Raw genomic sequence first — 55,299 nt, 5'->3', positions numbered from 1 at the left:
TCGCCTTCGAGCGGCGCATCCCGGCGCTGCAATCCAACTAGAGCCAAACATCGTGGCAGGATCGTGTCTTGGACGCTCACAGGCGAAACCTGTCGGCGCCGTGTGAGAATTACGCTTTATTTTCTATTTATTTATTTTTCGTTTAGACGGCGGCCGTCCGCGACCCAATCGCCGATTGCTGCCTGCACGATCGCCAGAGCCGCGACGGCGGCGGTGTCCGCGCGCAACACGCGCGGTCCGAGCGAAAGCCGCGCGACGTTCGGCAGGCCGGCGATGGCGGCGCGTTCGGCGTCATCGAAGCCGCCTTCCGGTCCAATGAGCACGCTCACGCCCTCGCGCGCCGTGCGGCCGTGGAGCGCGTCCAATGGATTGGCGAGCGCGGCGTGTTCGTCGCAAAAAACCAAGAGCCGCCGCGCCGGCCAACGCGCTGTAAAATCTTGGAGTTCGACGGCGGCTGCGACTTCGGGCACGGCCAGCACGCCGCATTGCTCGGCGGCCTCGATGACATTGGACTCGAGCCGCCCCGAATTGAGCCGGCGCACCTGCGTTCGGCGCGTTATCACTGGCAGGAGACGGCCGGCGCCCATCTCGGTGGCCTTCTGCGCCATGTAGTCGAGCCGCGCCTGCTTTAGAGGAGCGAAACAATAATCGAGGTCGGCGCGTATGGTCTGGGGGCGCAGTCGCTCGCCGACGCGCAATCTTGCGGAGCGTCGCGAGACGTTCGCGAGCGTCGCGCGAAATTCGCCGTCGCGGCCATTGAAGACATGGATCGCGGCGCCCTCCCGCATGCGCAGGACATTGAGCAGATAGTTCGCCGCCTCAGCTGAAGGCGCGAGTTCGACATCCGGCGCGAGATCGTCACGAACGAACAAGCGCTGCGCAGAAAAATCGTAAGCTGACACAATGACTTCCCAAGCGGAGACGCGAGCGCAGGGCGCGCTCGCCATGAAGCCGCCGCTTTGTTGCGTGCAGGTTCGCCAAAACTTGCGTCGCCGGCAAGCCTGCTGGTAATGCTGCTAGCCTGATGAGCGGACCAAGACATATGATTATCGGCGCTGTCGATATTTCTCGCGCTGTCGCGCGACTTTCGCTGTTTGCGATGCTGCTCGCCTCGACCGGCGCGCATGCGCAAGCCTGTCAGGAAGACTTCAAGAAGCTTACCGAGAAGCGCATGTCGGGAATCGAGGCGCTCAACACGCTCGGAAAGGCTGGCAAGGGCAAGATGGATCCCGAAGCCGCCTGCCCCGCAGCGAAACGTCTCGTCGCCATCGAGACCGAGATGATGAATTACATCACCAAAAACAAGGAATGGTGCAACATTCCTGACAATGTCGCCGACGGCTTCAAGGAAGCGCGCGCCAAGACTCAGGGCTTCGCGTCGCAGGCCTGCGCGGCCGCAGCGAAGATGAAAGAGATGCGCGATCAAGCGGCGGCTGGGGGCGGCGGCGGCATGATGGCGCCGCCAAAATTGCCTGCCGGACCGCTGTGAGCCTGTGAGCATAAGGCGAAGCGGCGATTCGGCGGCAGCGACCGCGCTGCCCGACGCAATCGCGGATCATCCGTTACTGCGCCGCGCGCCGCCAGCCTTCCTGCCTTACATCCAGCTTGCGCGTCTCGATCGGCCCATCGGCTGGTGGCTGCTGCTGCTTCCCTGCTGGGAATCCAGCGCGCTCGCCTCCGCGTCGCTGCGCGAAGCGCCGAATCTTTTGCATCTTGCGCTGTTCTTTATCGGCGCCGTCGCCATGCGCGGCGCGGGCTCGACCTATAATGATTACGTTGATCGCGAGATCGACGCCAAAGTCGAGCGCACGCGTCTACGACCGCTCGCGAGCGGGCGCGCGACGCCTGCGGCGGCGATGCGCTTCCTCGTCGCCCAATGCCTCGTTGGGCTCGCGGTGCTATTGTCGTTCAATGGGCTGACGATCGCGCTTGGGCTGATATCTCCGCTGATCGTGCTGATTTATCCCTTCGCCAAGCGCTTCACGTCCTGGCCGCAGGCGATCCTCGGATTAGCCTTCGCCTATGGCGCGCTGCTCGGCTGGACGGCCTGCACGGGCGCACTCGGCGCGCCGGCGCTTTTTCTCTATGCGGCGGCGATCTCATGGACGATCGGCTTCGACACGATTTACGCGCTTCAGGACATGCGTGACGACGCGATCGTCGGCGTGCGCTCCACGGCGAGATTGTTTGGTCCGCGCGTGCAATTGGCGGTTGGCGCGCTCTACGCCGCGTCCGCCGCATGCGCCGCCTTCGCCGTTTTTCTGGCGGGCGGCGGATGGCTCGCCTATGCCGGAATCGCCGCCTATGCGACGCATCTCGCTTGGCAGACCGCGCAGACCCGACAAGATGTGGCGCCCATCACCGCTCTGCGCCTGTTCCGCTCAAATCGCGACGCCGGTCTGTTGCTGTTCGCAGGCTTTTTTGCGCAGAGCCTCGCCTTTCTTTTCTAGAAAGCGACGCGCGACGCGGACATGCTCTACTTTTCGAGTTCCTTCTTCCGATCGACGCAGGCGTCGACTTGCTTTTTGTCGAGCTCCCAATAGGAGGCGCCGCAGAGCGCCTCATAGCGACTGCTGACGAAGAAGGACCAAATGTAATAGGCGGTCAGCAGCACCGCGGCGACGGCGGCGATTTTCATGATGATGTTGAATCGCGTTTCCGCGTCTTGCATTTCCGACATTGTTTGTCTCCACGCCAATGTTAAGCCGCCGAAAATTGGGCCGTCAACGTCAGTCGAGCGTCTGCCGGAAGCGCATCACCGCGACGCTCATCGCAACAAGCGTGAAGGCCGCAAGCGCGCCGGCGTCGACGGCGAGATCGCCGAAGTTAGAGCCCTTCAACATCACCGAGCGCACAATGCGCAGATAATGGGTGAGCGGCAGCGCCTCACCCGTATATTGCGCCCAGATGGGCATCCCGTAAAAAGGAAAAAGGAAGCCCGACAGAAGCATGCTCGGCAGAAAAAAGAAGAACGTCATCTGCATCGCCTGCAGCTGATTTACCGCGACCGTCGAGAAAGTGTAGCCCACCGACAGATTTGCGACGATAAAAAGCAGAGTCAGCGCGCTGAGCGTAAAGAGCGAGCCGACCACCGGCACCTGAAACAACAAGGAGGCGACGATCAGGATCGTCGACATCTGCACGGCGCCGACGACGACATAGGGCGCGATCTTGCCGAGCATGATCTCGACCGGGCGCACCGGCATGGCGAGCAAGGCCTCCATCGTTCCCCGCTCGATTTCGCGGGTCACCGACATCGCCGTATACATCAGCATCGTCATGGTGAGAATCGTGCCGATCAGTCCGGGCACGATATTGCGCCGCGTCTCTCCCGCGGGATTGTAGCGCCGGTGCACGCGGATCTCGTAAGGCGGCGCATTCTGCGCAAGCGACGCCAGCGGTCCGGTCAGTTCACGGTCGAGCGCCTGAGTCGCGGCGCCGAGCGCGGCGGCGACCGCGCCCGAGGTCGCCGTCGGGTCCGTGGCGTCGGCGATGAGAAGCAGTCCCGGTTTTTCGCCGCGGACGAGCTGGCGAGAGAAATCGGGCGGAATTTGAATGACGAACTGCACCTTGTTCGAGAGGATCAATTTGTCGGCGTCGGCCTCGCCGCGCGCGACATATTTGATGTTGAAATAATCGGTGGCGCGCAAGGCGCCGATCAGCGCGCGCGCGATCGGGCTATCATCGCCTGTCAGCACGGCCGTCGGCAGATGTTTGGGATCGGTGTTGATCGCATATCCAAAGAGCATCAGCTGAATGATTGGAATGCCGACGATCATCGCGAAGGTCGGCCGGTCGCGCCGAAGCTGAATGAACTCCTTGACGAACATCGCGACGAAACGCTGCCAGGACTGGGCGAGCGCGCCGCGTCGCGCCGGACGGGGGACGACGCTCGGCAGGCCTTCCTGCGTGCTCACCGGTCGGCTCCAGCGCGAGTCATCAAATCAATGAACACATCTTCGAGCGATGGCTCGTCGCGTCTCCAACGATGAACGCCCTCGGCGCTATAGCGATCCGCGACGCGCGCCATCGCCGCTTCATCGCGCCCGCCGACGTGCAGCGCCGAGCCGAAGCGCGCAACCATGTCCACGCCGGGTTGACGTTTCAATTGGCTGCTGAGCAGATCGAGGCCCTCGCCCGTCACCACCCAAGTCGAGAGATTCGCGCCGGCGATAATCTCCGGAATCGTGCCCGAAGCGAGCAGCCGCCCATTGGCGATATAGGCGATCCGGTGACAGCGCTCCGCTTCGTCCATGTAGTGCGTCGAAACGAGCACCGTTAAGCCCTGCGTCGCCAGATGATGGATCTCGTCCCAGAAGTCGCGGCGCGCCTTGGGGTCGACGCCGGCGGTCGGCTCGTCGAGGAGGAGCAGCGATGGGCCGGGCAGAATGCAGGCGCCAAGCGCCAGCCGCTGCTTCCAGCCGCCGGACAGTTCGCCGGCGAGCTGATCGGCGCGCGCGACGAGCCCCAGGCGCTCCAGCGCCGCTTGAGCCGCGTCCTCCGGCGCTTCGAGACCGTAGACCCGCGCCACGAATTCCAGATTTTCGCGAATGGTGAGATCGCGATAGAGCGAAAAGCCCTGCGTCATGTAGCCGACATAGCGCTTGATCTCCTCCTGCTGGCGGCGAATGTCGTAGCCAAGACATTCGCCCTCGCCCGAATCGGGCGTCAGCAGGCCGCAGAGCATGCGGATCGTCGTCGTCTTGCCGCTGCCGTTCGGGCCGAGAAAGCCCTGGATGTGACCGCGGGCCACCTGCAGCGTGAAATTGTCGACGACCTTTTTGGCGCCGAAGTATTTGGTCAGCCCGCGCACGTCGATCGCGATGTCGCTGTCGACGCTCATTGCGCCGTTCCCGTCGGCTCGGGCGCCGGCCTGACGGCGACCGGCATGCCAAGGGGCAGCGCGCGCGCCGCGCCTTCCAGGCGCGCTTCCGCCTTGAAAACGAGTTTGGCGCGCTCCTTGTCGCTGAAGATCACGGGGGGCGTATATTCCTGCCGGCTGGCGATAAAGCTGACGCGCCCAAAGAGATCATCGGCGCAGCCGTCGCAAGTGACGCGCATGCGTTCGCCCAGCGAGATCTTCGGCAGCTCCGGCTCGGAAACAAAGAAGCGCACTTTGCGATTCTCGGGCGGCAATAGCGCAATGACCGGCTGACCAGCGTTGACGATCTCGCCGGGGCGGAAAAAAACGTCTTGCACGACGCCGTCCGCGGGCGCGACCACGCTCTGGCGCTTGATGCGGATGTTCAGCGCGTCGAGTTGCGCGCGCGCCTGCTTCAAGCTTGCTTCCGCGGCGTCGATCTCCTGCGAACGGCTCGCCATGCGCCCCGCCTCGACTTGCCGGCGCGCTTCTTTCACGCTGGCCTCATCGCGGGCGCGGGCCATCTCCGCCCGATCGAGCGCGGCCTTCGCGACATGGCCTTCGGCGTAGAGCTTTCGCTGCCGGTCATAATCCGCGCGGGACAACTGGAGAGCGGCCTCGGCGCGCTCCAGCGCGGCCTGTAGAACGGCGATCTGCTCGGGCCGATTGATCGCCGCCTGCAGATTTTGGACTTGCGCCTCAAGTTGGGCGAGGCGCGCCGAGGACTCGTCGCGCACGCGATCGAGAAGCGTCGTCGACATCGTGAACAGCGGATCGCCCTTTTTGACCTGGGCGCCGGCCGAAACCGCAAGGCTCGAGACCCTCTCGGTCTCGTAAGGGCCGATGTAGAGCATCTCTCCTTCGACATAGCCCAGAAAGATATCGGCGGGAGTCGCCGGACGATAGGCGACGCGCCAAACGACGACGGCGAGGAGCGCCAGCGCGATGAAGACCGCGAGACGCTTCATGCGGCGGGGGCGTAGAACGGATCGAGCATGGCCGGATTATGCACCTTCCCCGCCGCGCGACGAACCTCGCCGCGAGGGCGCCTCCAACAAAGCCCCTCCCGAAGGCGCAACTCCTTTTGCCGCGGCGCCGGCAAAAAGGCTAGAATGCCTCCAAGAAAAGGCAAAAGGGATTGAAAATGGCTGAAGATACGGAGCTGCCGCCACGCGAATCTATGGAATATGACGCGGTCGTGGTCGGCGCGGGCCCGGCTGGCCTCGCCGCGGCGATTCGCTTGAAGCAAGTTGCGCCGGATCTCTCCGTCGTGGTCATCGAGAAGGGCTCCGAGCCCGGCGCGCATATTCTCTCCGGCGCGGTCATTGATCCGATCGGCCTCGACCGGCTTCTGCCGGAGTGGCGCACGCGCGACGACGCGCCGCTGAAGACGAAAGTGCATGAAGACCATTTCCTGTTGCTGTCGGAAAAAGCCAGCATTCGCATTCCTAATATGTTGATGCCGCGGCTGATGAACAATCACGGCAATTTCATCGGCTCGCTGAGCAATGTTGTCCGCTTTCTCGCGTCGGAAGCGGAAAACCTTGGCGTCGAAATCTATCCCGGTTTCGCCGGCGCCGAAGTGCTTTACGGCGACAAGGGCGAAGTCGTCGGCGTCGCGACCGGCGACATGGGCGTGGGACGCGACGGCAAACCCAAGGACAGCTTCACCCGCGGGATGGAGCTCAAAGGCAAATATACGATCTTCGCCGAAGGCGCGCGCGGTTCGCTCACCAAGCAGTTGCTGGCGAAATACGACCTTTGCGCCAACAGCGAGCCGCAGAAATTCGGCATTGGCTTCAAGGAGCTTTGGCGCATTCCGAAGGAGAAGCACAAGGATGGACTTGTGCAGCATTCCTTCGGCTGGCCGCTTGCGGCCGACACCGGCGGCGGCTCTTTCCTCTATCATTTCGACGACGATCTCGTGTCGATCGGTTTCGTCGTGCATCTCAACTATTCAAATCCGACTCTCTCCCCCTTCGACGAATTTCAGCGCTTCAAGACGCATCCGATGATCGCGCCGACGCTCGAAGGCGGCGAACGTCTTTCCTATGGCGCGCGCGCGCTGACGGAAGGCGGGTGGCAGAGCGTGCCAAAGCTCGTCATGCCGGGCGGCGCGCTGGTCGGCTGCGCCGCAGGCTTCATGAACGTGCCGCGCATCAAAGGGTCCCACAACGCCATTGTTTCGGGCATTCTTTGCGCCGATCATATCGCGGCGGCGATCGGCGAAGGCCGCGCCCATGACTCGGTGGACGCCTATGACGCCGCCTGGCGGGCCTCGGAGATCGGCCGCGACCTAAAGCCGGTGCGCAACGTCAAGCCGCTCTGGTCGAAATACGGCACCTATGTCGGCGCGCCGCTCTTTGGCCTCGACATGTGGACGAATGAGCTGTTCGGCTTTTCCTTCTTTGGCACGCTCAAGCACGGCAAGGCCGATTACGAGACCTTAAAGCCGCTCTCGGAAGTCACGCCGATCGTCTACCCGAAACGCGCAAGCAAACTCGTCTTCGACAAGCTGTCGTCGGTATTTGTCTCGAACACCAATCATGAGGAGGATCAGCCGGTTCATCTGAAACTTGCCGATCCCGCGATTCCGATCGCGCGCAATCTCCCGATCTACGGCGAGCCGGCGCGACTCTATTGCCCCGCGGGCGTCTACGAAGTCGTCTATGCCGATGAGGCGACGCAACGCGATCCGCGCTTTGTGATCAACGCGCAGAATTGCGTGCACTGCAAGACGTGCGACATCAAGGACCCGGCGCAGAACATCACCTGGGTTCCGCCGGAGGGCGGCGGCGGACCGAACTATCCGAATATGTGATCGAGCCGACGTTGGCCGCAGAGCGAAGCGGCGCAAGAACGCCGCTTACGCCTGCGCCTGTGATGCGCCGAGGAGGGGCGTGGACTGATGTTTTTTCTGCCCTCGAAGATTATCGGGTTCTTTCTCGCGCCGTTTCACTTCTTCATGATCGTCGCCGTGATCGGCGCAATGCTGCTGTTCACGCGCTGGAAAACTTGGGGACGCGCGCTCTCGACCGTCAGCGCGTTCGCGTTGCTGCTGATGGCCTTCGGGCCGCTCGGCGGCTTGTTGGCGAGTCCGCTGGAGGCGCGCTTTCCGCCGCCGCCACATGACATGCCCGCGCCCGACGGCATCATCGTGCTCGGCGGCGCGATCGACGAGCGGCTGAGCGCCAGCCGCGACCGCCCCACAGTGGTCGACGCCGCCGAACGACTCATTGCGCCGATATCGCTGAAGCGCAAATATCCGAGCGCCCGGCTCGTCTTCACCGGCGGCTCCGCCGCGCTGCAGGCATCGCCCTACTCTGAAGCCGACGCCGTGCAGCGCTTCTGGCGCGACCTCGGACTCGATCAGGGGGACGTCCTCTATGAACGCCGCTCGCGCAACACTTATGAGAACGCCATCTTCACGCGCGATCTGCTTCTTCCCAAACCCGGCGAGCGCTGGCTTCTGGTCACGTCGGCCATCCATATGCCGCGCGCCATCGGGGCGTTTCGACAAGCGGGTTTCGACGTGATCGCCTATCCGGTCGACTATCGCACCAGCGGCGACTCCAGACTCGAATTTCCGCGCTTTGCGACGAAAGCCCTCGGACTCGTCGAGTTCGCCGCGCATGAATGGGCCGGATTAGTCGCTCAACGCCTATTCGGCAAAAGCGACGCGCTGTTTCCCGCGCCATAGTGCGCTGAGGGTCGTCTAGTCGTTGCGATGCCGGCGTCCGCGCGACGAGCCCCCGGGCTCCATGCTGCGCCCGCCGGCGCCGCCTGGATATGCGCCGTGCTTCATCTCCAAAAAGAGCGCGATCGCCTGCGCCCGATTGCGCACGTCGAGCTTTTCGAAAAGATTGCGCAAATGGAATTTGATCGTGTTGATCGAGACGCCGAAATCCTTGGCGAGCTGGCTGTTGGTGTGCCCGGAGCCGAGCGCCGAGAGCAGGCTTCGCTCCCGCAGGGTTAGATTTTCCAGCGGATCGCTGCGCATCTTGCGGATGTCGACAAAGGGAAACACCATGTCGCCCGCCGCCACCGCCGCAAGCACGTCGAGGAGCCGCTCCGGCGGCGCCCGTTTTGAAACGAAGCCTGCGCCGCCGAGCTGCAGAGTCTCGGCCGGCGCCGCCGGATCATTGGTGCCGCTGTAGACGACGATCTTGGGCGCCGCGACTTGACGCGACAGCGCGCGCAGGACGTCGCGGGCGTGCAGCGTCGGCAATTGCCAGCCGATGACGGCGATGGTGAATTTCTGCTGACGCGCCGCTTCGAGGAACTCTTCGCCGTCCGTCAGCTTCGCCACAAGCGTGAACCGGCGATCGTCCGACAGCAGCTTGTCGAGCCCAGCGAGAATCAGCGGGCTCTTGTCGGCGATGGCGACGTCGATGCGATCCGCCTCTGCTGTCGTGCGGACGCCGTCGGCGCCAATGGGCCGAGCGGCGCGCGAGCCGTCCCTGTGGTCATTTGCGGCCCTAATCGAAGAGGTAGGAGCCATTCAGCCTCCGCCGCCGCGCGGAGCGCAGCATATTGGTCAAGATCGCCACGTTATGGCCTCAGACGCTCCGCAATCCTGGGGCTCGGCGGGTCGGCTTACCCTGCCCGTTAGAGGTGGGGCGTAAGCCACAATACCGCAGGCTCCCACGGATGCAAGCCTCTTTGCGCGGGCCGGCGCGCTGGCGAACCGACAAAAAAAAAGCGGCGCGCTGGCCAAGGCCAGCGCGCCGCGCTTTGAAAGCTTAGTGAAGCTTGTTTTAGTCGTTGAACACCCAGCGGGCGGCGAAATACGCGGCCGCGCCGATGACGATGATCGCGATCATGCCGACCGGGGTCGCTGCATAGCTCGTCAGTTCAAGAATAGCGCCCATAGTTTCCTCCTTCTGTCACACACACTGCCGTTTCGCCACAAGCCGAGATTCAGGCTGCAATCCGCGATTGCGGCGTTGCTTTCTTCGTCGAATTGGTCAAGTGGAAAGCTTGGCTGACGCCGGCCCACCTCGGTCTTGGTTCAACGTTGACCTCACCTAGGCGGGAACGCGTCTGCATCGCTATTCGGCCCTAGCCGCGCCCGGAGAGCCATAATGCTCGCAGCTCTCTCGGCCGCGGTTCCGAAATGCGGTCGTTTCGGAGTATTGCAGACGCAAAGCGCTGTCAAGCGATCGACAGGGCGGCCGCTGCGCTGCATCGCCGCATCAAACCTCAAACAAGGGCTCAGTTTACGCTTGCCGCCGCTGCGCGCTGAAGACTATCTATCGGATCGCGGCAACAGTCCATCTCGCGAGCGTGACGTCCGATGTTCAAGTTTTTCATCATCGCGGTCGCTGTCGCGGCCGCTGGATTTTCAGCCTATTACGCGTTTCGACGCTCGCCCGTCTGTTCCGCCGACGGCAAGTATATGGCGACGCAAAGCGACTGTGAGGCATGGGGCTTCAACCCCGACGTCTGCAAGCAAGCGATCGAGAAAGCGCGCGCCGTAGTGGCGCGGGCGGCGCCAAAAAGCGAAACCATGTTTCAATGCGAAGTGCGCTTCTCGGATTGCTTCGAGGCGCAGGACGGAGGCTTTTCGCCGCGACCCTCATTTTGTCTGCGCCCGAACAAAGGCGCCGACCCTCTGGAAGTCAGATATCTCGAATATGAATCCGATCGCATGAACCGGAAAAAAACCAAGGAAGTTCGCGTCCAGTGAAATCGGCCGAAACCGGTCAGCGCCTGACATCGGCGCGGCGCTGCTCGATCTGGAACTCCGACGCGTCGATGACGAGTTTGCCGGCGGCGGTGCCGATCGCGATGTGAATCGGCACTACGACATGCGCGTCCGGAAGCGGCGCGAGCCAGACGCTGATGTCGTTGTTGTTCGCCATGTAGCGTGTCGCGGAGCTGTCGGGACGATGCCCGGCGATCGGGGTATAGCGCGCCGAGCACACGGTGACGGGGCCGGCGTAACCGCGCGTTTGCGCAGTGTGCGCGCCGGCATAGGCGAGCTCTACGTCGAAACGCGTCACGCCGTCAAAAACGGAAATGGTTCGGTTGCACGCCGAGGGCCCTGTGAGCTCCTCTCCAGCCGGCACGCGCATAATGAGCGCGCTGACCGGATCCACGATGTGGCGCTTGGCGCTTTCCGTCACCGGCACGCGCGCTTCGGCGTCCCAGGGCGCGGGCCTCACTTCCACCGCGCGCACCGCATTGCCGACGAGCGACATGCGCACCGTACGCGTCTCATCGCTGTTCGAGGTCGTGTTGGCGTAATTTGCCGGGGACGGACCGCCGGCGGTCAGGCCGCCGCTGGCGCTGGCGGCGCCCTTGGCGTTGTTGATGAGATTGGCGAGCCCTGTCGTGTGCATCGAGATCTCGACGCGGTAGTTCTGCGCGTCGACGATGCCGGAAGCGGATGCGCTGCCGATGGAGAGCCCCATGAGGCTCAGGGCGTAATGCGCCTTGAGCATCTCCGCGGCGGCGGGCGCGCAGAGCGCAAACGACATCGCTGCGGCGGCGCAGCCGCCGCGCGCCGAAAGACATGAAAGTCGGTTGATGGCGCTCATGGCCTGAGCGTATCGCTTGTTGCAGCCCATTCTTCTACCGCACTCGACCTCTCGGTCGAATTGATGGCGCGCGCGACTGTGAGGCTCAGGCCCATTCTTGCCAATGTCCGTCTTCGAAAATGCGCCATGCCCGCAACCCCGCCTTTGCGACCACGAGCCGTCCCGCCTTCGCCTCGGCGACAAGATGCTTGAATATGAGAGGATTGCGCCAGGAAAACGGCTTTTCCGGGTCGCAGACCGCGTGGTATTCGTCGCTGTCGGGGTCATCCATCAGCAGCGTGCCGACCTTGTCGGGCCGCAGTTGCGACGAAAAGCTGCGCTCATCTTTCCATCGGCAGTAGTAGTCGCGACACACGTCCGGACGCGTGTCATAAACGCCGCAGCCGCCGGTCAGCGCGCAGTGCTCGCAGAGCTTGCCTGCGGGCTTCTTGAACTCTTCGATTTCAAGAACCTTGCAGCAGAAGTAGCAGGAGCCGCAGGCCTTGCCTGGAATGTCGAGCATGTCGGTCAAGCGCCTGATGGCGTGAGAATCGAATCGGCGTATTGTGAACGCCGCACCGCCGGATGCAAGCAGCGTCAGGATCAGCGAGCCGAGCCATGACGCGTATAATCGACCCCGCCTCTCTTTTCGTGTCCGCCGCGTGGCTCGCCGAACGTCTCGACGCGCCCGATCTCGTTGTCTTCGACGCGTCGTGGCACATGCCGGCGACCGGCCGCGACGCGCGCGCCGAGTTCCGTGCAGGGCACATTCCCGGCGCGCAATTCTTTGATATAGACGCCGTCGCCGAGCCGTCCACCGACCTGCCGCACATGTTGCCGAAACCCGAAGTCTTCGCGGCGGAGATGCGCCGGCTCGGATTCGGCGACGGCATGCAGGCGATCGTCTATGACAGCGTCGGCCTGTTTTCGGCGCCGCGTCTCTGGTGGACTTTTACTGTCTTCGGCGTCGAAAGGGTCTCGATCCTTGCGGGCGGCCTTCCCGCGTGGCAGGCCGAAGGCCGTCCGCTCCAACAGGGCGAGGCGCGCAGGCGAGCGCCAGCGGCGTTTACGCCCCACTTCGACGCGAGTCTGGTCGCCGACGCGCAGGCCGTGCGGCGCGCGCTTGATCTCGGCGGACCGCAAGTGGTCGACGCCCGCGGCGCGGAGCGTTTCCACGGATGGGCCCCTGAGCCGCGCCCTGGCCTGCGCGCCGGCCACATGCCTGGCGCGCTGAACCTACCGTTCGGCACTGTCCTCGAAGGCGGAAGACTGAAAGACAAGCTCGGGCTCGAAGCGGCCTTTTCCTCCGCGGGAGTCAATCCCGACGCGCCGGTCATCGCCACCTGCGGCTCCGGGCTCACCGCCTGCATCGTCAGCCTCGCGCTCGCTGCAGCGGGCCGACCGCCGGCTACCGTGTACGATGGCTCCTGGTCGGAATGGGGCGCCCGGGAAGATCTGCCCGCGGTCGTCGACGATCGCGGGCGCGCCTAATTACTAAGCCTTTAGCCTAAATTATATGCAAACGGTATATTTCGGAGGCGCCAAGTCTAAGTTTGGCGCCGGAACTTTGGCCATGGCGCGACCAGGGCGGCAATGTTAGAAGCTCGACGGCTCTTCAGCAGAGCCAAAGTCGCTAGCGGGCCGGGGCTTAAGCTAAGCGCGCGGGGGATTTGATGAAAAAGGTCGAGGCGATCATTAAGCCATTCAAGCTCGATGAAGTGAAGGAAGCGCTGCAGGCGGCGGGCCTCCAGGGCATCACGGTCACCGAGGCGAAGGGTTTTGGCCGTCAAAAAGGGCACACTGAGCTCTATCGCGGCGCTGAATATGTCGTTGATTTCCTTCCGAAAGTAAAAATAGAGATCGTTCTTGCGGACGACGCCGTGGAACGCGCCGTCGAGGCCATTCGCACGGCTGCGCAGACGGGCCGAATCGGCGATGGCAAGATTTTTGTTTCCAACGTCGAAGGCGCGATCCGTATTCGCACCGGCGAGACCGGCGCTGACGCCATCTAGCACTGAGCCCCCGCCCCATGAGCTTTCTCGCCAACATCTTCAGACGCTCTGCCGCGCCCAATTCGAAAGCAGCTAAACAGCAAGATCAGCAAAGAGAGGCATCGAACCACATGACAACGGCCAAGGACGTTCTTAAGCAGATCAAGGACAACGACGTTAAATACGTCGATTTCCGATTTACCGACCCGCGCGGCAAGTGGCAGCATGTGACGTTCGACGTTTCGATTGTCGATGAAGAGGCTTTGACCGAAGGCATCATGTTCGACGGCTCGTCGATCGCCGGCTGGAAAGCGATCAATGAATCGGACATGACGCTCCTTCCGGATCTGAATTCCATCTCCGTGGATCCCTTCTTCGCGGCGTCGACGCTCTCCGTCGTCTGCGACGTCGTCGAGCCCGCGACAGGCCAGCCCTACAACCGCGACCCGCGCGGCATGGCCAAGAAGGCGATGGAGCATCTGAAATCGACCGGCGTCGGCGACACGGCTTTTTTTGGTCCTGAGGCCGAATTCTTCGTCTTCGACGACGTGCGCTTTTCAGCCGAGCCCTACGATACGGGCTTCACGCTGGATTCGACCGAGCTGCCCTCCAATAGCGGCACGGCCTATGAAGGCGGCAACCTCGGCCACCGCGTGCGCACCAAAGGCGGCTACTTCCCGGTGCCGCCGGTCGACGCCGGACAGGACATGCGCGGCGAGATGCTCGCCGCCATGGCGGCCATGGGCGTCAAGGTCGAGAAGCACCATCACGAAGTCGCCTCCGCCCAGCACGAACTCGGTCTCAAGTTCGAGACGCTCGTCACGGTCGCCGACCACCTGCAGATCTACAAGTATGCGATCCATCAGGTGGCGCATTCCTACGGCAAGTCGGCGACCTTCATGCCGAAGCCGGTTTTTGGCGACAACGGTTCGGGCATGCACGTCCATCAGTCGATCTGGAAGGACGGCAAGCCGGTCTTCGCAGGCGACAAATACGCCGGCCTCTCTCAGGAGTGCCTGTGGTACATCGGCGGCATCATCAAGCATGCAAAGTCGCTGAACGCCTTCACCAACCCGTCGACCAACTCGTATAAGCGTCTGGTTCCGGGCTATGAGGCGCCGGTGCTGCTTGCTTATTCGTCGCGCAATCGCTCGGCGTCGTGCCGCATCCCCTTCAGCTCCAATCCGAAGGCGAAGCGCGTCGAAGTTCGTTTCCCCGATCCGACGGCGAATCCCTATCTCGCTTTCGCCGCCATGCTGATGGCGGGCCTCGACGGCATCGCCAACAAGATCGATCCGGGCGCGCCGGCCGACAAGGATCTCTACGATCTGCCGCCGGAAGAGTTGAAGGCGATCCCGACGGTGTGCGGCAGCTTGCGCGAAGCGCTTGATAATCTCAAAGCCGACCACGCCTATCTGACGGTCGGCGGCGTCTTCAACGAGGACTTCATCAACTCCTACATCGACCTCAAGATGCAGGACGTAATGCGCTTCGAGATGACGCCGCATCCGGTCGAATTCGACATGTATTACAGCTACTGACGCACTGACGCGGCCGCCGCGCCTTCGCGCAGCGGCGACATCACGTCAAACCGGAAGGCGACGCCTCGCCTTCCGGTTTTTTTTTGCGCTTTTTCTCGAGCTGCGCGTCGCGCGGCCGCGCTGTCGCATAGGCGTCATGCGCCTGTCATTTCGCCGAGCGAAATTGCGGCGAAAGCAAGAGCATTCACACAACATTCGCGCGGGCCATCCCACGCCGTCTCCACGTCGATCGCGCGCTTGCCGCGGCGAGGTGGTTTCGGCCGCGATGATTTGATGCAACGGAGAAAAGCCATGAAACTGCGAGCCCTCTCCGCCGCCGTCGCGGCTTTCGTGGTTTTAAGCGCCGGCGCTGTCGCGCTCGATCTGGAGCTCTCCCCCTACAAGGTCGTCAACGGCCTGTCGGGAAAATTGAGGTCGGTCGGCTCGGACACGATGCATCACGAAATGGAGCTCTGGGCCGAAGGGTTTCAATCGATCTACCCGGATGTCTCGATCGAACTTGTCGGCAAGGGTTCGAACACGGCGCCGCCGGCGCTCCTCTCGGGAGAATCCCAGCTTGGGCCGATGTCGCGGCAGATGAATCCCGATGAAATCGGGGCCTTCCAGGCGAAATATGGCTACAAGCCGACGGCGGTTCTGGTCGCGATCGACGCCTTGGCGATATATGTCCACAAGGACAACCCGCTCCAATGCATCAACATGGAGCAAATTGAGCGGGTATTCGCCGCCGACCCGAAAAGCGGCGGCGGCAAGAGCATCCTGACCTGGGGCGAACTTGGCCTCACTGGCGAATGGGCGGCTAAGCCCATTGCTCTGCAGAGTCGAAATGCTTTGTCCGGCACCTATAAATATTTCAAACAGCATGCCCTCGCCGGCGCTGACTTCAAAGACACCGTACATATGCAGGTTGGCTCTGAAGCCGTCGTCAGCGAAGTGACGAAGGACAAATACGCGATGGGCTATTCCGGCATCGGCTACAAGACGGCGGGAGTTCGCGCGGTTCCGCTGTCGTCGGGCAAAAGCTGCTATGAAGCCTCCTTCGACAACACGTATTCGCGCAAATATCCGCTCGCGCGGGGTCTCTTTATTTACCTGCTGAAGGACCCAAAGAAGCCGATCGACACGCTCAGCGGCGAATTCGTCAAATATGTTCTTTCGAGAGATGGTCAGACGCAGGCGAAGAAGGGCGGCTATTATCCGATCACCCGCAACATTCGCGAGCACGAGCTGACGCGTCTCGGCCTACTTGCATCGGCGAATTGACAGCATGCGAAGGCCAGGAGCGCGCGGTCACTGACAAATGCGGTAGCCGCCAGTCGATCCATGGCGCTCGATGTCGAAATGAAGATGGCTTGCGTGATAGGGATCTGATCCAGGGCCCAGAATCGTGGTGAACCAGCCGCACGCCGCCGTTCGTAGCCCTCTGACGTAAGCGGTCGATTGAGCATCCGGCTGAACGTCGACGGCGATCTTTCTACCGTCCGAGAAAACAAATGCGCCGACATCAAGAGCGAGCCCTTTGGCGTGCGCGCTCAGCTTGGCCCCATTATCATGATTGCGGCCGCGGCATTCGTAGCCTGGACCTGTGTCAATCGCGACGAGCGATGCGCCCGTCATGCCGGCGCCAAGCGGCGCCAGCAAATTTTTCACGTAATCGGAAAACTGCAGCGCGAAGGGGCAAGCCAGCAGCGGCTTTGCATTGACCACAACGCGCCGTACGCCGACCGTGATTGAGAGAATACGGACCGGCGCCTCGACCGCGCAACCGTCAAGCGCGCCGGCAGGCGCTTCGGCGGGTTCGAAAGCGACGCCAGCTGCGCGCAGATTCGCCATGCAATCCTCGGCGGGCTGGGGCGCAGCTTGCTGCGGCTGGGCGCCGACGGCAGGTTTTGCCTCCGGTAAGGGGCCGGTCTGAAATTCCGGACGCCGTGGCGGCGTGGGCGCATCGAGCGCCCCAGCGGAAGTTGCGACACCGCTCAACATTAGAGCGAGCGTAACCTCGACTGTAAAACGTACACGCTCGCGAGACATCGTCATCCTCGTCATCGCCTTTAGCCGCGCCATTCTTCTAATCCCCGCAGAGGGCGCCTACATTGGGGCGAGTGGAGGAAGCCTATGTCGAACGCCATCACCGTAACAGTGCCGCACGATCTCGGCGTCGAAGCGGCGAAAGCCCGCGTCTCCGAACAGCTGGCGAAAATGCAGCGCGAATATGTGGACAAGGTCGCGCATTCCGAAGTCACCTGGGCCGGCGACGTCGGGACGGTTCGCGTGACGGCGCTCGGTCAGACGGCGACGGCGCAGATCACGGTGCTGAAAGATTTGCTGCGCATCGACGTTCAGCTGCCCTGGGTGTTGGCGGCCCTTTCCGGCAAGCTGCAGCAATTCATCTCGAGCAACGCCGGCGACGCCTTGCGCATCGGCCACGCGCCGCAAAACGACGCTAGCGCCGCGCGTAAAACACCGTAAAGCGATGGCGCTTCCAGCCAATATCCGCGTAACGGAATCCCGCGTCTTCGAGCCAGGCGATCTGATCTGCAAAGGTCGCGCTGAGATCGAGTTCCGCGCGCTTTCTCGCCGCCGCAAAATCATCGCCGGCGATTCCTGAGCCTTGGACATCCGCTTCCCATCGGCGCTGATAGGCGTCCTCGATTTCGCGCGTCCCGCCGAGCGACTGATCGGCGTTGACGAAAATGCCGCCGGGTCGCAGCGCATCATGAATCCGCCTGAAGAGCCGGCGCTTCGCCTCGTGATCGAGATGGTGGATGGAGAGCGCCGAGACGACGGCGTCGAGCGGCCCCGGGAGCGGCGCGGTTGCATAGTCCGCGAGCGACAGGCGCAGGCGCGCGCCGTAAATCGCGAGCCGTTCGCGCGCCGCATCGAGCATCTTCGGCGCGAGATCGACGCCTTCGACCTGCGCGCCGGGAAACCGGTTGAGAATCATTTCCGACAAGAGACCGGTGCCGACGCCAAGATCGACGCATCGAAATTCTCCCTCGCCGACGGCCTCTTCGAGAAGGTCCAGCGCGGTTCCATAAAAGGCGTCGAAATGCGGAATGAGTTTGCGTCGCAACGCGTCATAGCCGGGAACGGCGTTTTCGAAGGCGGCGCGCAGCGCGTCGAAATTCGCTTCGGTCATATGTGATCCCCGCGTCGGTCGGGCCTTAGAGAGACGGGCTTCACCGCCCTTCAACGCGCCGACCAAAATCCGGCGCAGCCGTGTCCTGACCCTGCTCGATGATCGAGCGGCGGATGTCGCGGGTGCGCGAGAAAAACTCCAGCAGCCCCTCCCCGTCGCCCCGCCGGATCATCCGCTGCAGCACGCTGAGATCTTCATTGAAGCGTCCGAGCATCTCGAGCACCGAGTCCTTATTGGCGAGGAAAATGTCGCGCCACATGATGGGATCCGACGCGGCGATGCGCGTGAAATCGCGAAAGCCGGACGCTGAGAATTTGATGACCTCGGAGCGAGTCTCATCGCCGAAGTCATCCGCCGTGCCGACGATATTATAAGCGATGAGATGCGGCAGATGGCTCGTGAGCGCGAGCACGGCGTCGTGATGCGCGACGCTCATCGTCTCGACATTGGCGCCCAGACGCATCCAGAATGTCCTGAGCTTTTCCACCGCTGCGGCGCCGGCGTTCTCGGGCGGCGTGAGAATGCACCAACGATTTTGAAACAGCGTGGCGAATCCTGCGTCCGGCCCGGAGAACTCCGTGCCGGCGATCGGATGGGCGGGAATGAAGCGCGAAGGCTCGCTAAGATGCGGCGTCATCTGCGCGACGACGGCGCCTTTCACCGAGCCGACGTCGGAAAGAACGGCGCCTTTTTCCAGATGCGGCGCGAGGCTTCGTGCGACGTCGCCGCACGCGCCGACAGGCGTGCACACGATGACGAGATCGGCTCCACCAACCGCCTGTGCATAATCTTGTGTCGCAATGTCCGCGAGGCAGAGTTCGCTGGCGCGGCCGACGACCTGCGGCGACGAATCCATCACGGCGACATGCCGCGCTACGCCGAACTCGCGCGCCGCGCGCGCGATCGACGAGCCGATAAGTCCGACGCCGATCAACGCCAGGCGTTCACATACAGGATCAGCCATGAACGCCTGCTTGCGCGTCTTGCCGCACGCGGGCGCTCTGCATGAATTCAGCAAGCGCTTCGACGACGCGTTCATTCGCCTCCTGCGCGCCGACGGTGAGCCGCAGGAATTCCCCCATGCCATAGGCGCCGATGGCGCGCAGCACTAAGCCGCGCGACATGAGGAAGCGGTCGGCGTCGAGGGCGGTCAATCCCGGCGCGTCGGGGAAACGTATGGCGACGAAATTGGCGACGCTCGGCAGAACGTCGAGGCCGAGCGCGGAAATTTCTCGCGAGAGCCACGGCAGCCAGCGGTCATTATGCGCGATCGCTGCGTCGAGATGCGCGCGATCCGAGAGCGCGGCGATCGCCGCTGCCGAACCCGCGCTCGAAACATTGAAGGGCGAGCGGATTCGGTTCAGCGCGTCGATCACATGCGCGGGTCCGTAGGCCCAGCCAACGCGCAGGCCCGCAAGGCCGTAGATTTTCGAGAAGGTGCGGGTCATCACGACATTTTCATGCGCATCGACCAGCGCGACGCCCGCCTCGTAATCCTCGCGCAGGACATATTCGGCATAGGCGGAGTCGAGCACGAGCAGCACATGCGCGGGCAGCGAACGCGCCAGCCGCGAGACGTCATTCGCGGGCAAAAACGTGCCGGTCGGATTGTTCGGATTGGCGAGAAAAACGATCTTCGTTCTCTCGCTCACACAGGCAAGCAGCGCGTCAACTTCCGCGGTGTAGTTCGTCTCGGGAGCGACGACCGGCGTTCCCCCCGCGGCGAGCGTGACGATCTTGTACTCAAGGAACCCATGCTGGCTGTAAACGCCCTCGTCGCCGGGCCCGATGTAGGCGAGCGCAAGTAGCTCCAGAAGATTGTCCGAGCCGGCGCCGGCGATGATCCGGTCTGGGTCGAGCGCGTAACGCGCGCCGATCGCCTCGCGCAGGGCGCGCGAGGAGCCTTCCGGATACAGCGCGATCTCGCCGGCCATGTTGCGCAGGGCCTCCACCGCGCGCGGAGAAGGCCCGAGCGGCGTCTCATTGGCCGACAATTTGAACACGCGCGCGGCGCCCGGCGCGGCGCTCCTGCCGGGCACGTAAGCGTCGATCGCGAGAACGGTTGAACGGGGGGTGGGCTTGGTCATGATCAATCGCCTGGCGCGAAGACGCCGCTGCGCGCATCGTTAAGCTGGAAGCGCATCGCATGGCTGCCGATCACGTCGACGCGCGCGCCCTCCACCCCCGCTTCGGCCAACGCTTTGGCGAAGGACTGGGCGTCAGCGTCGCCGGCGGCCGCGACAAGCAGCGCGAGCCCTTCCGGATGGGGGGCGCTCGCGAGGATCTCGCCGTTGAGCGTCTGGAAGGCCCCGGGCAGCGCATGCGTCCAGCGCGCGAGGCCGACCGCGTAAAGCGTCACGCCTTGCGCCATCGCGTCGGCCGGAAGCCGCGCGACGACGAACATCGGCAGACCCGCGGGATGATTGGGCCGCTCGACGAAAGGCAGACGCGCGATGATCTTGGGGGCGTCTTCGCCAACGAGGCGCATCCACCAGGCGCCATCCGACAGCCCGCCCGTCGCGCGCAAGATCCCCAGATCACCGGTCGAGGCGGCGACCGCGTCGATCACCGCGCCGGCGCCGTGATGCGCGACATAGGGAACGGTGAACCCGAAGTGGAAGCGCGCCGAATCGCGCATCTGCGCGTCGCCGCCGGAATCATCGGCATGCACCGAATAATTCGCCTGAACATAGGTGAAGGTCGAGACGATGACGCGCCAAACGCCTTCGACGGCGTCGAGCGGCAGGAGCCCCTGATGACGCTCGACCAGCGCGCGCATCATCTGCGCCTCGCGATCGGGTCGAAAGGCGCAACCGACGCCCTGCGCGCGCTTCACGGCGATCAGCCGGTCGATGATCTCGCCGCGCTCCATCAGCAGCCGATGCATGTCGCGATCGATCCGGTCGATCTCGTCGCGCAATTCGGCAAGCGTGTCCGCGGCGGGCATGAGCAAAGGCGCATTCTGCATGGCGCACTCTCTTAGGCCAGCGCGGGACAGGAGGCAACGAAAGGCGACCCGCCGTCCTCCCGGATATCGCTGAACGACGATTGTCGCCGACAGGCCGTGTGTTATGCTGTGTACATGCAATCACCGGCGGCAAAGATCAAGCGCACAAAGCGCGAAACATCCGAGACCTTCACCGTGAGGGTCGGTCCCGAGATCAAGAAGCGGCTCGCCAGCCTCGCGGCGAGCACGGGCCGCAGCCGCTCCTTTATCACGGCCGAGGCCATCGCCGAATATCTCGACGCCAACGAGTGGCAAGTCGCTGGAATTCGCCAAGCCCTGGGCTCTCTCGATCGCGGCGGCGGCGTCGAACATGAAGACGTGCGCCATTGGATCGAGAGCTGGGAGACGCCTGACGAAACCCGCCGCCCGTGAAGATCATCTGGTCGCCCGAGGCGATCGACGATCTTGCCGCCCTACGCGCATACATTTCGCGGGACAATCCCGCGGCTGCGCGACGCGTCGCCCTTCACCTTCTCGAAAGGGTCGAGACGACTCTTGCGGAGAATCCGCATATCGGCCGCCCCGGCCGCGTGCCTGGAACGCGCGAATTCGTCATCGACAAGACGCCCTACAGCGTTCCTTATCGCGTCAAGGACAACGCGCTTCAGATGTTGCGCATCTATCATGGCGCGCGTCGCTGGCCGGAGTCGTTGTGAGGTCAACCCGCCTTCCAAAAGGCGGTAGGTTATCAGCTTGAATTTCGGCTCGCGACCCGCAGCAGTCGCCCCGTTGAGCGGATGATGAATGGCTCGATTTGACCCAAAGCGGACATTCCAACTGGTGAAGAAAAATCCTGCGGCTGCCTTTGTCACCAAAGCAAAGCCGATTTTTAAGCGCCGATGTCGACGCCCCAATCCGCTTCAGTAGTAGCGCGGAATTGGTCCATTATGCGGCGTAGTCCGGTGGCCGAGATCCAGAACGATCCGATCGACATAGCACCAGCCCCATCCTTCCGGCGGATCGTAGCCTTCGATGATAGGATGGCGAGTCTTGTGAAAGTGTTTAGTGGCGTGCCGATGAGGCGAGCTGTCGCAGCAGCCAACATGACCGCAGATCCGGCAAAGCCGAAGATGCACCCACGCCGAACCGATCTTCAGGCATTCCTCGCACCCGAGCGCGCTTGGCGTTACGTCACGGATGCCGGCGACGTGCGGACATTCCTCGGACATCAGGACCTCGTGGTTGAAGCGACCACTTCGGCGGCGCCGCCGCTTCGGGCGAGATAAGCGTGGAGTGCAGCAACCACCTGGGCACCTTCCCCGACGGCGGCGGCGACCCGCTTGACAGATCCCGCGCGCACGTCGCCGATGGCGAACACGCCAGCGCGGCTCGTTTCCAGGGCGTGACGCTTTTCGCCACTGTCATCGCCAGTGCGCACGAACCCTTTTTCATCCAGAGCTATATCGCATTGCGCGAGCCAGTCGGTATTTGGATCCGCGCCGATAAAAAGAAACAAATGACTTATGGCGCGTGCCGTTTCTTGATTGCTCGCGCGGTCACGCCATCGCACCGTCTCGAGATTGCCTTCAGTTCCTTCCAGCCCCGTAACTTCCGCGAGGGTCACTACTTCAATATTTGGTTGAGCCGTGATGCGCTTCACAAGATAATGAGACATGGTCTCGTCGAGACTTCCGCGCCGAGCCAGCAGCCACACCTTCTTTGCATGGGCGGCGAGAAATACCGCAGCTTGCCCTGCGGAGTTGCCGGCCCCGACGAGCGCCACTTCCTGGCCGCGGCACAGCTTGGCCTCTATCGGCGAGGCCCAATAATGCACGGACGATCCTTCAAATAACGCCAAATTTGGCAAATCGAGGCGGCGATAACGCGCGCCGCTCGCCAACACAACAGCACGAGCGTGCAAGGTCTCGTCATCGCCAACAGCCAAAAAATACCTCTTTCCGTCTCCCGCCGTATGCTGACCCAATTGCCGGGCTTCATCTGGTATCGCCATTTCCACCCCAAACTTCTGCGCCTGATTGAAGGCGCGCGCCATTAGCGCCATTCCGGAAATCCCGGTTGGAAATCCTAGGTAGTTTTCGATACGAGCAGAAGCGCCCGCCTGTCCGCCAAAGGCGCGGCGATCAAGAACGATGACTTCCAGGCCCTCGGAGGCGGCATACACGGCGGCCGCCAATCCCGCCGGCCCACCGCCCACGATCGCCACGTCATAGGTTTTCGCCGGGTCGATCGGGCGGACGAGGCCGATGCACCGAGCAAGTTCGTGCTCGCCAGGGTTAAGCAGCAACTTGCCATTCGGACAAAGGACGATCGGCAAATGATGCTCGTCCACAGCAAAACGCTCGATCAAGGTCCTAGCGCAAGAGTCGCTTTCAGGATCGAGCACGCGATGTGGTTGTCCGTTTCGCGCGAGGAAGACATCCAAACGCAAAACGTCGGCGTTATTGGCGCGTCCAACTATGATCGGTCCGCTCGCACCACTTTCGAGCAAGCCCACGCGCCGCAGGATCAAAGCCCGCATGATGCGCTCGCCTAGCTCGGCCTCCTGCATGAACAGGTCGCGCAGTCGGTCCGATCTAATGACGAGGGCTTTAACCGGCTCCAAGGCTTCAGCGTCTACGAGCGCCGGACTCGCGGAGAGCTGCGCCAGCTCTCCGACGAACTGCCCGGCGTGATGTGTCACAATCGTTTCGCGCTGGTCGGGCCCGCAACCCTGGGTGACCTCCACTATGCCTGAAAGGATCACGATCAACCCGGGAGCAACCTCGCCAGCTTTTAGAATGTGTTCCCCGGCTTGAAAGCTCCGCTCCTCGCCCAAGTGGCGCAGGCGGTCGATGTCGGCCTGCGTCAAGACGGGAAACATCTGGTCTCGCCTGGCGGCAAGAACTGATTCGGCGGATTGAGACATCGCCTTTCCTGGATGGGCGCTGTCTGCCGACGCGGACATCTAGATCCGAAGAAGTGCGCTTGGCAAACGCAGACACGCCTTACTTCGAGAAACACGCGGCAGGCTTCCTTGTTCCATACGCCACAAGCGTCCAGAGGGCGGCTTAAGCGGAGCATGTTTCCATTGAATAGCCGTCTACCCCGCCCCTTCCAGCAACCGCGCGGCCGCGGCGCGCGCCTCCTCGGTGATCGCGGCGCCTGACAGCATGCGGGCGATCTCCTCGCGCCGCTCGCCTTCGGCCAGCACGGCGACGCTGGTCGCGACCCGCTTGTCCTTCCCGGTCTTCGCCGGCGCGCCCTTGCTGATGCGCAGATGCTGGCCGGCGCGCGCGGCGACCTGCGGCGCGTGAGTGACGGCGAGCACCTGGGCGCGTTTGGCGAGACGCGCCAGCCGCTGACCGATGGCGTCGGCCACGGCGCCGCCGACGCCCGTGTCGATTTCGTCGAAAACCAGCGTCGGCGCCGAGCCGCGGTCCGCGAGAACGACCTTCAGCGCCAGCATGAAGCGCGCGAGTTCGCCGCCCGACGCGACCTTGGTCAGCGGACCGGGGCGCGAGCCCGGATTGGTCTGCACCCAGAATTCGACGCGGTCGATTCCTTCCGGCCCGGCGGACTCCGGGTCGCTCGTCACCTGCGTCGAGAAATGCGCGCCCTCCAACCGCAACGGCTTCAACTCGGCGTCAACCAGCGCATCGAGTGTCTTCGCCGCTGCGCGGCGCGCCGCGGACAGGGCCAAGGCCGTCTCGTCATAGGACTGCTTGGCGTCTGCAAGCGCGCGCCCCAGCGCGACGAGCCGCGCTTCGGAGGCGTCGAGCGCGGCGATGTCATTGGCGAATTTTTCTTCAAGCTTCGCAAGGTCGGCGACCGCGACCTGATGCTTGCGCGCGGCGCCGCGCAGCGCGAACAGCCGCTCCTCGACCCGCTCCAATTCCGCCGGATCGAATTTCGTCTCAGTGAGCGCGCGCTCGAGCGCTTCCTCGGCGAAACCCAAGGCGTCGACAGCCTGCGTCAAGGCGCGCGCCGGCGCATCCAGCAGTTGCGGCGCCTGCGTCAGACGCCGCTCCAGCCGCCGCGCCGCCTGAGCGATTTCGCGCGCCGGCGACCCGTCATTCGAAAACGCCGAAAGCGCATCGGATATGTCCGACGCGACCTTTTCGGCGCGCTGCATGAAGAGCCGCCGTTCGGCGAGCGTCTCTTCCTCGCCCGCCTGCGGCGCCAGCTCCGAAAGCTCGGCGTGCGCATGGCGTAGGTATTCTGCGTCGGCGCGCGCCTTGGCGATGCGCGCTTCTTCTTCAACAAGCGCGCGGCGCGCCGCCTGCCACGCGCCATAGCGCGCGCGCACGTCATTGGCCTGCGCTATAAGGCCGCCATGCGCGTCGACGAGCGCGCGATGCGCATTCGGATCGACCAGCGCGCGTTCGTCATGCTGACAATGAATCTCGACGAGTTCGCGGCCAATCGCGCGCAGCGCCTGCGCCGTCGCCGGCTGGTCATTCACAAAGGCGCGGGTGCGGCCGTCCGCCGCCTGCACGCGGCGCAACACCAGCTCGTCCTCGCTCGCCAATCCGAATTCGCGCGCCGCGAGATGAGCGGGATGATTGGCCGGCGTATCGAACGCCGCCGTCACCTGGCCCTGTTCGCAGCCGGCGCGCACGAGCGACGCGTCGCCCCGCCCCCCGAGCGCCAACCCGAAGGCGTCGAGCAGAATCGATTTTCCCGCGCCGGTCTCGCCCGTGAGCGTCGTCAGACCCGGCGCGAATTCCAGGTCGAGCGCGTCGATCAGCACGATGTCGCGAATGGAAAGACGGACCAGCATGAGGCGTTGCTCAAATGCCCTGGGCGCGCACATGCGCCGGAAGCCGCGCGCCGGCGACGCGCGGACGGCCCTCGATTATAGTCGCCAGCGCCCTTTTCCAAACGGAGATTTTATGGCCGATCTTGGCATCGACGACATTCGCGCCCTGCTGAGCGCAAAACCGCGACCCGTCGGCTGGCCGGCGCGGCGCGCCCGCATCGAGGAAGTCGGCGCCGTTTGGCCGGTCGCGCCGGATATCTCGTTGGAGCCGGCGTCGATCGACGGCATCGCCGCCGAATGGTCTTGCGCGCCAACGAGCGACCCCTCGCGCGCGCTGCTGTTCTTCCATGGCGGCGGCTACTGCTCCGGTTCGATCGTCAGCCACCGCCGCATGGCCACTGAAGCCGGACGCGCCGCGGGCGCTCGCACGCTCGCCGTCGCGTTCAGACTGGCGCCCGAGCATCCGTTTCCCGCCGCCTATGACGACGCGCTCGCGGCTTGGCGATTTCTTCGGGAACAGGGATTTGCCGCGCGCCAGATCGCGGTCGGCGGCGACAGCGCCGGCGCCGGCCTGACGCTTGCCTTGCTGATGCGGCTGCGTGATCTCCAGGAGCCGCTCCCCGCCTGCGCCTGGCTCGTTTCGCCTTGGACCGATCTCACCCTCTCCGGCGAAACGCTGGCGACGAAAGACGACGCCGACCCGCTGCTGCATAAGGCCTATCTCGAGGACCTCGCGCAGGCATACGTCCCGGCGGGAGTCGATCGCCGTGATCCGCGCGTCTCGCCGCTTTTTGGCGACCTCCGCGACTTGCCGCCCCTCATGATTCAGGTGGGTTCAAACGAAACGCTGCTCGCCGATTCGACGCGACTCGCCGCTGCGGCCGGCGCCGCCGACGTCTCGGTCACGCTGGAGATCTGGCCGCGCATGATCCATGCGTGGCACTTATGGAATGCAAGGCTTGAGGAGGGCCGGCGCGCGCTCGCGCATGCCGGCGCATTCATCCAGGCGCGACTATTGGAGGACGGCCAGATTCGCGTGGAGCGACTTTCCGATCTTCGAGAGCCATGAATCTGTGTATTCGTGCGGCTCGAGACCGTCGCTTTGCAGCAGCGCGTGGGCGTCCTTATACCACTGCGAATCCGGGTAATTATGTCCCAGGATGGCGGCGGCGGTCTGCGCTTCATTGGTGACGCCCATCGCGAGATAGGCTTCGGTGAGGCGATAGAGCGCCTCTTCGGTATGGCGCGTCATCTGATATTTGCCGAGAACGTCATGGAATCGGTTGATCGCGGCGGGGGAATTCTTGCGAAGCAGATAGAAGCGCCCGACGTTCATCTCCTTGGCGGCGAGCTGGTCTCGCGTCACCTGCATTTTGTATTTGGCGTCGTTCACATATTCCGACTTCGGAAATTTCTGTACGAGCTGCGTGAAAACCTCCAGCGCCTTCTCAGCCGACTGCTGATCGCGCATGACGTCCGGCACCTGATTATAGAAGGACATGCCCGCGAGATAGTAGACATAGGGCGTATCGGCGGAGTTCGGATAAAGTCCGATGTAGCGCATCGCCGACTGCACGGCGTCGTCATATTTGGGGTGCTCGTACTGAGCGAAGGTCGTCATCAGCAGCCCTTTGCGGGACCAGTCCGATGACGGATATTGCTTTTCCAATTCGCCAAATTTCTTGGCTGCTCCCTCGTAATCCTTGGCCTTCAGCCGCGCCAGACCGGCGTTATAGAGATCCTCGGCCGGAATGTCGGGCGTGACCTCGGTCTGATATTTCGTCCCGCCGCTGCCAAAGAGACCGAAACCGCTGGTGATCGAGTCCATGAGGTCGGCGCGCGCCGGCGCCGCGCCGATCGACAAGGCCGACGCCAAAGCCAACACTTTGATTGAACGATCGAAAACCGACATGTGTTGCCCCATTGCGGCGCTGCGCGACGCTCGCGCGGTCCCGGCGCCCTCTAAGCTCAATAAAGCCAAATCGTTGCTGGACGCCCTTGCCCTGCCCTGACGGCGGACGGCGCACCGATCCCGCCTTTGCGGTCGGCTGAAAGAAGAACCTTCCATCTGGCGAGATTATGGCGACAGGCTTCGGCCTGTCGCACTCACGCCTTCGTTATGCCCGCCGTCGAATTCGAGCGCCAGGGCGCCCGCGCGCGCCGCAGCTTCGAGGAGCGCGAGGTTGAGGCTATGGCCGCCGCGATAGGAGCGGAAGGCGCCTATGATCGGCGCCCCGGCCAGCGCCAGATCGCCCACGACGTCGAGCATCTTGTGACGTACGCTTTCGTCGGCGAAACGCTCCCCCTGCGGATTGATCGCGGCGCGCGCGTCAAAGACGAGCGTATTGTCGAGATTGGCGCCGAGCGCCAGACCTTCACGCCACAGCCGCTCGGCGTCGCGCAGGAATCCGAAACTGCGAGCGCCGGCCAGTTCGCGCCGGAACGTCTCGGGCGTCAGATCAAGCGCCAGGCGTTGGCGGCCGACTGGACTGGGAAAGGCTATTTCCACATCCAGATGGAGGCCGGATTCTGCCGGCCGCAGTTCCGCCCAGCCGGCCCCGTCGGATACGCGCGCCGGATTGACGACGCGCAACACGCGCCGAGGCGCAGTAAGCGCCACGACGCCGGCCTCGTCGATCGCTAAGACGAAGTCTCGCGCCGAGCCGTCCATCGCTGGAACCTCGTCGCCTTCGAGCAAAACCAGCGCATTGTCGACGCGAAGCGCCGCAAGCGCGGCCATCACATGCTCGACCGTCGACACGCTTGCGCCGTCGCCGGCGAGCTGTGTGCGCAATGTCGATGCGTCGACGCGCGACCAATGCGCTTCGATATCGGCTCCGGCGACGCTGAAAACGATCCCAACGTCAGCGCCGGCCGGCGCGAGCGTGATGCTGGCGGGACGACCGCCATGCACGCCCTGGCCGGTTAACGTGAAGCTTCGTGCGAGTGTCTGCTGAACCGCTGGCGCGGCCGCGCTCCCGGGACGCGCAGCGCGGCGCGCGCGCAACGCAGGTCGGCGTGAATCCGAAAGAATGGCGCAACCCTCCCCTAAAGCCCGGACGAACGATAGCAAATCCGGGCGCCGACGCTCCAGTCACGCTTTCTTACAGTTTGTTACAAGACCCGGCGGCCAAAATGAAAAGGCCCGCGCGAGGCGGGCCTTTTCCGGTTGTCGAGAATGTCTTCAGTGGTTGGCCTGGCGACGCAGGAAGGCCGGGATCTCCAGATGATCCTCCTCGGACGGGCGCGGCTGCAAGGCGCGACGACCGTGCGGATCGAGCGCAGCATGTCCGCCGGCGCCGACCGGCGCCGGAGCGGCCGGTCGCTTGCCATATTCGGCGTGTGTCGCCGAAGGCTGGCCTGTGGGAGCCATTTGCGGGCGCGGGGCCGGCGCCGCGGGTCCGCCATGCATCGAGCCATGCATCGAATCTTCCTGACGGCTCGCCCCGAAGGAGGCGAGGCGCTCGAAAATCGATTTGCGACGAGGGTCGCCAGCGCCCATCTGCTGACGTAGCTGTTCCTGGATGGGCTGGGGAAAATCCTCGATCTGTGGCATGCGCGGCGCACGCGGCTGCTCGGGCGCCGGAGGCACATAGGCGACCGCCGGCGCTTCGTGACGCTCGGCTTCGTACCTCGGCTCGCCATAGGCGAGACGCGGCGGCGCCGGCTCGAGGTAAATGCCATGCGGCGGCGCCTGCTCAGAATAATAGCCCGCGGCAGCGTGTGGCTCTTCGCGATGACGCAGAACCGGCGCGGCCTCGACGGCCGGCGCCTGCTGGGCGCGCGCCTGCTGCAACTGGGCGCGCAGGCGCTCGGCGGCCTCGGCGAGACGCGATTCGCTCGTCGGATCATCGGCCGTGATCGCGGTCAGGTCGATGCCCGTCGCGACGACGGAGACGCGCACCACGCCTTCAAGCGAGGAATCGAATGTCGCGCCCAGAATGATGTTGGCGTCCTCGTCGACCTCCTGGCGAATACGGCTCGCCGCCTCGTCGACTTCGTAGAGCGTCAGATCGTGGCCGCCGGTGATCGAGATCAGCAGGCCGCGCGCGCCCTTCATCGACACTTCGTCAAGCAGCGGATTGGCGATCGCGGCTTCCGCGGCAAGATTGGCGCGATTTTCACCCGTGGCTTCGCCGGTGCCCATCATCGCCTTGCCCATGCCGCGCATGATCGAACGGACGTCAGCAAAATCGAGGTTGATGAGGCCTTCCTTGACCATCAAATCCGTAACCGACGCGACTCCCGAATAGAGAACCTGGTCGGCCATGGCGAAGGCGTCGGCGAAGGTCGTCTTCTCCGTGGCGATGCGGAAGAGATTCTGATTCGGGATGACGATCAGCGTATCGACGCATTTTTGCAGTTCGGAGATGCCCGATTCGGCGATGCGCAGGCGACGCTGGCCTTCGAAATGGAACGGCTTCGTCACGACGCCGACGGTGAGAATGCCCATTTCGCGCGCGATCTGCGCGATCACCGGCGCGGCGCCCGTGCCGGTGCCGCCGCCCATGCCGGCGGTGACGAAGCACATATGCGCGCCGGAGAGATGCTCGCGAATTTCTTCGCGCGCTTCTTCCGCGGCGGCCCGGCCGACTTCCGGCTGAGCGCCAGCGCCCAGCCCTTCGGTCACCTGCAGGCCCATTTGGATGATTCGCTCGGCCTGCGACGACGCGAGCGCCTGGGCGTCAGTATTGGCGACAAGGAAATCGACGCCCGACAGACCAGAGGTGATCATATTGTTGACGGCGTTGCAGCCACCGCCGCCGACGCCGCAAACCATGATGCGGGGCTTCAATTCCCTGAGTTCGGGAGCTTTAAGGTTGATCGTCATCTGCCAGGCCTCTCACCAATGCGTTCACAACTCGGCGCCCGTTGTCCTTCGCCCTTGGACGCCCGGTCGCCGAACGCGTCGTCCTTGGCAATCACCCCCGGCGCGTCGAAGGGCGCGCCGGGTCGAAAGAATCACTTCACGCGATACTAGAAGCTTTCTCTTAACCATCTCCCTACGCGCGAGATGTATCCGTCAGTTCCCGTCGCCGCGCGCTCGATCCGGCGCGGCTCGAAATATTCGTGCGCGGCGACTTGCGGATAGACGAGCAGCCCGGCCGCGGCCGCGAAGGCGGGGCTCTTGGAGGAATCCGGCAAGCCCTCGACGCCGATCGGACGTCCCACCCGAACCTGTCCGCCGAGAATGCGGCGCGCCGCCTCGGCGACGCCTGTGAGCTGGCTGGCGCCGCCCGTCAGCACGATACGACGGCCAGGACCGCTCGGATGGCCGGCCTTCGCCAAGCGATCGCGCAGGAACTCCAGCGTTTCCTCTATTCGCGGGCGGATAATGCGCACGAGATGCGATTTAGGCGCATGCGCCTTGTGATCGCTCTCACCGACGTGATCGAAGGAAATGGTTTCGCGCTCGTCTGACGTCGAAGCGATCGCCGAGCCGTGAAAGGTCTTCAGCCGCTCCGCGTCGGAGAGCCGCGCGTCGAGTCCGCGCGCGATGTCCATCGTGACGTGGGCGCCGCCAAGCGTGACGGCGTCCAGGTGAATCATCTCGCCCCGGGCGAAGACGGCCACGGATGTTGATCCAGCGCCCATGTCGATAACCACGACGCCCATTTCTGCCTCGTCGGGTTCGAGCGTGGAGAGTCCGGCGACATAGGGCGCGGCGGCCATGGCTTCGACGCTGAGATGGCTGCGCTCGACGGCGACGAGAAGATTGCGGGCGGCGGCCTGATCGCAGGTCGCGACGTGGAGATCGACCGCCAGCTCTTCGCCGATCATGTCTTTAGGCTCTCGGATGCCAGACACGCCGTCGAGCGAAAAGCCCGTCGGCAGCGAGTGCACGGCGACTCGGCCGCGCTGGAGATGATGCGCGGCCGAAGCCTCGAGAACCCGATGAATGTCGTGTTCGGCGACTTCACGGCCGCCAATCACGCGTTTCGCCTGAAAATGCTGCGAGGACAGTCGGCCGCCCGACGCCGTGACAATGACGCGCTCCACCTGCATGCCGGCCATGCGCTCGGCGGCGTCGACGGTTTGCCGGATCGCGGCATCGGCGGCGTCCATGTCGACCACGAGGCCGTTCTTCACGCCCAGAGAGCGCTGATGGCCAATGCCAACGACGCGAACGCGATGCGTGCGCCAATCGCCGGGCGCGACCACGCCAAGCGGGGTCAGCCGCGCGATCAGGCAGGCGATCTTCGACGTGCCGACGTCAAGCGCCGCGAACGTCGCGGAGCGACGCGGCGAGAGCGGCTTCATGCGCGGTGGGACACCAGGAGAAATCATGCAGCTAACCACCACTCTTGGTCGACTTGCGCGGCGCAAGCTGCGCTTCGCGCGCCGCAGCGGCCTCTTCCGTCAGCCTGACGCTGACGCGGTCGGGAATACGCAAGTCGATGAACATGACGTCCTTGTCGAGGATCCGCGCCTCTCGCTGCAGCCGCGCGAGCGTCTCCAGCGCGCCGGATGGATCGATCTCCGGCAGTTTCACCGTGACGCCATTCGTCACCTCGAAGTTCCAGCGGCGTCCCGCGACGAGCACGCCGGCCTTGATGCGATGCGCAAGGTCGCCAGCCTTCGTCAACAGCATGAGAAATTCGAGCAGACGCTTCTGCGCGCCCTCGCCGACGACGAACGGCAGACCGAGATAGCGCTGGTCGCGCAACTCATCGATCGGCACGCCGTCTTCGGAAATGACGGCGACGCGTCCGTCGCGCTGCCACAAGGCGCTTGGCTGCCGCTCTTCGATCGCGACGACCAGGCGATCGGGGTATAGCTTCATCACCCGCGCGGTTTTGACGAGGGGGACCTGCATCAGCCGGTCGCGCACCGCCGTCGCATCGAGAAAAGGCAAGGAGTTTCGCGGCCCGACGCCCGCGGCCTCGAGAAGTTCGCGTTCGGTCAACCGCGATTGACCGGTGATGGTGACGGCGGAAATCGGAAACCCGGCGACGCGCGCCGCGATGTCGTAGAGCTCACCCTCGCTTGCGACGAGAGCGGCGTAGCCGCCGTTCTCGACAAATCCCGCCGCGCCGATAGCGGCGAAGAGCGCAAGCGTCGCCAGAGCGCCGACGCCGGGACGGCCCAGCAAGGCGAGGCGCGAAAGGAGACGTTCACCGCGGGTTCTTCGCGCCGACGCGCGCGGAGCGACCGCCGCGGGGGCGGCGGGAACGGCTGCCGGCGGGATGGTCGCAACGGCGACCGCCGCCAAGGCGTATGGGGCTTCTCCGGGAACGATGGGGACGAGCGAGTGCCGAGCCGAAAATGACTCTCTCAACGATCGCAGGATGCGTCTTCCACCATCCATCTGACCAACTCGCCGAATGAAAAACCTGCGTATGCCGCCATTTCTGGCACGAGCGAGGTCTCCGTCATTCCCGGCTGCGTGTTCACCTCCAACACGACGAGTTCGCCCGTACCTCCGGGGCGGTCGTCGTATCGGAAGTCCGCGCGGCTTACGCCGCGACAGCCGAGAGCTCGGTGAGCCTCAAGGGCCAAATGTTGGACCTCTTGGTAAATATTCAGTTTAAGATTTGCCGGAAGGACGTGTTTCGAGCCGCCCTTGGCGTATTTGGCGTGATAATCGTACCAGCCGCCGTCGGCCGCGAGAATTTCGATCACGTCAAGCGCCTTGTCGTTCATGACGGCGCATGTGAGTTCGCGCCCGGCGATGAATTGCTCCGCAAGCATCATGTCGCCATGAGTCCAATCCTCGCGCCATAATTCCTGCGGGGGATGCTCTTGGCCCTCGCTAACGATGAAGACGCCGAAGGAGGAGCCTTCGGAGACGGGCTTGAGGACATAAGGAAGGGGCAGCGCGTGCGCTTTGGCGGCGTCCAGCCTGTGCAGAACGCGCCCTTTTGGCGTCGGAACGCCGGCGGCCGCCATCACCGTCTTCGCGACATCCTTTTTCATCGCCGCCGAAGAGGCGAGCACGCCCGAATGCGTGTAGGGGATGCGCAGAATTTCCAGCACGCCCTGAATGCAGCCGTCCTCGCCGAACTTGCCGTGGAGCGCGTTGAAGGCGACGTCCGGTTTGAGCGCCGCAAGGACATTCGCGACGTCATGTCCCGCGTCGACGCGGGACACTTGAAACCCCTGCTCTTCAAGAGCTTTCGCGCAGGCCTCGCCCGAGCGCAATGAAATTTCGCGTTCGGCGGAAAGTCCGCCCATCAGAACGGCGACGTGCTTGGTCATGTGCTCTCGACTTGAAAAATGCCAACTAGAGATCCGAATAGGCGGCTTCGTCGGCTTCCGAAGCCCATTCGGTGAATATGGCGAAAGGACAGAGCGAGTCGCTTAACGCGCCTGACGCTGGCGAAACTCGATCTTCGACCGAAGGACTCTTCTTCGGTCCCTGCTCGTCGCCGCTTTTCGACGTGGCCGCCGTTTCAGTAGCGTCCGAGGATCGGTGCGATTTTTTTCGAGGCGGCACGGCGGGAATCTCCTCAGGCGTCCACGCTAAGATCTCAGCAACGGCGACGCAATCTCATTGCGCCATTCATCTCAAGCGACGCCTATGCGCTTGATCTCCCAATGCAGTTCGACGCCGCTCGTCTCGCGCACGCGCCGGCGCACCTCTTCGCCAAGCGCCTCGATGTCGGCGGCGCTCGCGCGGCCGCGATTGATGAGAAAATTGCAGTGCATCTCGCTGACCTGCGCATCGCCGACGACGAGTCCGCGACAGCCGGCCGCGTCAATCAACCGCCATGCTTTTTCGCCGTCGGGATTCTTGAAGGTCGAGCCGCCGGTCTTTTCCTTGATCGGCTGCGAGGCCTCGCGCGCCGCCGTGATGCGGTCCATCTCGGCGATGATCGTCGCCGGATCGCCAGGACGTCCCTGGTAAAGCGCCTGCGTGAAGATCACGTCGTCGGGGGCGGAGCAATGGCGATAGGCATAGCCCATGTCGGCGACGCCAAAGACCCGGATGTCGCCAGCGCGGTCGACGCCGCGCGCTTCAATCAGCGCGTCCTTGGTTTCGCCGCCATGCGCGCCGGCGTTCATGCGCAGCGCGCCGCCGATGGCGCCGGGAATGCCGCGATAGAAGGTCAGCCCGTCAACGCCCGCTTCGGCGGCCGCGCGCGCCGCCTTCACGTCGGGAACCGCGGCGCCGACTCGAAGCCTGCAGCCGTCCTCGACGACGATCTCGCCAAAGCCCTTGGCCGACAGGCGTATGACCACGCCTTCGACGCCGCCGTCGCGCACGATCAGATTGGAGCCAAGGCCGACGACGGTGACGGCAATCTCTCGCGGCAGTCGCGCGAGGAAATAGGCAAGATCGGCCTCATCCGCCGGCATGAACAGGATCTGCGCCGGCCCGCCGACGCGAAACCATGTGTAAGGCGCGAGCGGCTCATTGGCGGATATCTTTCCGCGCAGCTCGGGCGCGAAGCGGGCGATATCGTGGGAAAGATCGGCGAAGGTCATCTGCGGCTTTCGGCTTGATCGACGCTACGTCACAGCTCGGCGATTTGGACGACGCGCACGCCATGACTCGAGCGGAATCGGCGATCGTTGGTGACGAAGATATCGCATTGCGCGGCCAACGCCGTTCGAAAATGCACAGCGTCTATCAGTCTTAGGCCGAGATCGGCGCCGAGGCGCGCCGCCCCGATGAGCGTTTCGATGTCCACAGGCCGAATGTCGAAAGTCCCCTCCTCGAAGAACAGTCGATCGTAACCGTTTTCGAGCACCTGACTCTGACGTCTGAAGGCGCCGTAGAAGCATTCCGCAACGCAGATTTCGCTGGTGACAAAGGTCGTGTTTTGTTCAATCAGGGCATACCAGAGGCTGGAGATCTTCGAATAAAATTCCGGATTCGCCTCGATGAAATAGATGACCGAGTTTGCGTCGAAATAGGCCCGCCCGCCTTCGAGCGGAAGCGCCTCATTCATCGCCGCGGAATTCACGGATGCGCGCGTCGATCTCCTCAATGGATTGCGGTCCGACAAGCCGGTGGCCGATTCCCTCCAGCTCCTTCAGGCGACGAATGCGCTCTTGCGGCGAAGGCTGGGTCTCCTTCTGCACGATGCGCGGAAGAAACTGCTTCAGCGTTTCCTCAACGAGATAAGAACGCGAACGGCGCGTGCGCCGCGCCGCCTCGTCAAGGATTTTGCGCGTTTCGTCGGTCAGACGAACGGATGTGGGCGTAGGCGCGGCGGATTTCATGATTCGGAGAGGACTGACTACGATGTAGTCGAATGTAGTAGCGATTCTGCGGAAGTCAAATCATGCCACATAAATTCACGTCCCTTCGTCACCCGGTTGACGGAAATGTCGGGGAAGTCATGCCGGGCCCCCTCCCCAACCCTCCCCCTTTTCGCGGGAGAGGGAGCGGGCCACGCGCTTCATCCAGATTGCGCAAGAGCCGCTCGTTAGGGTCCGTTCGAAGTCGGCTGTTGCCGACTTCGGAGTCGATGCGCAAACCGGGAACACCCGGTTTGCCTCAGCGGGGGAGGGACAGGGAGGGGGCAAGAGCAAATTCAACTCCCCTGCCCCGCCGCGAGCTGCTCCGGCAGCGCATAGGCCCACTGCGTGATATTGCCGGCGCCAAGACACACGACATAATCACCCGGCGCGACGATCTCGCGAACCATCGCCGCCAGCACTTCGGGAGAGGGAAGCCCCATCGCGCGGCGATGGCCATGCGCCTTGATGGCGGACACAAGCGCGTCGCGATCGACGCCCGGTATCGGCTGCTCGCCTGCGGAATAGACATCAGCGATGATGACCACATCGGCGTCGTTGAAGCAGGTGGCGAATGCATCAAAAAGCGACTGCAGCCGCGAATAGCGATGCGGCTGCATCAGCGCGACGACCTTGCCCTTGGTGGAGGCGCGCGCCGCGCGCAGCACGGCGGCGATTTCGACCGGATGATGTCCATAGTCGTCGAAAATCTGCACGCCGTTCCATTCGCCGGTCTTGGTGAAGCGCCGCTTCACGCCGCCAAAGCCGGCAAGCGCCTTGCGGATTTGTTCGGGCGACAGGCCGAGCTGATTGGCGACGGCGATCGCCGCCGTCGCATTCAACGCATTGTGATGGCCCGGCATCGGCAGGACGAGATTTTCGAGATAGATCGCCTGCGACGTCTTGCGGTCGCGCAGCAGCACATTGAACTTCGACACGCCGCCCTCGAGATCGACGTCGAGCAGACGCACGTCGGCCTGCGGATTTTCGCCATAGGTGATGACGCGGCGGTCCTCGATGCGGCCGACGAGCTCCTGCACGGTCGGATGATCGAGGCACATCACCGCGAAGCCGTAGAAGGGAATATTCTCGACGAAGTTGCGGAAGGCTTCCTTGATCGCGTCGAATGTATGGAAATGGTCGAGATGTTCGGGATCGATATTGGTGACGATGGCGACGTCCGCCGGCAGTTTGAGAAACGTGCCGTCGCTTTCGTCGGCCTCCACCACCATCCAGTCGCCGGCTCCAAGACGCGCATTCGTGCCATAGGCGTTGATGATGCCGCCGTTGATCACCGTCGGATCGAGGCCGCCGGCGTCGAGCAGCGTCGCAACGAGCGAGGTCGTCGTCGTCTTGCCATGCGTGCCGGCGATGGCGACGCATTGCTTGAGGCGCATCAGCTCGGCCAGCATTTCAGCGCGACGCACGACCGGCAGACGTTTTTCGCGCGCCAAGACAAGTTCGGGATTGTCGCGCTTTATTGCGGTCGAGACGACGACGACGGCGGCGTCGCCGAGATTTTTCGCGTCATGTCCGATGCTGATCGTCGCGCCTTTGTCGACAAGCCGCTTGACGTTGGCGTTTTCCCCCGCGTCCGATCCCTGCACCTTGTAGCCGAGATTGAGCAGCACTTCGGCGATACCAGACATGCCGATGCCGCCGATGCCGACGAAATGAATCGGGCCCAACTCTTTCGGCAGTTTCATTCCTAGCTCCGTTTCGTAGCGCCTATCCGCGCCACATCGATAATCAGATCGGCGAGCCGATCGGCGGCGTCGGCGACGCCGACCCGCCCGGCGGCTTCGGCGCGCGCGGAAAGCTGCGCCGGCGCATGGATGAGGTCACAAAGCCGCCGTGTCAAAAATTCCGGCGTGAAGTCGCTCTGCCGCACGGTTTCCGCGCCGCCAGCCTGCTCCAGAAAGGCGGCGTTCGCCGCCTGATCCTGGTCGAGCGCATGCGGCAGCGGCACCAGCATCGCCGGTCGCCCGACGACCGCAAGCTCCGAGACCGTCGACGCGCCGGCGCGGGTGATGACGAAATGCGCCGCAGCGAGCCGCGCCGGGAAGTCCGCGAAAAAGGGCGCAATCTCGGCGCCGACCCCAGCGCCGGCGTAGATCGCCTCGACCCGCGCGATATCTTCGGGACGCGCCTGTTGAACGACGGAGATTTTCGCCCGCAGCGCATCGGGGAGCGCCGCAACGGCCGCCGGCACGATGTCCGCCATGACGCGGGCGCCCTGAGAGCCGCCGGCGACCAGCAGCCGGAAGATTCCGTTATCGAAGCTTGGATAGGGCGTCTGGGCGGCCTCGAGCACATTGGGACGCACCGGATTGCCGGTGACGATGACCTTGCTTTGCAGGGCCGGCGGCACGGCGAGAGTCGGCAGACCGGCGGCGATCCTGTCGACGCGGCCGGCGAGGAAGCGATTGGCCTTGCCCATGACGCCGTTCGCTTCGTGCAAAGCGCTCGGCACGCCGAGATAGGACGCCGCAAGCAAGGGCGGGACGGTCGGGTAGCCGCCGAAACCGATCACCACGGCCGGTTTGACCTGGCGCAGCAGCGCGGCCGCCTGCGCCGTGCCGAGGGCGAGACGCGCGACCGCCTGGGCCTTGGCCAGCAGCGAGCCGCCCCGCGGCGTGCCGGCGGGGATCACATGCATGGCGCGCGCCGGAAAGCCGCCGCCGTAGCGCAGGGCGCGCTCCTCGGTGACGAGCTCCACCGCCAGCCCGCGGGCGGCGAGCGCATGCGCGAGCGCCTCGGCCGGAAAAAGATGGCCGCCGGTGCCGCCGGCGGCGAGGAGAATCGGCGAATCGATCATACCGAGGCTTTTATCACGCGGCGGCGGGCGCGCCCGTCGCGGCGAGCTCACTCAGCACGCGGGACCGCGGCCGCTTGCGCGTGACGGCGAGCAGAAAGCCCATGCCGAGCGACAGCGAAATAAGCGAAGAGCCGCCATAGGAGACGAAGGGCAGCGTCATGCCCTTGGCGGGCATGAGATGCACGTTCACCGCCATATTGATGCAGCTCTGCAGGCCAAACAGCATCACGAGTCCTGCAGTCGCAAAACGACAGAAGGGATCGCTGTTGCGCGCCGCCGAGAACAGCCCCCGCACCACGACGAAGGCGAAGACCCCGGCAAGCGCGATGCAGACAAGGACGCCGAATTCCTCGCCGATGACGGCGAAGATGAAATCGGTGTGGGAGTCGGGCAGGATGCGCTTGATGACCCCTTCGCCCGGGCCCTTGCCGAACCACGAACCGGCGATGAAGCTCTCAAGCGCCGTCTCCGACTGGAAATTCGCGGGCACGCCCGCGACCGGCGGCGGCGGCTCCAGAAAGGATTCGATGCGCGCGTGGACGTGCGGCACGAATTTGTAGGCGAGCAGCGCCGAGACGCCGCCAAGCCCGCCCAATCCGACAACCCAGATCCAGTGCAAGCCGGCCATGAAAAACAGCGCCGCCCAGACAATCGAAATCAGCATCGTCTGGCCGAAATCAGGCTGCAGCATCAGCGGCGCGATCGCGATCGGCAGCAGCAGAAGCGCGATCAGATTGCCTGGAACATCCTTGCGACGCGCCCCTTCGGAGAAAGCCCAGGCGACGAGCACGACGAAGGCGGGCTTCAAGAATTCCGAGGGCTGAACGCCGAAGATCCATCGCTTCGCGCCCTTCACTTCCTGACCGTAGAAGATGGTGGCGAAGACGAGCGCCAGAGAGACGATGAAGATCACGAGCGCCAGCCGGCGCACGTGACGCGGCGAAAGAAACGACGTCGCGATCATCAAGACGAGCGCCGGCAGAAGATAGAGCACCTGCCGGTTGACGAAGTGGAAGGTCGGCAGATGCAGCCGCTCCGCGACGGGCGGGCTGCCGGCCATGGCGAAGACGAGGCCGGCGACGATCAGCAGGGCGAGGCTCGCGAGCAGCCAGCGATCCACTGTCCACGCCCAGTCGGAGAATAACGATCGTTCGGCGCGCGAGATCATGTCAGCTCTCCTTTTCGCGCCGCGATCACGGCGGGAAGCCCCTCAACGACGCCGCGAAACGCGTCGCCCCTCGCCTCGAAATTGGCGAATTGGTCATAGGAGGCGCAGGCCGGCGACAGCAGCACGACCGGCTCGGGGGCGCCTTCGGCAAGCGCATCGAGCGCCGCGCGCGTCGTCGCGACGTCGAGCGTTCCGCAATGTTCGAAAGGCAGTGCGCCTTCCAGCGTGCGCGCAAAATCGCCCGCCGCCTCGCCGATCAGATAGGCTTTGCGTATGCGCGAGAAATGCGGACGCAGCGGTTCGACGCCGCCCTCTTTCGATCGGCCGCCGAGAATCCAGTAGATATCGGTAAAGCTCACCAAGGCCTTTTCGGCAGCGTCGGCGTTGGTCGCCTTCGAGTCGTTGACGAACAGCGCGCGCTCGATGCGCCGGACTTCCTCCATCCGATGCGGCAGGCCGGGGAAGCTCAACAGGCCGCGCAGGATCTCATCGTCGTCCAGTCCGCACTCCCACGCGGCGGCGGCGGCGAAGGCGGCGTTCTGCGCATTATGCGCGCCGCGAAGCGCGCGTGCGCCTTCTAGCGAACCGATCAGCTCGGCCTCCTCGGGCGGATGTCCCTGCTCGCGGAAATAGACGCTTCGATCCTCGACATAGAACCCCCAGTCGAGCGCACGCTTCCCGGAGACCGGCACGACGCGCCGCTCGGGGGACTCGGCTTCAACGAGGCGCGCGCCGACCGCATGGCAATAAGCGTCGTCGACGCCGACCAGAGCCACCTCCGCCGCGGCGACGAGCCGCTCCTTAATCGCTGCGTAATTTTCGATTGTGCCGTGACGATCGATATGGTCCGGCGTGATGTTGATCAGCACGCCGATGGTCGGCGCCAGCGAGGGCGCGAGGTCGATCTGGAACGACGAGCATTCGATGACGTGAATGCGCTCGTCGGACGGCGGCTCGAGGTCGAGAATCGGCACGCCGATGTTGCCGCCGAGCTGAACGTCGCGGCCGGCCTCGCGCAAGATATGCGCGATCAGCGCCGTGGTGGTCGATTTGCCGTTGGTGCCGGTGATGGCGATGAAGGGCGATCCCCCGGCGCGCGCTTCGCGTTCGCGGCAGAACAGCTCGACGTCGCCGATGATCTCGACTCCGGCGGCCGTCGCCGCCTGCACCGTCCAATGCGGCTCGGGATGGGTCAGCGGCACGCCGGGAGAGAGAATGAGCGCATCGAAGCCGCTCCAATCCGCAACCGCAAGATCCTCGAGCGCTACGCCTTGCGCGACGGCCTTGAGTCGGCCGGCTTCGCCATCGTCCCAGGCGGCGACCTGCGCGCCGCCGGCGATCAGCGCGCGGGCCGTCGACAGGCCCGAACCGCCTAATCCGAAAAGCGCGACGCGCTTGCCCTTGAACGTCTCGATCGGCGTCATCGTCACCTCAGCTTCAAGGTCGAGAGGCCCATCAGGGCCAGGACGAAGGCGATGATCCAGAAGCGGATGACGATCTGCGGCTCCTTCCAGCCCTTGTGTTCAAAATGATGATGGATCGGCGCCATTAGGAAGATGCGCTTGCCGGTCAGCTTGTAATAGACCACCTGGATGATGACTGAGGCGCCTTCGATGACAAAAAGGCCGCCGACGATGACGAGCACGAACTCCTGCTTCACCGCCACCGCCACGGAGCCGACGAGCCCGCCCAGCGCCAGCGAGCCGGTGTCGCCCATGAAGATTTGGGCGGGCGGCGCGTTGAACCACAGAAAGCCGAGCCCTGCGCCGATGAAGGCCGAGCAGACGATCGTCAATTCGCCGACGCCCGCCACGTAATTGACGCCGAGATAATTCGAAAAGATCGAATTGCCGACGAGATAGGCGAAGATCGCGAAGGCGCCGGCGGCGATCATCGACGGCACGATGGCGAGGCCGTCGAGTCCATCGGTGAGATTGACGCAATTGCCCGCGGCGACGATGACGAAAGCGCCAAAAAGGATGAAGAGCGGACCCAGCGTCGCGACATAGCCTCTCACCATGGGGATGGCGAGCTTCGTCATGTTGTCGCCGCCGGTCTCCATCAGCGCGTAGCAGGCCAGGCCGGCAATCATAAACTCAAGCGCCAATCGCATCTTGCCCGAGAAGCCGGCGTGCGACTGCTTGGTGACCTTGAGATAGTCGTCATAAAAGCCGATGAGGCCAAAGCTGACGGTGACAAAGAGCACGATCCACACATAGGCATTGCGTAAATTCGCCCAGAGCAGCGTCGCCGCGACCAGCCCCGAGAGGATCATCAGGCCGCCCATCGTCGGCGTGCCTTTTTTGGTCACAAGATGCGAAGCCGGTCCGTCCTCGCGGATCGGCTGGCCCTTGCCCTGTTTGATGCGCAACGCGGCGATCACGCCCGGTCCGAAGAAGAAGACGAAGAACAGCGCGGTCGCCGCCCCCATAGCAGCGCGAAAAGTGATGTAACGGAAGACGTTTAGCGGACTGTAAAGATAAGAGAAGTCCGCAAGCAGCGTCAGCATCGTCTCTCCTCAGTTCACCATTTCGGGGGCGAATGCGCTTTTCAAGGCCGCGACGATCCGCGCCATCCGCGAACCATTGGAGCCCTTCACCATCACCACATCGCCGGGACGAACCGCTGCGAGAACGGCCTCTTCCAGCTCCAGCGCCGTCGCCCGATGCGCCGCGCGCATCGAATCAGGCACAGCGTAACTCAAGCGTGACATCAATGGCCCCGAGGTGAATAGCAGATCGACGTTCGCGCCAATGAGGTCGTGAGCGAGCTCCGCGTGCAGTTCAGCCGCCTGAGGCCCGAGCTCCAGCATGTCGCCGAGCACGGCGATGCGCCGGCCTCCAGGTCCTGTGGCCGCGCCGCCGAGCAGCTGCAGCGCCGCCCGCATGGAGGTCGGGTTGGCGTTGTAGCTTTCGTCGATAAGCGTAAACGCGCCCTCTGGCGTCGCTATTTTTTCGCGCTGGCCGCGTCCCGAAGGCGGCGTGAATTCGCCGAAGGCCGCCGCAGCTTCCTCCAAATCCACGTCGAAAACGACGCCCACGAGCAGCGCCGCGAGCGCGTTCATGGCGATATGCTTGCCGGGAGCGCCGATGCGAAAGCGCAGGCGCCGCTCGAGAATTTCCGCCTCGACCTGCGCGCCTTCGCCGGCAGGCTCGTACGACAGGAGCCGCGCATGCGCGCCATCCGTCTCGCCGAACCCAAAGACATGGCTGGCGGTCGGCGCAGCCGCCGCGGCGAGACGCTCGTAAAATCCATCGTCACGGTTGATGATCGCGACGCCGCCATCGAGCGCGGAAAAGATTTCCGCCTTGGCGTCCGCAATCTTCTCGATTGATCCGAAATATTCGAGATGAACCGGCGCGATGCGGGTCACGACGGCGACGTGGGGGCGCACCTGAGCGACGAGCGCGGCGATCTCGCCCGCGTGATTCATGCCGAGTTCGAACACGCCAAAGCGCGACTCCGCCGGCATGCGGGCGAGCGTCAACGGCACGCCCCAGTGATTGTTGTAAGACGCCGTCGAGGCATGCGTTTCGCCGAAACGCGACAGCATCAGCCGGATCATGTCTTTCGTCGAGGTTTTGCCGACGGAGCCGGTGACGGCGGCGATGAAGGCGGCGCTTCGTTCACGCGCCCGCGCGCCGAGCGACTCGAGTGATTGCTGCACGTCTCTGACGACGAACAGCGGCCCGGCGCCTGAAAACTCAGCCGCATGCGCTTCGTCGACGACCGCCGCCGCCGCGCCCTTCTCAAAAGCCGCTCGCACGAAGTCGTGACCATCGCGCGTCTCGCCCTTGATGGCGATAAACAGATCGCCGGGCTGAAGGGTGCGGGTATCGATGGAAACGCCCGTGGCTTCGCGCGCAAGGCCGCCGCTCGCGCGCGCGCGCAGCGCGCCGACCAGCGCCAATCCCGACCATAACGGCCTCTTGGTCATGGATGATTCTCCTTGAGCGCCTGCGCAATCGCCTCATGATCAGAGAAAGGCAAAACGCTGTCGCCGACGATCTGCCCGGTTTCATGGCCCTTTCCAGCCACGACGAGCGCATCGCCCGCTTCAAGCCCCGCGACGGCCTTGGCGATCGCCGCGCGCCGGTCTCCGATCTCGATGATGTGCGCCGCGCCGCTACGGGTTCCTTCGAGAATTTCTGCGCGAATGGCGGCGGCGTCCTCGCTGCGCGGATTGTCGTCCGTGACGATGGCGACATCGGCCGCGCGGGCGACGATGTCTCCCATCAGCGGGCGCTTGCCACGATCACGATCGCCGCCGCACCCGAAGACGACAATCAGGCGTTTTTTTGTCAGCGGCCGTAAAGTGGCGAGCACTTTCTCCAGCGCGTCGGGCTTATGCGCGTAATCTACGAAAATCGGCGCGCCATGACGCTGGCCGACGAGTTCGAGCCGTCCCGGCGCGCCCTTGAGCGCGTCGAGCGCCGCAAAGACCTGCCCCGGATCATCGCCGCTGGCGATGGCCAGCCCGGCGGCGACGAGCGCGTTCGAGACCTGGAAGGCGCCGGCAAGCGGCAGATTGACCTCATAGTCGGCGTCATTATGGCGGAGCCGCAGCGACGTCGCTAAGGCGGACGGCGTCGCCGAAAGGAGCCTTATCGTCTCTCCCTTCGAACCGACGCTCAAAATTGTGAGGCCCCTCGCGCGGCAAATGTCGATGACGCGGGACGCAATGTCGCTGTCCGCGTCGATCACCGCCGTCTGGCCGGGGTGCAGCAGCGTGTCGAAGAGCCGCATCTTCGCGGCGAAATACTCCTCCATGTCGGCGTGATGGTCGAGATGGTCGCGCGAGAAATTGGTGAAGCCCGCGACGTCGACGCGCATGCCGTCGAGCCGCCGCTGATCGATCCCGAGCGACGACGCCTCCATGGCGAGATGCGTCACGCCCCGTCCAGCAAGTTCGTCCAGCGTTCTATGCAGTTCGACGGGTCCGGGCGTCGTCAGCGCTCCATAATGCGCGCCGCGAGAATCGACGATTCCGACGGTGCCGAGCGACGCCGCCTCATGTCCAAGCGCGGCCCAGATCTGGCGCAAGAAGGCCACCACCGACGTCTTGCCGCTCGTTCCCGTAACCGCCGCGATCGTCGACGGCTGACGCGAAAAGAAGCGCGCGGCGGCGAGGGCCAGGGCGCGCCGAACGTCATCGACGACGACAAGCGGCAGCGGGCTGTCAGCTCTCCGCTGCGCGACGACGACGCAGGCGCCGCGCGACTTCGCGTCGGCGACATAGGACATGCCGTCGCCGGCGTGGCCCGGGATGGCGAAAAAGGCAAAGCCGCCGCGCGCCATTCGACTATCCGCCGTCAGGCCGGAGACCTTGAGCCCGCGCAAGGCGGGCTCAAGGTCTGGCGTCGCAAGCAGTTCGGAAAGCAGCATCAATGCCCTCCGCCGCCGCGGGCCGGAACATTGGCATAGCCATAACCCAATTTGGCGAGGAGAGGGAAAGGCTGGTGCGGCGGCTCGAAACGCGGCGCGAGGCCGAGAATCGGACCGACGCGCTCGATGATCTCGCCCGTTACATGACCGGCGTTATAGGCCGCCGTGGCGTAGCCGCCGGTTTCCGGCAGTCCCTGCGGTTCGTCCATGATGGTCAGGAACAGGTATTTCGGCTTGTCCGACGGCGCGACGGCCATGAAAGTGTTAAACAGCTTGCTCTTGGAATAATGGCCGTTGACGACCTTTTCCGCGGTGCCGGTTTTGCCGCCGACGTAATAGCCGGGGACGTTCACCTTCCGCGCCGTGCCGATTTCGGCGTTGAGGCGCATGAGATAACGCATCGCCTCGCTCGTCTCCGGCTTCACGACGCGTTCGGCGCCCGACTTCGCTTCCTCCTCACTGCGCTTGATGAAGGTCGGCGTGATCAGATAGCCGCCATTCATCAGCGCGCCGACGGCCATCATCGCCTGGAGCGGCGCCACTGCGAGGCCATGCCCGAAGGCGATGGTCATGGTGTTCAACTCGCCCCAGTTTTTCGGCACGATGGGTTCGGCGCTTTCCGGCAGTTCGGTGCGCATGCGCGTGAGCTGGCCCATCTTGCGCAAGAACGCCTTGTGCCGCTCGACGCCCTGCCCCATCGCCATACGCGCGGTGCCGACATTGGAGGAATAGGTGAAGACCTCTGGCAGCGTGAGCGCGCGATTTTGCGCGTGATAGTCATGGATCTTGAAGCGCCCGAAAGAGAGCACCCCGCGCGCGTCGAGCCGTGAATTCAGATTGACCTTGCCGGAGTCGAGCGCCATCGCGATGGTCAGCGCCTTGAAGGTCGAGCCCATCTCATAGACGCCGACGCTCATGCGGTTGATGTGGATCGGATCGAGCGCTTCCGTCGGCTTGTTCGGATCGTAGTCGGGAAGCGACGCGAGCGCGATCACCTCTCCGGTGTTAACGTCCAAGATCGCCGCGGCGCCTGCCTTCGCTTTGAAATGAACGACGCCCTTTTCGAGTTCGTCGCGCAACGCATGCGTGGCCCGAATGTCGAGCGAAAGCGACACGGGTTTGAGTTCCTCGGGCGTTACGCCGAAGCCGGCGCCGTGCAAATCGGCGAGACCCTGCCCGTCGATGTATTTTTCGATGCCGGCGATGCCCTGATTGTCCACATTGGCGAAGCCGAGCACATGCGCGCCGATCGGTCCGTTGGGATAAACGCGCTTATTTTCGGCGATCAGTCCGACGCCCGGCAGTCCGAGATGGAAGACTTCGTCGCGCTGATGCGACGTCACCTCGCGCTTCACCCAAACGAAGCCCTTCTTGGAGCCGAGCCGCTCTCGCAATTCGCGGGCGTCGAGGCCAGGCAAAACCGCGGTCAACAGCTCGGTCGCTTCGTCCTTGTCGATGATGCGGCGCGGCTCGGCGAACACCGACATCACCTTGACGTCGCTTGCGAGCGCCTCGCCGTTGCGATCGATGATGTCCGGGCGGGACGCCGCGACCGCCTCCGCCGCGGCGCGCCGCGACGTCGCCGCCTCCGGCTTAAATGCGAGATAGACGAGCTTGATCGAAATCACCGCGTAGAGCACGAGAAAAACCAGCGCCGCGAGCCGCATGCGCGACGCGCTCAGCGCAAGACTCGTCGAAAACAGGGCGCGCAGAAACGCGCGAATTCTGCCGCTCGGCGGCGGCGAAGGTTGCGTGTCGCGCATCGTCTGCGTCATGGCTTGCGTCGCTCTTGGCTTTGTCCCTGCGCTTTGGGCGTGGTCGTCGGCGCGCTGCCGGGGACGGGTGGCGTCGCTGGCATGCTCAATCCGAGCGCGTCAAGCTTATTGCCGATGGAGTCGATACGCGGCGATCTCTCGGGAAGCGATTGCGCGGCGACGATCTGGGTCGCTTCAAGCTGTTTCATGCCGGGCAGATAAGCGTCGGCGAGCTGCTGAATGCGCTCCGGTCGGGTCATATAGGCCCATTCGGCGCGCAGCACCGCAATCGCATCGCGCTCCTGCCTGATCTCGATCTTGGTCTTTGCGATCTGCTCGGCGCGATAGCTCGTCTGATATTTGATCGAATAGGCGTAAACCGCCGAACCGACGAGCACCAGAACCGCAAGTATATTGAGGAGCCGCAGCATCAGGCTTTTCCCTTGTCGCGATCGGGCAGGCGAGCGAGACGCGCGAGCCTTTCGTCGAGCGGATACGGCGCCGCCGCCGTGCGCGTCGCGTAGCGCAGTTTGGCCGAACGCGCGCGCGGATTGGCCGCCGTCTCGGCGGGCGTCGGCGTCACCGGTTGGCGACCTTCGCAAACGAAACTTGGCTGCGGCGGCGCGGGTTCGCCCGGCAGACGGCGGGAACCGGTTTCGCCGCGACCACAGCGTTCGGCGAGAAACTGTTTGACGATGCGATCCTCAAGCGAATGGAACGTCACGACGACGAGCCGACCGCCTGCGGCGAGAAGGCGTTCAGCGCCGAGCAGCCCCTTCAGCAATTCCTGAAGCTCGTCGTTGACGGCGATGCGCAGCGCCTGAAAGCTTTTGGTCGCCGGATGAATGTCGCTGGCGCGATTGGGAGCGACGCGCGCGATCATTTCGGCCAGCGCTCTTGTCGTTTGAAAAGGCGCGATCTCACGGTCGTGGACGATGGCGCGGGCGATGCGCCGCGCGGCGCGCTCCTCGCCATAGAAATACAAGATGTCCGCGAGCGTCTCCGCATCCGCTTCATTGACGATGTCGGCGGCGCTGCGCCCACGCCCCTCCATGCGCATATCGAGCGGGCCCTCGGCGCGGAAGGAAAAGCCGCGCGCGGCTTGGTCGAACTGCATCGACGAGACGCCGATGTCGAAGACGACGCCGTCAAGCGGCGCAAAGCCTTGCGCGCGCGCAACATCCTCGAGTTGAGAAAAGCGCGCGTCAACGAGCGTCAAGCGTCCGCGCATCTCGTCGACAAGCGGCTGACCGGCTTTAACGGCGGTCTGATCGCGGTCGAAGGCAAGCACGCGCGTTTCCGGCTGCGCCATGATGGCGCGGGTATAACCGCCGGCGCCGAAGGTGGCGTCGATATAGCGGCCGCCGCGATGGACGCCGAGGGCGGCGATCGCCTCCTCGCGCAGCACCGGAATATGCGGCGCCGACGTCATAATCATGCTCCTCACCAGGCGGCGCGCGGCGCGAGAGGATCGGCGGCGCGACGCTGTGCGTCCGGCGAGTTCTGGCTCGTCGAGACGACTCAATTGCGGCTGGGCGGTCTGGATCGACATGAAACCCGCGAGGCGTCGGAAGCAGGCTGGTCGCCACGCGCCGAATTCGGCAACCGGTCTTATTAGGCTTTTTTATCGTTAAGGGAGCGTTTACGGTGGCGCGAATTTGGCGGCCTCATGGCGGCGCAAGCAGAATGACGCGAAGCTTTCTGATCCGGCCGACGCCGCTTTTTCGCGAAATCTATCTCGACCGCTTATCTCCTCTATGAAATTCCACTGATTAAAACGCCAGTCGGCCTGTAAGCCGGGTTCTGTACGTTCTTTGCAGAACGTGACGACCATTCCTCTGGGACGGACGTTGCCGTCCGCCTCTAGCAACCAACCCGGGCGACAGTCCCGGAGACGGGTTGAAGGCAAAAAGCTCGCGCTTAAGGCCTTCCGTCGCCCCTATTCGGTCTTGCTCCCGGCGGGGCTTGCCGTGCCCCGAACGTCGCCGTCCGGGCGGTGCGCTCTTACCGCACCCTTTCACCCTTACCGCTTACGCGGCGGTTTGCTTTCTGTGGCGCTATCCCTGGGGTCGCCCCCGCCGGACCTTATCCGGCACCGTGTCTCCGTGGAGCCCGGACTTTCCTCTGCGTTTCGGCAGCGGCCGTCCAGCCGACTGGCCTCTTGAGGGATAGGCGCCCTCGCGACGGAATGCAAGAACGGCGTCAAAACGTCGCCTTGGATAGCTAAGCAATAGTCGCCATCTCTTAATTGGTTCTTCGCCTTGGCTAATGCTGAGGGGCGCCGGGCCGAGATCAAAGAGAAGTGCGATAAGGGAGAATATTAATGCTGTCACGTCGTTCGATTTTCGCCGCTTTAGCCGTCGCGACCGCTTTTCTCGTGACGCCGCATATGGCGTTGGCGCGAAGCGATAGCGAGCATCTGACTCAGGCGATCGAGGAGACCAATGAGGCGATCAAGGAAGGCAAGCAGCATAACGCCTCCTCCTTCGCCGAGCATGCGCATAACGCTTGGGATCACGCCAAGGCGGCCAGCGGGGAAGACCCCAAGGGCCACATCAAGACGGCGATGAAGCATCTCAGCCAAGCGCTCAAGACGGCCAAGCGCACCCACCACGCCAGTCGGATTGACAAAGGCGTCCGTCATGCCGAAACCGCGCTCATTCATTTGAAGGCGGCAAATCAATAATGCGATGGGCCGCGATGCGCATGCTGCGCGTCGCGGCTCTCCCAAGCTGAAGCGTACGCTTCTCGATCCATACCGCTGATCATTTTTCCATCCGGGTTGAGACCGCACTCGCGTCAAGCCCTGCGCCGTTTGAGTTTGTTGCTTTGCCTCGGATGGCGGCGAGACGGCGTCGCGGAGGCTGGAACCTTGGCGCCTTTGATGGCTTAAATCTTGAGTCGCGATGGGCGGGCTGCCCAATTGACGACTCGCCTGCCGGGGACGGTTCATTATGCAGCACAGCAGCGCCTCCGAGCCCAAACCTCGCGTCGTCATCATCGGCGGCGGCTTCGCCGGGATTGCGGCTGCGCAGGCGCTTGCTGGCGCCGGAGCGCGCATCTTCATTCTCGACAGCAACAATCATCATTGCTTCCAGCCCCTGCTCTATCAGGTCGCGACGGCGGCCCTTGCATCGCCTGACGTCGCCTGGCCGATACGCCACATCGTGCGCCGCCAAAAGGAAGTGACCGTGCTGATGCTCACGGTTGAGAGCGTCGACGTCGCCCGAAAAGTCGTGAAGACCGACAAATGCGAGATCGGCTATGACTGCCTCGTCGTCGCGACAGGGGCCACCCACTCCTACTTCGGTCACAACTGGGCAGGTTTGGCGCCGGGGCTGAAATCCATCTCAGACGCGACGCTCATCCGCCGCCGGCTGCTTCTCGCCTTCGAACGCGCTGAAGTGAGCGTCGATCCGGTCGAGCGCGAGAGATTGCTCACCATCATCATCGTCGGGGGCGGTCCGACAGGAGTCGAACTCGCCGGCGCAATTTCCGAACTCGCCCGGCGAACGCTTCCGCCGGAGTTTCGCCGCGCCGATCCACGGAACGCGCGCATCATTTTGCTCGAGGCGGGGCCCCGCATTCTTGCAAGCTTTCCCGAACGGCTTTCGGACTACGCGCGCGATGCGCTCGAAGCAAAGGGCGTCGACGTGCGCACGGACATGCCCGTCGACCAGATCTTCGAGGACCGACTCGTCGCTGGAGAAAATGAGATTCCCGCCGGCGTGATTCTCTGGGCGGCTGGCGTGCGGGCGTCGCCCGCGGCGAACTGGCTGGGCGTTGAAAGCGATAGCGCCGGACGCATTCCGGTGTGCGAAGACCTGACGGTTCCCGCCCTTCCCGACGTCTATGCGATTGGAGATCTCGCTCTCCTGACCGGTCCTGATGGCGCGCCGGTTCCGGCGCTCGCCGCTTCCGCCAAGCAAATGGGAAAATACGCCGGACGCGCCATCCGACTCCGTCTGAAAGGGCGCTCGCCGCGTAAACCCTTCCGCTACCGGGACTACGGCAATTTGGCGACGATCGGCCGCAACTCTGCGATCGTCAAACTCGGCCGACTGGAGCTGACCGGCTTTCCGGGTTGGCTCTTCTGGAGCGTCGTGCACATTTATTTTCTGGTGAATTTGCGCAGCCGCATCCTTGTCGCGATCAGCTGGATCGCGACCTATCTGACGGGCAATCGCGGCTCGCGACTGATTACGCGCTAAGCCAGCGCCCACGGGAGGCTGGGTCGCTACCTTAGCTCTAGCTCTTCTCCGCCCAGAAGCGCACGAGACGCCGCCGCGCCGCAGGCCAGACCGACCGCCAACGCGCCAAAGGCCGCGACCATCGAGCGGTTCGATAAGGCGAACTCCCAACCGGGCGTGATTCGCTTGGGCGCGACGCCATAATCGACGGTGGCGGCTATTCCCGACATCATCGCCGCATCGCCGATCAGTTCGAAGGTTGAGCGCGGCGGCTGAACCGCGAGCCAGGCCTCGAAGGGCAAGGCCCAGAAGACGGCCGATGCGTGATGCGTCGCGTAGCCCACCGCCGTGTGTGCGGCGTCGACGTCGCGCCGCCCGCGCGATTTGCGCCCCCAAAGCCAATGGCTGGTGGCGTTGGTGGGCTCCAGCGCGCCCCTGCCTTCGAGCGTCGCGAGGGCGGCGAGGGCGGCGGTGGAGATGACGCTTGCGACGCTTCCCGTCACAAGCGCTGACAGACCGATGCGCGACAATTTTTCCATCGAAGGCTCCGTGGAGGCGTTGAGATACTCGAACCCCGTCGCACGCCGCTTCGTTCCAGAAAATTTTTCGCTGAAGCCGAAATGGATTAAGCCCTGGGCATGAGCGCGGCGCAGGACGAGGACGAAAGAGCGCGAGTCGTCGAGATCTTGGCGCCCGTCGCGGTCGATTCGACCTATTCCTACCTCGCCCCGGCGGCGATGCAGCTTTCCCCCGGGGACAGCGTTACGGCGCCGCTCGGGCGCCGGGAGGCTTACGGCGTCGTCTGGTCGATCGACGGCGGCTCGGGCCCTGGGGGGAATCTCAAGACGGTCAGCGCCCGTCTCGACCGGCCGCCGCTTTCGCAAAAGCTGCGCGGCTTCATAGACTGGCTCGCGCGCTACACGCTTAGCCCCCGCGGCATGGCGCTACGGCTCGCCACACGCGCGGCCGAAGACGCCGGGCCCGAGGCGCCGCGTATTCTTTATCGCGCGACGGGCAATGTCCCGGAACGATTGACGCCGACGCGCGCCCGCGTCCTCAAAGCCGCGGAAGGCGGCGTCGCTTTCGCCAAGAAAGCGCTTGCCGAAGCCGCCGCCTGCTCATTGGGCGTCATCGACGCGCTCGTCGACGAGGGCGCGCTGGAGGCGATCGCCGGGCCGCCGCAGCCGATCGCGCCGCCGCTCGACCCTCTATTCGCCGCGCCCGCTTTGGAGCCCGCGCAGCAGGACGCCGCCGATGCGCTGAAGGCGTCGCTTTCACCGCGGGCGTTCAAGCCCTTTCTGCTCGAAGGCGTCACCGGCTCAGGTAAAACCGAGGTCTATTTCGAGGCGATCGCCCAGGCGCTGGAGGCCGGCGGACAGGCCCTCGTCATGATGCCGGAAATCGCGCTCACGACTCAATTTCTTGAGCGTTTTGCCGACCGTTTCGGCGAAAAGCCCGCCGAGTGGCATTCCGGCGTCGGGGCGCGCAAACGCGCGCGCATCTGGCGCGGCTGCGCGACGGGCGAAGTCCGAGTGGTCGTCGGCGCGCGCTCGGCGCTGTTCCTGCCCTTTTCGGATCTGCGGCTGATCGTCGTCGATGAGGAGCATGAAGGCGCCTACAAGCAAGACGACGGCGTCAGCTATCACGCGCGCGATATGGCGGTCGTGCGCGCGCGGATGGAGGAGGCCACGATCGTTCTCGCCTCGGCGACGCCCTCCATCGAAACCCGCGTCAACGCGATGCGCGGGCGGTACGGTTATCTGCGACTCGATTCCCGGGCGCGCGCGCGGCTGATGCCGACGCTGGAAGCGATCGACATGCGCAAGGAAGGCCCGCCGCGCGGCCGATGGATCGCGCCCCGGCTGGCGTTGGCGGTCGGCGAAACGATTGCGCGCGGCGAGCAGGCGCTGCTCTTTCTCAATCGGCGGGGCTATGCGCCGCTAACGGTTTGCCGCACATGCGGCCATCGCTTCCGCTGCGAAAATTGCGACGCGTGGCTCGTCGAGCATCGCTTTCGGCGTGCGCTGATGTGCCATCATTGCGGCCATATCGAGCGTCGTCCGCACGCGTGCCCTGAATGCGGCGCCGAGGACTCGCTCGCGGCCTGCGGACCGGGCGTCGAGCGGCTCGCCGAAGAAGCGGCGACGCTCTTTCCAGATGCGCGCATACTCGTCCTCTCCTCGGATTTTCCCGGCGGCGCCGATCGGCTGCGGCGCGAACTGGAGGAGATCGCAAAGGGGAGCTTCGACATCGTCATCGGCACCCAACTCGTCGCCAAAGGCCACAATTTTCCGCATCTGACGCTTGTCGGCGTCGTCGACGCGGATCTGGGCTTGGGCAGCGGCGATCCGCGCGCCGCCGAGCGCACATTTCAGCTGCTCAATCAGGTCACAGGGCGCGCCGGGCGCGGCGACAAGCCCGGCCACGCGCTGATCCAGACGTTTCACCCGGCGCATCCGGTGATCGCGGCGCTTCTCTCGGGAGACGCGGAAAAGTTCTACGAACAGGAGATCGCCATACGCGAGCGGGCGGGACTGCCGCCCTTCGGCCGTCTCGCCGCGCTGATCGTTTCCGCCAAGGACGCAGCCACGGCGGAAGCGCATGCGCGCGCCCTCGCGCGCACGGCGCATGAACTGCCGCCATCGCCGCGCTACAGAGTCGCTGCGCCCGGCGCCTGGCCCGAGCAGGATGAAATCGCGCTGCTTGGTCCCGCGGAAGCGCCCATTGCGCTCATCCGCGGCCGTTACCGATTCCGCTTGCTGGCCAAAGGACCGCGAAGCGCCGACATGCAGGCTTTTCTGCGCGACATGCTCGCGGCCGGACCGAAGGAGCGAGGCGGCGTGCGCGTTCAGATCGACGTCGACCCGCAAAATTTCTCGTAACGCTATCGCTGTCTGCGCTTGGAGACCGACGCGGCGCGCGCTTTATCCGCCGATGACGCGCGCCACGACCCTGGCCGTATAGTCGACCATCGGAACGATCCGCGCGTAGTTGATCCGGGTCGGGCCGATGACGCCGAGCGCGCCGATGATCCGGCGTTCGCTGTCGCGCAGCGGCGCCGCGATCATCGATGAGCCTGAAAGCGAGAACAGCTTGTTCTCCGAGCCGATGAAGATGCGGACCCCTTCGCCCTGCTCCGCCCGCTCCAGCAGATCGATGACTTCCGTCTTCGTTTCCAAATCGGCGAACAGGAGTCGAACGCGTTCGAGGTCGACGGCGGCGGTCAAGTCCTCGAGAAGATGCGCCTGCCCGCGCACGATCAGCTGGCGCGATTCGCCCATCGCGCCCGCCCAGGTCGCCAGTCCGGCTTCGACAATCCGCGCGGCGAGTTCGTCGAGCTCCATTTGCGCGGCTCGGTGCGAGGCCTCAATGTTCTCGCGAGCTTCGGCGATCGTCCGTCCGGAGACGCGCGCGTTCAGATAATTGGCGGCTTCCGTCAGCGCGGACGCCGGAAGATCGCGCGCGACGGGAATCACGCGGTTTTCGACCGATCCGTCATCGGCGACGAGAATGACCAGAGCCCGCTCCGGCTCGAGCCGCACGAAATCGATCTGCTTCAACCGCACATTGTCCTTGGACGCGACGACGACGCCGGCGACGCGCGTCAGTCCCGACAGCAGACTCGTCGCTTCCGCAAGGACGCCGGGAAAATCATGGTCTTTGGACGCCGCTTCGACCTCGGCGGCGATGCGCGCGCGCTCGTTCTCCTCGACGTCGCCGATCTGCAGCATGGAATCGACGAAAAAACGCAGGCCAAGTTCGGTCGGAAGACGTCCGGCGCTGGTATGCGGCGCATAGATGAGGCCAAGCTCCTCCAGATCCTGCATGACATTGCGCACCGAGGCCGGCGACAGCGTCATCGGCAGGAGCCGGGCGAGATTGCGCGAGCCCACCGGATCGCCCGAGGCGAGATAGGTGTCGACGATATGCCTGAAAATTTCGCGGGAGCGCTCGCTGAGTTGCACGAGACTGAGAGCCGATGTGTGGGTAAGCGGGCCGCTGCGGATCATATCTTGAGAATATCACATCGAAGGCCC

Annotated in this window: 53 protein-coding genes and 1 other RNA gene; 16 read left to right on the top strand and 38 right to left on the bottom strand. The window is 64.1% G+C overall.

Annotated features, from left to right (window positions below):
* Positions 1-131: 131 nt before the first annotated feature.
* Positions 132-947, bottom strand: a complete 816-nt coding sequence (locus tag IYY11_RS18820; RefSeq protein ID WP_196405260.1) for a 16S rRNA (uracil(1498)-N(3))-methyltransferase — start codon at positions 945-947, stop codon at positions 132-134.
* Positions 948-1,042: 95 nt separating this feature from the next.
* Between IYY11_RS18820 and IYY11_RS18815 the strand changes: the two genes are divergently transcribed.
* Together IYY11_RS18815 and ubiA are read left to right on the top strand one after the other, a co-directional pair.
* A complete protein-coding gene (locus IYY11_RS18815) occupies positions 1,043-1,489 on the top strand; it encodes a hypothetical protein (protein ID WP_196405259.1) in 447 nt (148 codons plus the stop codon).
* A gap of 4 nt (positions 1,490-1,493) precedes the next feature.
* Positions 1,494-2,450 (top strand): 4-hydroxybenzoate octaprenyltransferase, encoded by a 957-nt coding sequence (gene ubiA, locus IYY11_RS18810; protein WP_196405258.1) that lies wholly within the window; start codon positions 1,494-1,496, stop codon positions 2,448-2,450.
* Positions 2,451-2,476: 26 nt separating this feature from the next.
* Here the strand turns inward: ubiA and IYY11_RS18805 are convergent, their stop codons facing one another.
* The 4 genes from IYY11_RS18805 to IYY11_RS18790 all read right to left on the bottom strand — a co-directional run bounded on the left by IYY11_RS18805 (position 2,477) and on the right by IYY11_RS18790 (position 5,829).
* Positions 2,477-2,680: a hypothetical protein gene (locus tag IYY11_RS18805; protein WP_196405257.1), complete on the bottom strand. Its 204-nt coding sequence runs from the start codon at positions 2,678-2,680 to the stop codon at positions 2,477-2,479.
* Between the two features lie 49 nt (positions 2,681-2,729).
* The gene (locus IYY11_RS18800) at positions 2,730-3,830 is read right to left on the bottom strand and encodes an ABC transporter permease (RefSeq protein WP_196405391.1); all 1,101 of its coding nucleotides are present in this window, start codon (positions 3,828-3,830) and stop codon (positions 2,730-2,732) included.
* 83 nt (positions 3,831-3,913) lie between these two features.
* Positions 3,914-4,843, bottom strand: a complete 930-nt coding sequence (locus tag IYY11_RS18795; RefSeq protein ID WP_196405256.1) for an ATP-binding cassette domain-containing protein — start codon at positions 4,841-4,843, stop codon at positions 3,914-3,916.
* Complete coding sequence (locus tag IYY11_RS18790) at positions 4,840-5,829, bottom strand: HlyD family secretion protein (RefSeq protein ID WP_196405255.1); 990 nt, start codon at positions 5,827-5,829, stop codon at positions 4,840-4,842. The genes IYY11_RS18795 and IYY11_RS18790 overlap by 4 nt, the downstream gene beginning before the upstream one ends.
* 176 nt (positions 5,830-6,005) lie before the next feature.
* Between IYY11_RS18790 and IYY11_RS18785 the strand changes: the two genes are divergently transcribed.
* Both IYY11_RS18785 and IYY11_RS18780 read left to right on the top strand, forming a co-directional pair.
* The gene (locus IYY11_RS18785) at positions 6,006-7,682 is read left to right on the top strand and encodes an electron transfer flavoprotein-ubiquinone oxidoreductase (RefSeq protein ID WP_196405254.1); all 1,677 of its coding nucleotides are present in this window, start codon (positions 6,006-6,008) and stop codon (positions 7,680-7,682) included.
* A gap of 87 nt (positions 7,683-7,769) precedes the next feature.
* Positions 7,770-8,561, top strand: a complete 792-nt coding sequence (locus IYY11_RS18780; RefSeq protein ID WP_196405253.1) for a YdcF family protein — start codon at positions 7,770-7,772, stop codon at positions 8,559-8,561.
* A gap of 15 nt (positions 8,562-8,576) precedes the next feature.
* Here the strand turns inward: IYY11_RS18780 and IYY11_RS18775 are convergent, their stop codons facing one another.
* Positions 8,577-9,362: a response regulator transcription factor gene (locus IYY11_RS18775; RefSeq protein ID WP_196405252.1), complete on the bottom strand. Its 786-nt coding sequence runs from the start codon at positions 9,360-9,362 to the stop codon at positions 8,577-8,579.
* Positions 9,363-10,157: 795 nt separating this feature from the next.
* Between IYY11_RS18775 and IYY11_RS18770 the strand changes: the two genes are divergently transcribed.
* Entirely contained in the window at positions 10,158-10,550 is a 393-nt protein-coding gene (locus tag IYY11_RS18770; protein ID WP_018408818.1) for a DUF1190 domain-containing protein, read from the top strand.
* Between the two features lie 16 nt (positions 10,551-10,566).
* Here IYY11_RS18770 and IYY11_RS18765 read toward each other — a convergent pair whose 3' ends face one another.
* Together IYY11_RS18765 and IYY11_RS18760 are read right to left on the bottom strand one after the other, a co-directional pair.
* Complete coding sequence (locus tag IYY11_RS18765; RefSeq protein WP_246720085.1) at positions 10,567-11,403, bottom strand: DUF3108 domain-containing protein; 837 nt, start codon at positions 11,401-11,403, stop codon at positions 10,567-10,569.
* A gap of 85 nt (positions 11,404-11,488) precedes the next feature.
* The gene (locus tag IYY11_RS18760) at positions 11,489-11,905 is read right to left on the bottom strand and encodes a hypothetical protein (protein ID WP_154453449.1); all 417 of its coding nucleotides are present in this window, start codon (positions 11,903-11,905) and stop codon (positions 11,489-11,491) included.
* Positions 11,906-12,000: 95 nt separating this feature from the next.
* On the opposite strand from IYY11_RS18760, the gene sseA reads away from it, so the two are divergent.
* The 4 genes from sseA to IYY11_RS18740 all read left to right on the top strand — a co-directional run bounded on the left by sseA (position 12,001) and on the right by IYY11_RS18740 (position 16,177).
* Positions 12,001-12,873, top strand: coding sequence for a 3-mercaptopyruvate sulfurtransferase (gene sseA, locus IYY11_RS18755; protein WP_196405250.1), 873 nt, complete (start codon positions 12,001-12,003; stop codon positions 12,871-12,873).
* A gap of 182 nt (positions 12,874-13,055) precedes the next feature.
* A complete protein-coding gene (locus IYY11_RS18750; RefSeq protein WP_014890136.1) occupies positions 13,056-13,394 on the top strand; it encodes a P-II family nitrogen regulator in 339 nt (112 codons plus the stop codon).
* Positions 13,395-13,504: 110 nt separating this feature from the next.
* Positions 13,505-14,914 (top strand): type I glutamate--ammonia ligase, encoded by a 1,410-nt coding sequence (gene glnA, locus IYY11_RS18745; protein ID WP_196405249.1) that lies wholly within the window; start codon positions 13,505-13,507, stop codon positions 14,912-14,914.
* 291 nt (positions 14,915-15,205) lie between these two features.
* Entirely contained in the window at positions 15,206-16,177 is a 972-nt protein-coding gene (locus IYY11_RS18740; RefSeq protein WP_196405248.1) for a PstS family phosphate ABC transporter substrate-binding protein, read from the top strand.
* Positions 16,178-16,204: 27 nt separating this feature from the next.
* Here the strand turns inward: IYY11_RS18740 and IYY11_RS18735 are convergent, their stop codons facing one another.
* Positions 16,205-16,951, bottom strand: coding sequence for an extensin family protein (locus IYY11_RS18735; protein WP_246720084.1), 747 nt, complete (start codon positions 16,949-16,951; stop codon positions 16,205-16,207).
* A gap of 78 nt (positions 16,952-17,029) precedes the next feature.
* Here IYY11_RS18735 and IYY11_RS18730 point away from each other — a divergent pair, with 78 nt between their 5' ends.
* Positions 17,030-17,383 carry a polyhydroxyalkanoic acid system family protein gene (locus IYY11_RS18730; RefSeq protein ID WP_196405246.1) on the top strand — a complete coding sequence of 118 codons (354 nt, stop codon included), beginning with the start codon at positions 17,030-17,032 and terminating at the stop codon, positions 17,381-17,383.
* On the opposite strand, the gene IYY11_RS18725 is transcribed toward IYY11_RS18730, so the two are convergent.
* From IYY11_RS18725 to IYY11_RS18710, 4 genes are read right to left on the bottom strand one after another with little or no spacing between them, the layout of a single operon-like run.
* Positions 17,358-18,053, bottom strand: a complete 696-nt coding sequence (locus IYY11_RS18725; RefSeq protein ID WP_196405245.1) for a trans-aconitate 2-methyltransferase — start codon at positions 18,051-18,053, stop codon at positions 17,358-17,360. The two genes, IYY11_RS18730 and IYY11_RS18725, sit on opposite strands and share 26 nt — an antisense overlap.
* A gap of 40 nt (positions 18,054-18,093) precedes the next feature.
* On the bottom strand, positions 18,094-19,017 hold the full coding sequence (locus tag IYY11_RS18720; protein WP_196405244.1) for a prephenate/arogenate dehydrogenase family protein: 924 nt from the start codon (positions 19,015-19,017) through the stop codon (positions 18,094-18,096).
* Positions 19,010-20,140 (bottom strand): histidinol-phosphate transaminase, encoded by a 1,131-nt coding sequence (gene hisC, locus IYY11_RS18715; protein WP_196405243.1) that lies wholly within the window; start codon positions 20,138-20,140, stop codon positions 19,010-19,012. Before hisC ends, IYY11_RS18720 begins: the two co-directional genes overlap by 8 nt.
* 2 nt (positions 20,141-20,142) lie before the next feature.
* Positions 20,143-21,021 (bottom strand): chorismate mutase, encoded by an 879-nt coding sequence (locus IYY11_RS18710; protein ID WP_196405242.1) that lies wholly within the window; start codon positions 21,019-21,021, stop codon positions 20,143-20,145.
* A gap of 114 nt (positions 21,022-21,135) precedes the next feature.
* Here IYY11_RS18710 and IYY11_RS18705 point away from each other — a divergent pair, with 114 nt between their 5' ends.
* Both IYY11_RS18705 and IYY11_RS18700 read left to right on the top strand, forming a co-directional pair.
* The gene (locus tag IYY11_RS18705; RefSeq protein ID WP_196405241.1) at positions 21,136-21,432 is read left to right on the top strand and encodes a CopG family ribbon-helix-helix protein; all 297 of its coding nucleotides are present in this window, start codon (positions 21,136-21,138) and stop codon (positions 21,430-21,432) included.
* Entirely contained in the window at positions 21,429-21,716 is a 288-nt protein-coding gene (locus IYY11_RS18700) for a type II toxin-antitoxin system RelE/ParE family toxin (protein ID WP_196405240.1), read from the top strand. The genes IYY11_RS18705 and IYY11_RS18700 overlap by 4 nt, the downstream gene beginning before the upstream one ends.
* Positions 21,717-21,920: 204 nt before the next feature.
* Here the strand turns inward: IYY11_RS18700 and IYY11_RS18695 are convergent, their stop codons facing one another.
* From IYY11_RS18695 to recN, 3 genes are all read right to left on the bottom strand, one after another.
* Positions 21,921-22,229 (bottom strand): UBP-type zinc finger domain-containing protein, encoded by a 309-nt coding sequence (locus IYY11_RS18695; RefSeq protein ID WP_196405239.1) that lies wholly within the window; start codon positions 22,227-22,229, stop codon positions 21,921-21,923.
* Positions 22,229-23,926: an FAD-dependent oxidoreductase gene (locus IYY11_RS18690; RefSeq protein ID WP_196405238.1), complete on the bottom strand. Its 1,698-nt coding sequence runs from the start codon at positions 23,924-23,926 to the stop codon at positions 22,229-22,231. Before IYY11_RS18690 ends, IYY11_RS18695 begins: the two co-directional genes overlap by 1 nt.
* 174 nt (positions 23,927-24,100) lie before the next feature.
* A complete protein-coding gene (recN, locus tag IYY11_RS18685) occupies positions 24,101-25,780 on the bottom strand; it encodes a DNA repair protein RecN (RefSeq protein ID WP_196405237.1) in 1,680 nt (559 codons plus the stop codon).
* A 112-nt stretch (positions 25,781-25,892) separates the two neighbouring features.
* Between recN and IYY11_RS18680 the strand changes: the two genes are divergently transcribed.
* Positions 25,893-26,828, top strand: coding sequence for an alpha/beta hydrolase (locus IYY11_RS18680; protein WP_196405236.1), 936 nt, complete (start codon positions 25,893-25,895; stop codon positions 26,826-26,828).
* Here the strand turns inward: IYY11_RS18680 and IYY11_RS18675 are convergent.
* From IYY11_RS18675 to rnpB, 20 genes are all read right to left on the bottom strand, one after another.
* Positions 26,772-27,671 carry an outer membrane protein assembly factor BamD gene (locus IYY11_RS18675; RefSeq protein ID WP_196405235.1) on the bottom strand — a complete coding sequence of 300 codons (900 nt, stop codon included), beginning with the start codon at positions 27,669-27,671 and terminating at the stop codon, positions 26,772-26,774. The two genes, IYY11_RS18680 and IYY11_RS18675, sit on opposite strands and share 57 nt — an antisense overlap.
* A 165-nt stretch (positions 27,672-27,836) precedes the next feature.
* Positions 27,837-28,766 carry a UDP-3-O-acyl-N-acetylglucosamine deacetylase gene (gene lpxC, locus IYY11_RS18670; protein WP_196405234.1) on the bottom strand — a complete coding sequence of 310 codons (930 nt, stop codon included), beginning with the start codon at positions 28,764-28,766 and terminating at the stop codon, positions 27,837-27,839.
* Between the two features lie 177 nt (positions 28,767-28,943).
* Positions 28,944-30,590, bottom strand: a complete 1,647-nt coding sequence (ftsZ, locus tag IYY11_RS18665) for a cell division protein FtsZ (RefSeq protein WP_196405233.1) — start codon at positions 30,588-30,590, stop codon at positions 28,944-28,946.
* A 146-nt stretch (positions 30,591-30,736) separates the two neighbouring features.
* Complete coding sequence (ftsA, locus tag IYY11_RS18660; protein WP_196405232.1) at positions 30,737-32,047, bottom strand: cell division protein FtsA; 1,311 nt, start codon at positions 32,045-32,047, stop codon at positions 30,737-30,739.
* A 4-nt stretch (positions 32,048-32,051) separates the two neighbouring features.
* On the bottom strand, positions 32,052-32,852 hold the full coding sequence (locus IYY11_RS18655; RefSeq protein WP_246720083.1) for a cell division protein FtsQ/DivIB: 801 nt from the start codon (positions 32,850-32,852) through the stop codon (positions 32,052-32,054).
* Positions 32,853-33,034: 182 nt separating this feature from the next.
* Entirely contained in the window at positions 33,035-33,958 is a 924-nt protein-coding gene (locus tag IYY11_RS18650; protein WP_196405230.1) for a D-alanine--D-alanine ligase, read from the bottom strand.
* Positions 33,959-34,267: 309 nt separating this feature from the next.
* Positions 34,268-35,188 carry a UDP-N-acetylmuramate dehydrogenase gene (murB, locus tag IYY11_RS18645; RefSeq protein WP_196405229.1) on the bottom strand — a complete coding sequence of 307 codons (921 nt, stop codon included), beginning with the start codon at positions 35,186-35,188 and terminating at the stop codon, positions 34,268-34,270.
* A gap of 29 nt (positions 35,189-35,217) precedes the next feature.
* Positions 35,218-35,655, bottom strand: coding sequence for a type II toxin-antitoxin system VapC family toxin (locus tag IYY11_RS18640; protein WP_196405228.1), 438 nt, complete (start codon positions 35,653-35,655; stop codon positions 35,218-35,220).
* Positions 35,648-35,929: a ribbon-helix-helix protein, CopG family gene (locus tag IYY11_RS18635; protein ID WP_196405227.1), complete on the bottom strand. Its 282-nt coding sequence runs from the start codon at positions 35,927-35,929 to the stop codon at positions 35,648-35,650. Before IYY11_RS18635 ends, IYY11_RS18640 begins: the two co-directional genes overlap by 8 nt.
* A 314-nt stretch (positions 35,930-36,243) precedes the next feature.
* On the bottom strand, positions 36,244-37,653 hold the full coding sequence (gene murC, locus IYY11_RS18630) for a UDP-N-acetylmuramate--L-alanine ligase (protein WP_196405226.1): 1,410 nt from the start codon (positions 37,651-37,653) through the stop codon (positions 36,244-36,246).
* 2 nt (positions 37,654-37,655) lie between these two features.
* The gene (murG, locus tag IYY11_RS18625) at positions 37,656-38,765 is read right to left on the bottom strand and encodes an undecaprenyldiphospho-muramoylpentapeptide beta-N-acetylglucosaminyltransferase (protein WP_196405225.1); all 1,110 of its coding nucleotides are present in this window, start codon (positions 38,763-38,765) and stop codon (positions 37,656-37,658) included.
* Between the two features lie 13 nt (positions 38,766-38,778).
* Positions 38,779-39,933, bottom strand: a complete 1,155-nt coding sequence (locus tag IYY11_RS18620) for an FtsW/RodA/SpoVE family cell cycle protein (protein ID WP_196405224.1) — start codon at positions 39,931-39,933, stop codon at positions 38,779-38,781.
* Positions 39,930-41,357 (bottom strand): UDP-N-acetylmuramoyl-L-alanine--D-glutamate ligase, encoded by a 1,428-nt coding sequence (gene murD / locus IYY11_RS18615; RefSeq protein ID WP_196405223.1) that lies wholly within the window; start codon positions 41,355-41,357, stop codon positions 39,930-39,932. Before murD ends, IYY11_RS18620 begins: the two co-directional genes overlap by 4 nt.
* A 2-nt stretch (positions 41,358-41,359) precedes the next feature.
* On the bottom strand, positions 41,360-42,442 hold the full coding sequence (gene mraY / locus IYY11_RS18610; RefSeq protein WP_196405222.1) for a phospho-N-acetylmuramoyl-pentapeptide-transferase: 1,083 nt from the start codon (positions 42,440-42,442) through the stop codon (positions 41,360-41,362).
* 9 nt (positions 42,443-42,451) lie between these two features.
* Positions 42,452-43,870, bottom strand: a complete 1,419-nt coding sequence (locus IYY11_RS18605; RefSeq protein WP_196405221.1) for a UDP-N-acetylmuramoylalanyl-D-glutamyl-2,6-diaminopimelate--D-alanyl-D-alanine ligase — start codon at positions 43,868-43,870, stop codon at positions 42,452-42,454.
* The gene (locus IYY11_RS18600) at positions 43,867-45,318 is read right to left on the bottom strand and encodes a UDP-N-acetylmuramoyl-L-alanyl-D-glutamate--2,6-diaminopimelate ligase (RefSeq protein WP_196405220.1); all 1,452 of its coding nucleotides are present in this window, start codon (positions 45,316-45,318) and stop codon (positions 43,867-43,869) included. The genes IYY11_RS18605 and IYY11_RS18600 overlap by 4 nt, the downstream gene beginning before the upstream one ends.
* On the bottom strand, positions 45,318-47,093 hold the full coding sequence (locus IYY11_RS18595) for a penicillin-binding protein 2 (protein ID WP_196405219.1): 1,776 nt from the start codon (positions 47,091-47,093) through the stop codon (positions 45,318-45,320). The genes IYY11_RS18600 and IYY11_RS18595 overlap by 1 nt, the downstream gene beginning before the upstream one ends.
* Positions 47,090-47,503 (bottom strand): hypothetical protein, encoded by a 414-nt coding sequence (locus IYY11_RS18590; RefSeq protein ID WP_196405218.1) that lies wholly within the window; start codon positions 47,501-47,503, stop codon positions 47,090-47,092. Before IYY11_RS18590 ends, IYY11_RS18595 begins: the two co-directional genes overlap by 4 nt.
* Entirely contained in the window at positions 47,503-48,504 is a 1,002-nt protein-coding gene (gene rsmH / locus IYY11_RS18585; RefSeq protein WP_246720082.1) for a 16S rRNA (cytosine(1402)-N(4))-methyltransferase RsmH, read from the bottom strand. Before rsmH ends, IYY11_RS18590 begins: the two co-directional genes overlap by 1 nt.
* A 344-nt stretch (positions 48,505-48,848) precedes the next feature.
* An RNA gene (gene rnpB, locus IYY11_RS18580) (RNase P RNA component class A) lies at positions 48,849-49,229 on the bottom strand.
* Positions 49,230-49,395: 166 nt separating this feature from the next.
* Here rnpB and smbP point away from each other — a divergent pair.
* Together smbP and IYY11_RS18570 are read left to right on the top strand one after the other, a co-directional pair.
* The gene (gene smbP, locus IYY11_RS18575; RefSeq protein WP_018408856.1) at positions 49,396-49,758 is read left to right on the top strand and encodes a small metal-binding protein SmbP; all 363 of its coding nucleotides are present in this window, start codon (positions 49,396-49,398) and stop codon (positions 49,756-49,758) included.
* A gap of 268 nt (positions 49,759-50,026) precedes the next feature.
* The gene (locus IYY11_RS18570; protein WP_196405216.1) at positions 50,027-51,283 is read left to right on the top strand and encodes an NAD(P)/FAD-dependent oxidoreductase; all 1,257 of its coding nucleotides are present in this window, start codon (positions 50,027-50,029) and stop codon (positions 51,281-51,283) included.
* Between the two features lie 26 nt (positions 51,284-51,309).
* On the opposite strand, the gene IYY11_RS18565 is transcribed toward IYY11_RS18570, so the two are convergent.
* The gene (locus IYY11_RS18565; RefSeq protein ID WP_196405215.1) at positions 51,310-51,801 is read right to left on the bottom strand and encodes a hypothetical protein; all 492 of its coding nucleotides are present in this window, start codon (positions 51,799-51,801) and stop codon (positions 51,310-51,312) included.
* Positions 51,802-51,900: 99 nt separating this feature from the next.
* Here IYY11_RS18565 and IYY11_RS18560 point away from each other — a divergent pair, with 99 nt between their 5' ends.
* On the top strand, positions 51,901-54,144 hold the full coding sequence (locus IYY11_RS18560) for a primosomal protein N' (protein WP_196405214.1): 2,244 nt from the start codon (positions 51,901-51,903) through the stop codon (positions 54,142-54,144).
* A gap of 42 nt (positions 54,145-54,186) precedes the next feature.
* Here the strand turns inward: IYY11_RS18560 and hrcA are convergent, their stop codons facing one another.
* Positions 54,187-55,272, bottom strand: coding sequence for a heat-inducible transcriptional repressor HrcA (gene hrcA / locus IYY11_RS18555; protein WP_196405213.1), 1,086 nt, complete (start codon positions 55,270-55,272; stop codon positions 54,187-54,189).
* Positions 55,273-55,299: the final 27 nt, after the last annotated feature.

Origin of the sequence: Methylocystis sp. H62 (assembly GCF_015709515.1) — a bacterium.
Lineage (GTDB): Bacteria > Pseudomonadota > Alphaproteobacteria > Rhizobiales > Beijerinckiaceae > Methylocystis.
This window is presented reverse-complemented; position numbering and strand designations above follow the sequence as displayed.

Excerpts from the sequence above, each read along its gene's own strand:
- IYY11_RS18820 (WP_196405260.1), bottom strand. The coding sequence starts at position 947 with ATGGCGAGCGCGCCCTGCGCTCGCGTCTCCGCTTGGGAAGTCATTGTG.
- IYY11_RS18650 (WP_196405230.1), bottom strand. The coding sequence starts at position 33,958 with ATGACCAAGCACGTCGCCGTTCTGATGGGCGGACTTTCCGCCGAACGC.
- IYY11_RS18710 (WP_196405242.1), bottom strand. The coding sequence starts at position 21,021 with ATGCAGAATGCGCCTTTGCTCATGCCCGCCGCGGACACGCTTGCCGAA.
- ftsZ (WP_196405233.1), bottom strand. The coding sequence starts at position 30,590 with ATGACGATCAACCTTAAAGCTCCCGAACTCAGGGAATTGAAGCCCCGC.
- IYY11_RS18690 (WP_196405238.1), bottom strand. The coding sequence starts at position 23,926 with ATGTCTCAATCCGCCGAATCAGTTCTTGCCGCCAGGCGAGACCAGATG.
- IYY11_RS18750 (WP_014890136.1), top strand. The coding sequence starts at position 13,056 with ATGAAAAAGGTCGAGGCGATCATTAAGCCATTCAAGCTCGATGAAGTG.
- IYY11_RS18780 (WP_196405253.1), top strand. The coding sequence starts at position 7,770 with ATGTTTTTTCTGCCCTCGAAGATTATCGGGTTCTTTCTCGCGCCGTTT.
- IYY11_RS18740 (WP_196405248.1), top strand. The coding sequence starts at position 15,206 with ATGAAACTGCGAGCCCTCTCCGCCGCCGTCGCGGCTTTCGTGGTTTTA.
- IYY11_RS18805 (WP_196405257.1), bottom strand. The coding sequence starts at position 2,680 with ATGTCGGAAATGCAAGACGCGGAAACGCGATTCAACATCATCATGAAA.
- recN (WP_196405237.1), bottom strand. The coding sequence starts at position 25,780 with ATGCTGGTCCGTCTTTCCATTCGCGACATCGTGCTGATCGACGCGCTC.
- IYY11_RS18640 (WP_196405228.1), bottom strand. The coding sequence starts at position 35,655 with ATGAATGAGGCGCTTCCGCTCGAAGGCGGGCGGGCCTATTTCGACGCA.
- IYY11_RS18785 (WP_196405254.1), top strand. The coding sequence starts at position 6,006 with ATGGCTGAAGATACGGAGCTGCCGCCACGCGAATCTATGGAATATGAC.
- IYY11_RS18600 (WP_196405220.1), bottom strand. The coding sequence starts at position 45,318 with ATGCTGCTTTCCGAACTGCTTGCGACGCCAGACCTTGAGCCCGCCTTG.
- IYY11_RS18620 (WP_196405224.1), bottom strand. The coding sequence starts at position 39,933 with ATGATCTCGCGCGCCGAACGATCGTTATTCTCCGACTGGGCGTGGACA.
- IYY11_RS18770 (WP_018408818.1), top strand. The coding sequence starts at position 10,158 with ATGTTCAAGTTTTTCATCATCGCGGTCGCTGTCGCGGCCGCTGGATTT.
- IYY11_RS18695 (WP_196405239.1), bottom strand. The coding sequence starts at position 22,229 with ATGTCCGAGGAATGTCCGCACGTCGCCGGCATCCGTGACGTAACGCCA.
- IYY11_RS18570 (WP_196405216.1), top strand. The coding sequence starts at position 50,027 with ATGCAGCACAGCAGCGCCTCCGAGCCCAAACCTCGCGTCGTCATCATC.
- IYY11_RS18635 (WP_196405227.1), bottom strand. The coding sequence starts at position 35,929 with ATGAAATCCGCCGCGCCTACGCCCACATCCGTTCGTCTGACCGACGAA.
- IYY11_RS18735 (WP_246720084.1), bottom strand. The coding sequence starts at position 16,951 with ATGACGATGTCTCGCGAGCGTGTACGTTTTACAGTCGAGGTTACGCTC.
- murC (WP_196405226.1), bottom strand. The coding sequence starts at position 37,653 with ATGAAACTGCCGAAAGAGTTGGGCCCGATTCATTTCGTCGGCATCGGC.
- murB (WP_196405229.1), bottom strand. The coding sequence starts at position 35,188 with ATGACCTTCGCCGATCTTTCCCACGATATCGCCCGCTTCGCGCCCGAG.
- IYY11_RS18790 (WP_196405255.1), bottom strand. The coding sequence starts at position 5,829 with ATGAAGCGTCTCGCGGTCTTCATCGCGCTGGCGCTCCTCGCCGTCGTC.
- glnA (WP_196405249.1), top strand. The coding sequence starts at position 13,505 with ATGACAACGGCCAAGGACGTTCTTAAGCAGATCAAGGACAACGACGTT.
- IYY11_RS18595 (WP_196405219.1), bottom strand. The coding sequence starts at position 47,093 with ATGACGCAGACGATGCGCGACACGCAACCTTCGCCGCCGCCGAGCGGC.
- IYY11_RS18765 (WP_246720085.1), bottom strand. The coding sequence starts at position 11,403 with ATGAGCGCCATCAACCGACTTTCATGTCTTTCGGCGCGCGGCGGCTGC.
- IYY11_RS18795 (WP_196405256.1), bottom strand. The coding sequence starts at position 4,843 with ATGAGCGTCGACAGCGACATCGCGATCGACGTGCGCGGGCTGACCAAA.
- IYY11_RS18725 (WP_196405245.1), bottom strand. The coding sequence starts at position 18,053 with ATGACCGAAGCGAATTTCGACGCGCTGCGCGCCGCCTTCGAAAACGCC.
- IYY11_RS18605 (WP_196405221.1), bottom strand. The coding sequence starts at position 43,870 with ATGACCAAGAGGCCGTTATGGTCGGGATTGGCGCTGGTCGGCGCGCTG.
- IYY11_RS18720 (WP_196405244.1), bottom strand. The coding sequence starts at position 19,017 with ATGGCTGATCCTGTATGTGAACGCCTGGCGTTGATCGGCGTCGGACTT.
- IYY11_RS18800 (WP_196405391.1), bottom strand. The coding sequence starts at position 3,830 with ATGTTCGTCAAGGAGTTCATTCAGCTTCGGCGCGACCGGCCGACCTTC.
- ftsA (WP_196405232.1), bottom strand. The coding sequence starts at position 32,047 with ATGATTTCTCCTGGTGTCCCACCGCGCATGAAGCCGCTCTCGCCGCGT.
- mraY (WP_196405222.1), bottom strand. The coding sequence starts at position 42,442 with ATGCTGACGCTGCTTGCGGACTTCTCTTATCTTTACAGTCCGCTAAAC.
- murG (WP_196405225.1), bottom strand. The coding sequence starts at position 38,765 with ATGATCGATTCGCCGATTCTCCTCGCCGCCGGCGGCACCGGCGGCCAT.
- IYY11_RS18730 (WP_196405246.1), top strand. The coding sequence starts at position 17,030 with ATGTCGAACGCCATCACCGTAACAGTGCCGCACGATCTCGGCGTCGAA.
- IYY11_RS18815 (WP_196405259.1), top strand. The coding sequence starts at position 1,043 with ATGATTATCGGCGCTGTCGATATTTCTCGCGCTGTCGCGCGACTTTCG.
- IYY11_RS18565 (WP_196405215.1), bottom strand. The coding sequence starts at position 51,801 with ATGGAAAAATTGTCGCGCATCGGTCTGTCAGCGCTTGTGACGGGAAGC.
- IYY11_RS18705 (WP_196405241.1), top strand. The coding sequence starts at position 21,136 with ATGCAATCACCGGCGGCAAAGATCAAGCGCACAAAGCGCGAAACATCC.
- IYY11_RS18560 (WP_196405214.1), top strand. The coding sequence starts at position 51,901 with ATGAGCGCGGCGCAGGACGAGGACGAAAGAGCGCGAGTCGTCGAGATC.
- IYY11_RS18675 (WP_196405235.1), bottom strand. The coding sequence starts at position 27,671 with ATGTCGGTTTTCGATCGTTCAATCAAAGTGTTGGCTTTGGCGTCGGCC.
- hisC (WP_196405243.1), bottom strand. The coding sequence starts at position 20,140 with ATGACCAAGCCCACCCCCCGTTCAACCGTTCTCGCGATCGACGCTTAC.
- murD (WP_196405223.1), bottom strand. The coding sequence starts at position 41,357 with ATGACGCCGATCGAGACGTTCAAGGGCAAGCGCGTCGCGCTTTTCGGA.
- sseA (WP_196405250.1), top strand. The coding sequence starts at position 12,001 with ATGACGCGTATAATCGACCCCGCCTCTCTTTTCGTGTCCGCCGCGTGG.
- IYY11_RS18760 (WP_154453449.1), bottom strand. The coding sequence starts at position 11,905 with ATGCTCGACATTCCAGGCAAGGCCTGCGGCTCCTGCTACTTCTGCTGC.
- smbP (WP_018408856.1), top strand. The coding sequence starts at position 49,396 with ATGCTGTCACGTCGTTCGATTTTCGCCGCTTTAGCCGTCGCGACCGCT.
- rsmH (WP_246720082.1), bottom strand. The coding sequence starts at position 48,504 with ATGACGTCGGCGCCGCATATTCCGGTGCTGCGCGAGGAGGCGATCGCC.
- IYY11_RS18680 (WP_196405236.1), top strand. The coding sequence starts at position 25,893 with ATGGCCGATCTTGGCATCGACGACATTCGCGCCCTGCTGAGCGCAAAA.
- IYY11_RS18775 (WP_196405252.1), bottom strand. The coding sequence starts at position 9,362 with ATGGCTCCTACCTCTTCGATTAGGGCCGCAAATGACCACAGGGACGGC.
- IYY11_RS18590 (WP_196405218.1), bottom strand. The coding sequence starts at position 47,503 with ATGCTGCGGCTCCTCAATATACTTGCGGTTCTGGTGCTCGTCGGTTCG.
- hrcA (WP_196405213.1), bottom strand. The coding sequence starts at position 55,272 with ATGATCCGCAGCGGCCCGCTTACCCACACATCGGCTCTCAGTCTCGTG.